Source organism: Burkholderia sp. M6-3 (genome assembly GCF_050858985.1).
Lineage (GTDB): Bacteria > Pseudomonadota > Gammaproteobacteria > Burkholderiales > Burkholderiaceae > Paraburkholderia > Paraburkholderia caledonica.
Map to the genome: position 1 here is coordinate 1,549,904 of NZ_CP110091.1, position 57,671 is coordinate 1,607,574.

52 protein-coding genes and 1 riboswitch (2 of these 53 running past the window's edge) are annotated in these 57,671 nt (G+C 62.3%); of the genes, 26 read left to right on the forward strand and 26 right to left on the reverse strand.

Features of this window, described 5'->3' with window-relative positions:
* Positions 1-1,022 carry the 5' portion of an alpha-amylase family protein gene (locus OH764_RS24310; RefSeq protein WP_498851157.1) on the reverse strand. 643 nt of this gene lie to the left of the window's left edge, so 1,022 of the gene's 1,665 nt are visible here — the first part of the coding sequence; the start codon lies at positions 1,020-1,022; its stop codon lies beyond the left edge, outside the window.
* Between the two features lie 48 nt (positions 1,023-1,070).
* Between OH764_RS24310 and OH764_RS24315 the strand changes: the two genes are divergently transcribed.
* Positions 1,071-2,669, forward strand: a complete 1,599-nt coding sequence (locus OH764_RS24315) for an alpha-amylase family protein (RefSeq protein ID WP_498851158.1) — start codon at positions 1,071-1,073, stop codon at positions 2,667-2,669.
* 228 nt (positions 2,670-2,897) lie between these two features.
* On the opposite strand, the gene OH764_RS24320 is transcribed toward OH764_RS24315, so the two are convergent.
* A complete protein-coding gene (locus tag OH764_RS24320) occupies positions 2,898-3,920 on the reverse strand; it encodes an IS110 family RNA-guided transposase (protein WP_498847421.1) in 1,023 nt (340 codons plus the stop codon).
* A 113-nt stretch (positions 3,921-4,033) separates the two neighbouring features.
* Here OH764_RS24320 and OH764_RS24325 point away from each other — a divergent pair, with 113 nt between their 5' ends.
* The 5 genes from OH764_RS24325 (at position 4,034) to nosR (ending at position 9,537) form a co-directional block, all read left to right on the forward strand.
* Positions 4,034-5,059, forward strand: a complete 1,026-nt coding sequence (locus OH764_RS24325; RefSeq protein WP_498847422.1) for an IS110 family RNA-guided transposase — start codon at positions 4,034-4,036, stop codon at positions 5,057-5,059.
* Between the two features lie 638 nt (positions 5,060-5,697).
* Entirely contained in the window at positions 5,698-7,116 is a 1,419-nt protein-coding gene (locus OH764_RS24330) for an ATP-binding protein (RefSeq protein WP_498851159.1), read from the forward strand.
* Between the two features lie 9 nt (positions 7,117-7,125).
* Positions 7,126-7,494 (forward strand): response regulator, encoded by a 369-nt coding sequence (locus OH764_RS24335; protein WP_020067811.1) that lies wholly within the window; start codon positions 7,126-7,128, stop codon positions 7,492-7,494.
* A complete protein-coding gene (locus OH764_RS24340; protein WP_498851160.1) occupies positions 7,487-8,089 on the forward strand; it encodes a chemotaxis protein CheC in 603 nt (200 codons plus the stop codon). Before OH764_RS24335 ends, OH764_RS24340 begins: the two co-directional genes overlap by 8 nt.
* 86 nt (positions 8,090-8,175) lie before the next feature.
* The gene (nosR, locus tag OH764_RS24345; protein ID WP_498851275.1) at positions 8,176-9,537 is read left to right on the forward strand and encodes a response regulator c-di-GMP phosphodiesterase, NosR family; all 1,362 of its coding nucleotides are present in this window, start codon (positions 8,176-8,178) and stop codon (positions 9,535-9,537) included.
* A 42-nt stretch (positions 9,538-9,579) separates the two neighbouring features.
* Here the strand turns inward: nosR and OH764_RS24350 are convergent, their stop codons facing one another.
* On the reverse strand, positions 9,580-10,065 hold the full coding sequence (locus OH764_RS24350) for a hypothetical protein (RefSeq protein ID WP_498851161.1): 486 nt from the start codon (positions 10,063-10,065) through the stop codon (positions 9,580-9,582).
* On the reverse strand, positions 10,065-10,373 hold the full coding sequence (locus OH764_RS24355) for a DUF6566 family protein (RefSeq protein ID WP_498851162.1): 309 nt from the start codon (positions 10,371-10,373) through the stop codon (positions 10,065-10,067). Before OH764_RS24355 ends, OH764_RS24350 begins: the two co-directional genes overlap by 1 nt.
* A gap of 190 nt (positions 10,374-10,563) precedes the next feature.
* On the opposite strand from OH764_RS24355, the gene OH764_RS24360 reads away from it, so the two are divergent.
* Positions 10,564-11,484, forward strand: coding sequence for a DUF72 domain-containing protein (locus tag OH764_RS24360; protein WP_498851163.1), 921 nt, complete (start codon positions 10,564-10,566; stop codon positions 11,482-11,484).
* Positions 11,485-11,534: 50 nt separating this feature from the next.
* Here the strand turns inward: OH764_RS24360 and OH764_RS24365 are convergent, their stop codons facing one another.
* A complete protein-coding gene (locus OH764_RS24365) occupies positions 11,535-12,197 on the reverse strand; it encodes a uracil-DNA glycosylase family protein (RefSeq protein WP_498851164.1) in 663 nt (220 codons plus the stop codon).
* A 250-nt stretch (positions 12,198-12,447) separates the two neighbouring features.
* Here OH764_RS24365 and OH764_RS24370 point away from each other — a divergent pair, with 250 nt between their 5' ends.
* The gene (locus OH764_RS24370; protein WP_498851165.1) at positions 12,448-12,618 is read left to right on the forward strand and encodes a hypothetical protein; all 171 of its coding nucleotides are present in this window, start codon (positions 12,448-12,450) and stop codon (positions 12,616-12,618) included.
* On the opposite strand, the gene OH764_RS24375 is transcribed toward OH764_RS24370, so the two are convergent.
* On the reverse strand, positions 12,578-13,732 hold the full coding sequence (locus OH764_RS24375; protein WP_498851166.1) for a GNAT family N-acetyltransferase: 1,155 nt from the start codon (positions 13,730-13,732) through the stop codon (positions 12,578-12,580). The genes OH764_RS24370 and OH764_RS24375 overlap by 41 nt on opposite strands.
* Before the next feature lie 407 nt (positions 13,733-14,139).
* Here OH764_RS24375 and OH764_RS24380 point away from each other — a divergent pair, with 407 nt between their 5' ends.
* Both OH764_RS24380 and OH764_RS24385 read left to right on the forward strand, forming a co-directional pair.
* A complete protein-coding gene (locus OH764_RS24380) occupies positions 14,140-15,405 on the forward strand; it encodes an acyl-CoA dehydrogenase family protein (protein WP_498851167.1) in 1,266 nt (421 codons plus the stop codon).
* A gap of 90 nt (positions 15,406-15,495) precedes the next feature.
* A complete protein-coding gene (locus OH764_RS24385; RefSeq protein WP_498851168.1) occupies positions 15,496-16,014 on the forward strand; it encodes an SLATT domain-containing protein in 519 nt (172 codons plus the stop codon).
* Between the two features lie 10 nt (positions 16,015-16,024).
* Here OH764_RS24385 and OH764_RS24390 read toward each other — a convergent pair whose 3' ends face one another.
* The gene (locus OH764_RS24390) at positions 16,025-16,726 is read right to left on the reverse strand and encodes a YceH family protein (RefSeq protein ID WP_498851169.1); all 702 of its coding nucleotides are present in this window, start codon (positions 16,724-16,726) and stop codon (positions 16,025-16,027) included.
* A gap of 204 nt (positions 16,727-16,930) precedes the next feature.
* Here OH764_RS24390 and OH764_RS24395 point away from each other — a divergent pair, with 204 nt between their 5' ends.
* The 3 genes from OH764_RS24395 to OH764_RS24405 all read left to right on the forward strand — a co-directional run bounded on the left by OH764_RS24395 (position 16,931) and on the right by OH764_RS24405 (position 19,376).
* Complete coding sequence (locus tag OH764_RS24395) at positions 16,931-17,503, forward strand: lipocalin family protein (RefSeq protein WP_498851170.1); 573 nt, start codon at positions 16,931-16,933, stop codon at positions 17,501-17,503.
* Between the two features lie 56 nt (positions 17,504-17,559).
* Positions 17,560-17,652, forward strand: a riboswitch (glycine riboswitch).
* Positions 17,653-17,821: 169 nt separating this feature from the next.
* Complete coding sequence (locus OH764_RS24400; protein WP_498851171.1) at positions 17,822-19,033, forward strand: D-amino acid dehydrogenase; 1,212 nt, start codon at positions 17,822-17,824, stop codon at positions 19,031-19,033.
* Between the two features lie 64 nt (positions 19,034-19,097).
* Positions 19,098-19,376, forward strand: coding sequence for a BON domain-containing protein (locus OH764_RS24405; protein ID WP_498851172.1), 279 nt, complete (start codon positions 19,098-19,100; stop codon positions 19,374-19,376).
* 20 nt (positions 19,377-19,396) lie between these two features.
* On the opposite strand, the gene OH764_RS24410 is transcribed toward OH764_RS24405, so the two are convergent.
* Together OH764_RS24410 and OH764_RS24415 are read right to left on the reverse strand one after the other, a co-directional pair.
* Complete coding sequence (locus OH764_RS24410) at positions 19,397-20,554, reverse strand: acetate/propionate family kinase (RefSeq protein ID WP_498851173.1); 1,158 nt, start codon at positions 20,552-20,554, stop codon at positions 19,397-19,399.
* Between the two features lie 12 nt (positions 20,555-20,566).
* Complete coding sequence (locus tag OH764_RS24415; RefSeq protein WP_498851174.1) at positions 20,567-22,960, reverse strand: phosphoketolase family protein; 2,394 nt, start codon at positions 22,958-22,960, stop codon at positions 20,567-20,569.
* A 369-nt stretch (positions 22,961-23,329) separates the two neighbouring features.
* On the opposite strand from OH764_RS24415, the gene OH764_RS24420 reads away from it, so the two are divergent.
* Positions 23,330-23,455 carry a hypothetical protein gene (locus tag OH764_RS24420; protein ID WP_498851175.1) on the forward strand — a complete coding sequence of 42 codons (126 nt, stop codon included), beginning with the start codon at positions 23,330-23,332 and terminating at the stop codon, positions 23,453-23,455.
* Positions 23,456-23,546: 91 nt separating this feature from the next.
* Complete coding sequence (locus tag OH764_RS24425; protein ID WP_498851176.1) at positions 23,547-24,083, forward strand: ankyrin repeat domain-containing protein; 537 nt, start codon at positions 23,547-23,549, stop codon at positions 24,081-24,083.
* 92 nt (positions 24,084-24,175) lie between these two features.
* Here OH764_RS24425 and OH764_RS24430 read toward each other — a convergent pair whose 3' ends face one another.
* The 4 genes from OH764_RS24430 to OH764_RS24445 all read right to left on the reverse strand — a co-directional run bounded on the left by OH764_RS24430 (position 24,176) and on the right by OH764_RS24445 (position 28,225).
* Positions 24,176-24,877 (reverse strand): HAD family hydrolase, encoded by a 702-nt coding sequence (locus OH764_RS24430; RefSeq protein WP_498851177.1) that lies wholly within the window; start codon positions 24,875-24,877, stop codon positions 24,176-24,178.
* 49 nt (positions 24,878-24,926) lie between these two features.
* Entirely contained in the window at positions 24,927-25,964 is a 1,038-nt protein-coding gene (gnd, locus tag OH764_RS24435) for an NADP(+)-dependent, decarboxylating phosphogluconate dehydrogenase (RefSeq protein WP_498851178.1), read from the reverse strand.
* 233 nt (positions 25,965-26,197) lie between these two features.
* Positions 26,198-27,541, reverse strand: coding sequence for a sugar efflux transporter (locus tag OH764_RS24440; protein ID WP_498851179.1), 1,344 nt, complete (start codon positions 27,539-27,541; stop codon positions 26,198-26,200).
* A 183-nt stretch (positions 27,542-27,724) separates the two neighbouring features.
* A complete protein-coding gene (locus OH764_RS24445) occupies positions 27,725-28,225 on the reverse strand; it encodes a hypothetical protein (RefSeq protein WP_498851180.1) in 501 nt (166 codons plus the stop codon).
* Between the two features lie 308 nt (positions 28,226-28,533).
* Here OH764_RS24445 and OH764_RS24450 point away from each other — a divergent pair, with 308 nt between their 5' ends.
* From OH764_RS24450 to OH764_RS24460, 3 genes are all read left to right on the forward strand, one after another.
* Complete coding sequence (locus tag OH764_RS24450) at positions 28,534-28,854, forward strand: thioredoxin family protein (RefSeq protein ID WP_020067835.1); 321 nt, start codon at positions 28,534-28,536, stop codon at positions 28,852-28,854.
* 22 nt (positions 28,855-28,876) lie between these two features.
* Positions 28,877-29,296, forward strand: coding sequence for a YjbQ family protein (locus tag OH764_RS24455; protein ID WP_498851181.1), 420 nt, complete (start codon positions 28,877-28,879; stop codon positions 29,294-29,296).
* Positions 29,297-29,373: 77 nt separating this feature from the next.
* Positions 29,374-30,393, forward strand: coding sequence for a fructose-bisphosphate aldolase (locus OH764_RS24460; RefSeq protein ID WP_498851182.1), 1,020 nt, complete (start codon positions 29,374-29,376; stop codon positions 30,391-30,393).
* A gap of 86 nt (positions 30,394-30,479) precedes the next feature.
* Here the strand turns inward: OH764_RS24460 and OH764_RS24465 are convergent, their stop codons facing one another.
* Both OH764_RS24465 and OH764_RS24470 read right to left on the reverse strand, forming a co-directional pair.
* The gene (locus tag OH764_RS24465) at positions 30,480-30,773 is read right to left on the reverse strand and encodes a hypothetical protein (protein ID WP_498851183.1); all 294 of its coding nucleotides are present in this window, start codon (positions 30,771-30,773) and stop codon (positions 30,480-30,482) included.
* 116 nt (positions 30,774-30,889) lie between these two features.
* Positions 30,890-33,043, reverse strand: coding sequence for a hybrid sensor histidine kinase/response regulator family protein (locus tag OH764_RS24470; RefSeq protein WP_498851276.1), 2,154 nt, complete (start codon positions 33,041-33,043; stop codon positions 30,890-30,892).
* 280 nt (positions 33,044-33,323) lie between these two features.
* Here OH764_RS24470 and OH764_RS24475 point away from each other — a divergent pair, with 280 nt between their 5' ends.
* Positions 33,324-34,934, forward strand: a complete 1,611-nt coding sequence (locus OH764_RS24475; RefSeq protein WP_498851184.1) for an FAD-dependent oxidoreductase — start codon at positions 33,324-33,326, stop codon at positions 34,932-34,934.
* Between the two features lie 136 nt (positions 34,935-35,070).
* Positions 35,071-35,241: a hypothetical protein gene (locus OH764_RS24480; RefSeq protein WP_020067841.1), complete on the forward strand. Its 171-nt coding sequence runs from the start codon at positions 35,071-35,073 to the stop codon at positions 35,239-35,241.
* Between the two features lie 71 nt (positions 35,242-35,312).
* Here OH764_RS24480 and OH764_RS24485 read toward each other — a convergent pair whose 3' ends face one another.
* The 3 genes from OH764_RS24485 to glgX form a co-directional block, all read right to left on the reverse strand.
* Positions 35,313-37,361: an AI-2E family transporter gene (locus tag OH764_RS24485; protein WP_498851185.1), complete on the reverse strand. Its 2,049-nt coding sequence runs from the start codon at positions 37,359-37,361 to the stop codon at positions 35,313-35,315.
* Between the two features lie 51 nt (positions 37,362-37,412).
* On the reverse strand, positions 37,413-37,592 hold the full coding sequence (locus OH764_RS24490) for a DUF2934 domain-containing protein (RefSeq protein ID WP_020067843.1): 180 nt from the start codon (positions 37,590-37,592) through the stop codon (positions 37,413-37,415).
* 123 nt (positions 37,593-37,715) lie between these two features.
* Entirely contained in the window at positions 37,716-39,932 is a 2,217-nt protein-coding gene (gene glgX, locus OH764_RS24495; protein ID WP_498851186.1) for a glycogen debranching protein, read from the reverse strand.
* 195 nt (positions 39,933-40,127) lie between these two features.
* On the opposite strand from glgX, the gene OH764_RS24500 reads away from it, so the two are divergent.
* Positions 40,128-40,529, forward strand: coding sequence for a PRC-barrel domain-containing protein (locus OH764_RS24500; protein ID WP_498851187.1), 402 nt, complete (start codon positions 40,128-40,130; stop codon positions 40,527-40,529).
* Between the two features lie 192 nt (positions 40,530-40,721).
* On the opposite strand, the gene OH764_RS24505 is transcribed toward OH764_RS24500, so the two are convergent.
* From OH764_RS24505 to OH764_RS24535, 7 genes are all read right to left on the reverse strand, one after another.
* Positions 40,722-42,971 (reverse strand): xanthine dehydrogenase family protein molybdopterin-binding subunit, encoded by a 2,250-nt coding sequence (locus tag OH764_RS24505; RefSeq protein WP_498851188.1) that lies wholly within the window; start codon positions 42,969-42,971, stop codon positions 40,722-40,724.
* Positions 42,968-43,972 carry an FAD binding domain-containing protein gene (locus OH764_RS24510; RefSeq protein WP_498851189.1) on the reverse strand — a complete coding sequence of 335 codons (1,005 nt, stop codon included), beginning with the start codon at positions 43,970-43,972 and terminating at the stop codon, positions 42,968-42,970. The genes OH764_RS24505 and OH764_RS24510 overlap by 4 nt, the downstream gene beginning before the upstream one ends.
* Positions 43,969-44,511, reverse strand: a complete 543-nt coding sequence (locus tag OH764_RS24515; protein WP_498851190.1) for a (2Fe-2S)-binding protein — start codon at positions 44,509-44,511, stop codon at positions 43,969-43,971. Before OH764_RS24515 ends, OH764_RS24510 begins: the two co-directional genes overlap by 4 nt.
* A 208-nt stretch (positions 44,512-44,719) precedes the next feature.
* Positions 44,720-45,586, reverse strand: a complete 867-nt coding sequence (locus tag OH764_RS24520; protein ID WP_498851191.1) for an SDR family oxidoreductase — start codon at positions 45,584-45,586, stop codon at positions 44,720-44,722.
* Positions 45,587-45,869: 283 nt separating this feature from the next.
* A complete protein-coding gene (locus OH764_RS24525; protein ID WP_498851277.1) occupies positions 45,870-46,349 on the reverse strand; it encodes a response regulator in 480 nt (159 codons plus the stop codon).
* 295 nt (positions 46,350-46,644) lie between these two features.
* On the reverse strand, positions 46,645-48,330 hold the full coding sequence (locus OH764_RS24530) for an ATP-dependent DNA ligase (RefSeq protein WP_498851192.1): 1,686 nt from the start codon (positions 48,328-48,330) through the stop codon (positions 46,645-46,647).
* Positions 48,327-49,469 (reverse strand): ligase-associated DNA damage response exonuclease, encoded by a 1,143-nt coding sequence (locus OH764_RS24535; RefSeq protein WP_498851193.1) that lies wholly within the window; start codon positions 49,467-49,469, stop codon positions 48,327-48,329. Before OH764_RS24535 ends, OH764_RS24530 begins: the two co-directional genes overlap by 4 nt.
* 140 nt (positions 49,470-49,609) lie before the next feature.
* Here OH764_RS24535 and OH764_RS24540 point away from each other — a divergent pair, with 140 nt between their 5' ends.
* The 5 genes from OH764_RS24540 (at position 49,610) to OH764_RS24560 (ending at position 56,200) form a co-directional block, all read left to right on the forward strand.
* A complete protein-coding gene (locus OH764_RS24540) occupies positions 49,610-50,512 on the forward strand; it encodes a YihY/virulence factor BrkB family protein (RefSeq protein WP_498851194.1) in 903 nt (300 codons plus the stop codon).
* A 136-nt stretch (positions 50,513-50,648) separates the two neighbouring features.
* Positions 50,649-51,452 (forward strand): alpha/beta fold hydrolase, encoded by an 804-nt coding sequence (locus tag OH764_RS24545; protein ID WP_498851195.1) that lies wholly within the window; start codon positions 50,649-50,651, stop codon positions 51,450-51,452.
* A 4-nt stretch (positions 51,453-51,456) separates the two neighbouring features.
* Positions 51,457-53,790 carry a hybrid sensor histidine kinase/response regulator gene (locus tag OH764_RS24550; RefSeq protein WP_498851196.1) on the forward strand — a complete coding sequence of 778 codons (2,334 nt, stop codon included), beginning with the start codon at positions 51,457-51,459 and terminating at the stop codon, positions 53,788-53,790.
* Positions 53,791-53,798: 8 nt separating this feature from the next.
* Entirely contained in the window at positions 53,799-54,875 is a 1,077-nt protein-coding gene (gene zapE, locus OH764_RS24555; RefSeq protein ID WP_498851278.1) for a cell division protein ZapE family protein, read from the forward strand.
* Between the two features lie 239 nt (positions 54,876-55,114).
* Positions 55,115-56,200: a hypothetical protein gene (locus tag OH764_RS24560; RefSeq protein WP_498851197.1), complete on the forward strand. Its 1,086-nt coding sequence runs from the start codon at positions 55,115-55,117 to the stop codon at positions 56,198-56,200.
* A 138-nt stretch (positions 56,201-56,338) separates the two neighbouring features.
* Here OH764_RS24560 and tkt read toward each other — a convergent pair whose 3' ends face one another.
* Positions 56,339-57,671, reverse strand: partial view of a transketolase family protein gene (tkt, locus tag OH764_RS24565; RefSeq protein ID WP_498851198.1) — the 3' portion only. The gene runs 752 nt beyond the window's last position; only the last 1,333 of its 2,085 coding nucleotides appear in the window; its start codon lies off the right edge, out of view — the gene reads right to left on this strand; it ends in the stop codon at positions 56,339-56,341.

The window sequence follows — 57,671 nt, forward strand, 5'->3', positions numbered from 1 at the left end:
CCGCGCTCGTACAGTTGCATGTCGGGCTCGGGCGCGAACGCCGCAAACACGGCCTCGCGCTGTTCGGGCGTGAGGCGGCCGAGATCGAGTTCGTCGTGATTGCGCAGGAACACGCCCCACTGCGCGGTCGCCGGGCGCGGTCTGGTCGCCGTGAGCGCCTTTTTCAACGGTGCGGTGTCGCCAGTCGCGAGCGCATAGAACGTGTTCTGATTGAGCTGGAAATTGAACATCATCTGCAGGCGTTCGCCTTCGTCGCCAAAATACTCAAGATCGGTATCTGGCAGCACGTTGGCTTCCGCGAGAATGATCGCGTCGCCCTGACGCCATTGCAGGAACTCGCGAAACTCACGCAACATGTCGTATTGCTCGACGGGCTGGCGCACCTTCGGGCCTTTCGTGGCGATGACGAAGGGCACGGCGTCCATGCGGAATCCCGACACGCCGAGCTGAATCCAGAAGCCCATGATCTTCAGCAATTCGGCTCGCACGTACGGATTAGCGGTATTCAGGTCAGGCTGGAATTCGTAGAAGCGATGGAAATACCAGCGCTTCGCCTGCTTGTCGAAAGTCCACGTCGATTTCTGCACGCCGGGAAACACCACGCCGTCTTTCGCATTCGGCGGCTGCTTGTCGGACCAGACATACCAGTCGCGATACTGCGAATCGGGATCGCTCCGTGCTTCCCGGAACCAGGGGTGCTGATCGGACGTGTGATTGACCACGAGGTCGATCATCACGCGCAAGCCGCGCTCGCGGCACGCATGCGTGAACTCGGAAAAGTCGCCAAGCGTGCCGTATTTCGGATCGACGTTGTAATAGTCGGAGATGTCGTAGCCATTGTCGCGGCCCGGCGAAGGCTGGAAAGGCATCAGCCAGATCGTCGTGACACCGAGCCCTTGCAGGTAGTCGAGCCGGCGCAGAAGGCCCTTGAAGTCGCCGACGCCGTCGCCGTTCGCGTCCATGAACGTGCCCACCGAAAGGCAATAGACGATGGCGTTCTTGTACCAGAGATCGTTGAGCATGCGGTCTTTGCGTGGCACCAAAACAATCGATCGTTGAGGGGAATTGCAATGTCGGAACTGGCATGGTGGCAACGCGGGGTGATCTACCAGATCTATCCGCGCTCGTTTCAGGACAGCAACGGCGACGGCATCGGCGACCTCGCCGGCATCACTTCGCGTCTTCCGTATCTCGCCGGGCTGGGCGTCGACGCAGTCTGGCTTTCGCCGATCTACCCGTCGCCCATGGCCGACTTCGGTTACGACGTCGCCGACTACTGCGATATCGACCCGATGTTCGGCACCCTCGGCGACTTCAAGCAATTCGCGGACCGGGCTCACGAACTGGGCCTGAAGGTGCTGCTCGACTTCGTGCCGAACCATTCGTCGGACCGGCACCCATGGTTCGAGGAAAGCCGCTCGTCACGCGACAACCCTAAGCGCGACTGGTATTTGTGGCGCGACCCCGCGCCCGATGGCGGCCCGCCGAACAACTGGCTGAGCCGCATGGGCGGCTCCGCGTGGGAATGCGATGATCGCACCGGCCAGTACTACTACCACGCGTTTCTGCGCGAGCAGCCGGATCTGAACTGGCGCAACCCTCAGGTGCGCCGGGCAATGGACGACGTGTTGCGGTTCTGGCTCGATCGCGGCGTGGACGGTTTTCGCGTCGACGTGCTGTGGCTGCTGATCAAAGACGCGCAGTTTCGCGACAACCCGCCAAATCCCGCGTATGAGCCGGGCCAGCCGGAGCATCATCGGCAATTGCAGACCTACACCGAAGACCAGCCCGAAGTGCATCAGATCGTGCGTTCAATGCGCGCGACGCTCGACGAGTACGGGGAGCGCGTATTGATTGGCGAAATCTATCTGCCCGTTCCACAACTCGTCAGGTACTACGGCGCGAACGGCGATGGCGCGGACATGCCGTTCAACTTCCAGTTGCTGAATGCGGCGTGGAATGCGGGCGAAATCGCACGCATGATCCGCGATTACGACAGTGCGTTGCCCGAACATGCCTGGCCCAACTGGGTGCTGGGCAACCACGACAATCCGCGCGTGGCGTCGCGCGTGGGCGCGGCGCAGGCACGCGTGGCGGCTGTGCTGCTGCTGACACTGCGCGGCACGCCGACGCTTTACTACGGCGATGAAATCGGCATGGCAGACGGCGAGATTCCGCCCGATCAGGTGCAGGACCCGGCCGAGCTCCGGCAGCCCGGTATCGGCCAGGGACGCGATCCGGAGCGCACGCCGATGCAGTGGGATGCCGCGCTGCCGGGTGCCGGTTTTACAAACGGCAGGTCATGGTTACCAATCTCGACGGACACCAGCGTGCGCGCGCAGGACGGCGATCCATCGAGCATGCTGTCGCTCTATCGCCGGCTGCTCAGGTTGCGGCGCAGCAATGCGGCGCTCGTGCTGGGCGCGATTGAAAACGTCGCCGCCTCGGGCGATGTGCTCACTTATGAGCGGCATTATCGCGGGCAGCGGCTATTTATCGCGCTGAACATGGGTGCAGCGAATGCGGTGATGGAGCCGCGCTCCGGCATAGTGCTGTTATCCACGCTCGCGGGCCGCGAGGGGCAAGCACTTCCGGAAAGCGGTTATCGTCTGGCCGGCGCAGAAGCGATCATTGCCGCTTATATGAACGCCGCCCGGCTTGCAAGGTAATAACGCTGCGACGTTCGACAGGGATTTGGTTGCAGGCTTATATCCGGCATCTGCAGGCCGAGCCTGCGTGCCCTGATGGAATTCGCCAAGAACGACCTCTGCTATCTAGCGCGCTCGAAGCGCTCAGCGTCAATCAGGTTTGCGTTCTTGCGGACCAACCTGTCTCGCCATCACATCATTACCAACCTTCGCAACCTTTCTGCATGGCTCGCGCGATGCGGAAATTTTTCAGGCTGTCTTTTGTAGTGCGTAGTCTTTTTGATACGTGCGGTTGTTCGCCAGCAGCGACCACGCTGTCCGCGCCATCTTGCTTGCCAGTGCGACTGCAACCACGTTCGCAGGTCGACGTCGCGACAGTTGCTCGCACCAGGCCTCCTTGCTCCTGCTTTTGAAGAGGACCGCACGTGCACCGTGGATCAGCAGCATCCGAATATAGCTGTCGCCGCGCTTGCTTATGCCGCCCAATCGCACCTTTCCGCCGGTACCGCTTTGCCTGGGCACCAGGCCGAGGTATGCGGCAAGTTCTCGTCCCGATTTGAACGCGGCGGGATCGCCGATCGTCGCGACCAGGGCTGTCGCCGTCAATGGCCCAATACCCGGGATCGTCGAAAGCCGTCGACATGCTGCCTCTTGCCGCTGCCAGACAACGATCTGCCGCTCGAGCTTGCGGATCTCGGCTTCGATGCGTTCAATGAACTGAAGCTGGTCGCGCAGCGCACAGAACAATGTGCCCGGAACGATCTGCTCAATTTCACCCAGTCGCTCGCGGACCTCGGCCAAGCCCGCGAGACGTCCCGCTCTCAGCGTTACGCCAAATTCATACAGCAGGCCGCGCAACTGGTTGACCTGCATGGTACGTGACTTGACCAGCAGTGAACGGATGCGATGCAATCCGAGCATGGCCTGCTGATCTGCGGTCTTCGGTGCTACGGACCGCATGCCGGGTTGCTGCGCTGCCGTCCAGATTGCACGAGCATCTGTTGCGTCGGTCTTGTTATTCTGGACGAACGGGCGAATGAACCGTGCATGCAGCAATACGACTTGATGACCTAGCGCCGCAATCTTGCGCGCCCACCAGTGCGCACTCCCGCAGGCTTCCAAGGCCACCCGACTGGCCGCTCGCTGGCCAAGGAATTCTATAAGCTGTTGCTTCGTGAATCGCCGGTTCACAACCTCTCCGGTTTCCGCTTCGATCCAATACATCTGGAACGTGCGCTTTGCAATATCGAGCCCGAACGTCGTAGCATTCATGATGGTCCCTCCGTTCCCTCAAGTGGTCGCGACAACTTCCACTAATGGGATGGTCCACCCCACCTCGCTGGACAGGTTAGGCTGGCAGTGTTCATACCGAACTGGAGGCCACCATGGACGACGTTACGCTCGTTGGTATCGATCTTGGCAAACACAGCTTTCACCTGCATGGGCAAGATGCGAAAGGCAAGGCTTTGTTTCGTAAAAAGATGAGCCGCAAACAACTGATCGAATTCTTCGCGACTTTCCATGCCTGTACCGTCGTCATGGAGGCCTGCGCCGGTTCGCATCATATGGCGCGGAAGCTGGCCGAGTTCGGGCACACGGTGCGCCTGATCTCGCCGCAGTTCGTCAGGCCATTCGTCAAATCGAACAAGAATGATTTCGTCGATGCAGAGGCGATCTGCGAAGCTGCGTCGCGCCCGGCGATGAGATTCGTAATTCCGAAGACTGAGTCGCAACAGACGCTTTCGGTGCTGCACCGTGTACGTGAATCGATGGTGCGCGAGCGGACCAGAACCGTCAACCAGATGCATGGCTTTCTTCTCGAGTTCGGCATCAGTCTGCCGGTAGGCAACACTGCCGTCACACGTCTGCCGTCTGTGCTCGCTATGCATGAACTGCCGCCAAGACTGGTTGCGATCCTCGAACGCCTCCATCAGCACTTCAAGTACCTTGAAGAACAGATCGGTGAGATTGACCAGGAGCTTGCACGTCAGCTCGCCGACGACGAGGTCGGACAGCGCCTGATGAGCATCCCGGGAGTCGGCCCGGTCACCGCAAGCGCGTTGGCCGCAAAGATGGGCGACGCAAGGCAGTACCGATGCAGTCGCGATTTTGCGGCATCGGTTGGGCTCGTGCCCCGGCAATTCAGTACGGGCGGCAAGACCAATCTTCTTGGGATCAGCCGGCGCGGCGACAAAAATGTCAGGCGTCTGCTCGTCCTGTGCGCCCGAGCCTACATGCGAGGGTTGGAGAAACGAACCGGTCGCCTGGCAGACTGGGTCCGCGCAATGCTCGCTCAACGACATTCAAACGTGGTGGCGTGTGCGCTCGCCAACAAGCTGGCCCGAACGGCCTGGGCGATTGTTGCGCGCCGAACCACATTCGACGCCAGCTACGCAACTCACCCGATCTGAACGAACACAGCTTCATCTTTACTTAACACAATCACCCAACTGGTTTTGCGACGACTGAAAATTGATGACGTGAACGGCGCAGCGGCCTGCCGAAGAACCTGAGTGCCAAAGAGGCTTTTCGAAGCCGATCCACTGTTAAGGATCGTCAGGCGCGAATCTCATCGTGGCGCGGGGAGCGATCCCCACAATGACGCCGAATAGATTTAAGCAAGCCAACTCGCCATCGAAGATCATAGTTGCAAAAACGGGGTGGACCATAGATTTGGCACATTGATGCCGTTGCGTTCTGGAGGGACCCAGTACCTCCAAAGGCACTTCAGTGTTCAGAGCCGAAACGACCGCGACGGGAGGGTGGCGTTCATACCATCTATCTGAGCTTCACGTTGACTCCTTCACGTTGAATCGCCCGCGCGAGCCCTCTTTCGATGCAGGCCAAAGCATCGTTAAGCCTTCATCGATGCCCGCGCTGCTGCCCCGCACCGCCCGCCATGCGCTTTGACTCAGGGTAAATACCGCTTAGTCCCGGCGCCGTACGCTCCGTTAATTCACTCATGGCAGCGACGCCGGTCTTCAGAGCATGAGCGCTTGACGGGCCCGCGATCACACGTTGCCGGCGTTGTCATTCACGGGCCTTCTCGGTGAAAACGAATCTGTCGGAAGCCATTGTCGAGCGGATCAATAGCGGTGTTTTCTCGGTCGACCGCGAGTTACGCATCCTCACATGGAATCGCTTCATGCAATCGCACAGCGGACGTTCAGCGCAGTCCGTGGTCGGCGAAAATTTGCTCGACACTTTCCCGGAATTGCCGCAGCAGTGGCTTCAAAGAAAGATCGAGGGCGTGTTCGTATTAGGCACGCCCGCTTACTCGTCGTGGGAGCATCGGCCGTATCTGTTCCGTTTCGAGCACTCGCGCCCGATCACCGGAACGATCGACGCAATGCGCCAGAACTGCAGCTTCATTCCAATCGAGGATGAGCACGGCGAAGTGGTCGCGGTCGGCATCGCGATAGTCGATACGACTGATGTCTGCATCGCGTACGGCGAGCTTAAGGATCGCGAGAAAGCGGTCACCAGCGCACTCGCCGAATTGACCGAGCGCAACGAACAGCTCACCTCGCTCAACGAGGAACTGGAGCACGCGCACCAGCAATTGCTCCAATCGGAAAAACTCGCCGCGATTGGTCAACTCGCGGCGGGCGTCGCGCATGAGATCAACAATCCGGTCGGCTTCGTACTGTCCAATCTGAACACGCTCGACGGTTACGTGAAGACGCTGATCCGCTATGCAGCGGATATCGAGCGCATGGTAAGCGAGTCCGCGCCCGCATTGAAGAACGACATGTGCGCGCTCGCGGAACAGGCGGACCTCGAATATTTGCTCGGCGATGCGCCGACGCTCGTACAGGAGTCGAGAGAAGGACTCGCACGCGTGCGCACGATAGTGGTCGATCTGCGCGACTTCTCGCGCATCGACAGCACGCACGTGTGGGAACGCGCCGACATTCACCGCTGCATCGAGTCGACACTGAACATCGTCCATAACGAAGTGAAGTACCGCGCGAATCTCGTCCGCGACTATGCGCAGATTCCGCTCGTGCACTGTATCCCCTCGCAGATCAGCCAGGTGGTGCTCAATCTCGTGGTGAACGCCGCGCAGGCCTACGGCGGCAATCACGAGCAGCACGGCGCGCCGCTCGGCACGATCACGGTACGCACCGGCGTCGATCCAGCCGATGCGTCACGCGTGTGGTTCGAAGTCGCCGATGCGGGATGCGGGATTCCGCCCAAGCACCTGAAACGCATCTTCGACCCGTTCTTCACGACGAAGCCCGTTGGTCAGGGGACCGGCCTCGGTTTGTCAGTGACCTACGGAATCGTCAACGCGCATCGCGGCACGATTTCCGTGGCCAGCGCCGTCGGCCAGGGCACGACGTTTCGCGTCACGTTGCCGGTCGATGGCGCCTTGCGCGAAGAAGCCGCCAATCCCGATGCGCTTGCTCAAACCGATGCGGTAGATCAAATCGCGCTGACAGCGCAGTTACCGGCAGCCACGTGAGGTGATTCCATGCCATTGCCCGTCCTCGTTGTCGACGATTCGACGCTCGCCCGCAAGCTATTGATCCGCTCGCTGCCCGAGGGCTGGGACATCGAAATTACCCAGGCATCCGATGGAGCGGCCGCACTCGACCTTTATCGAGCGGGCAAGGCCGCGGTGATGTTCCTCGATCTGACCATGCCGGTAATGAACGGCTTCCAGGTGCTCGAAGCGATCCAGCACGAAGGACTCGACACATTCGTGATCGTGGTGTCGGCGGACGTGCAGTCCGGCGCTGTCGAGCGCGCAAAGGCGCTCGGCGCGATCGGCTTTGTTGCCAAGCCGGTATCGCCCGAGGCGATCCGGCCGATTCTCGCGGAGTACGGTCTCCATGAATGAACAGACTCTGAACGAAGACCAGCGCGACGCGTTGCAGGAAATCTGCAACGTCGGCATGGGCAAGGCTGCCGCGGCGCTGGCAAAACTGCTCGGCGCGTTCGTCACGCTTGCCGTGCCTGATATCCGGCTCGTCGGCGTCGACCAGTTGCGCGTCCTGTTGAGCCCGCAGGGCGACGGCGAATTGCCGCCCGTGCGCCAGGCGTTCCAGTCCGATATATCCGGCGAAGCGATCGTGCTCGTCGGCAAAGACGGTCAGCGCGAACTGCAGCAACTGATGGGACATGACGCCGGCGATCCCGACACCCAGATCGAAGTGCTGTGCGACATCACCAACCTGCTGGTCGGCGCATGTGTACGAAGCGTTTTCGAGCAGTTGGGGTGGCATATCTGCTTCTCGCAACCCACGTTGTTGCCACCTTCCGGGAACAAGCAGGGCGGACTGGTGCCTTGCGGCCGGTGGCAGATGGCGCTGTTGCTGGAGATTCACTTCACGATGGAGGAAGGCGGCTTCGCCGCGCGCATGGTGCTGCTGCTACCGGATGCGGCCATTCGCGGAATGACGCAAGCGCTCGACCACTTTCTCGAAGCCCTGTAGTTCGGGCTAATGATGCAACGCGCGCTGCGACGCGAAAATAATCGATGAGGATGACCATGTCTGACCTACAGGCAACCGGCAATTCGATGAACCCCGTCGACCCGGGCATTCAAGCTCTCAATGCCGGCACCTCGCCCGTCCCCTCGTTGCTACTGGTGGACGACGAGCCCGGCGTGATTTCGTCACTCAAACGCTTGCTGCGGCCGCTCAAATACGAGGTGCTCAGCGCCAACAGCGGCGCGGAAGCGCTTACCCTGCTCGAAGCCGCACATGTCGACGTGATCATCTCCGACATGCGCATGCCGAACATGGACGGCGCCGAATTCCTGTCGCGCTCACGAGCCGTTGCGCCAGATACGATCCGCATCCTGCTTACCGGCTATTCAGAAGTCGAGGCGGTCGTGCGCGCTGTCAACGAGGGTCATGTCTATCACTATCTGCACAAGCCTTGGGACGACCAGGACCTGCTGCTCACGGTTCAGCGCGCGCTGGAACAACTCGCGTTGCAACGCAAGGCCGAGCGGCTAACGGCGCTGTTGCAGGAGCAGAATGAAAAGCTGTCGTCGTTCAACATGGAACTCGAACGCGAGGTCCACGCGCGCACTGAAGAGATCCGCCAGACCGTGATGTTTCTCGAAGGTGCCGAGCACGATCTGAAAAGCAACTTCCTGACGATGGTGAAGGTCTGCGCGAACATGGTGGAAATGCGCTGCGGCCTGCCCGGTCATTCGGCACGGATCGGAGAGACAGCGAGGCAGATCGGCACCGCACTCGGCCTGAGCGACTATGCGTGCAACGAACTGCTGATGGCGGGGTTGCTGCACGGCATCGGCAAGCTTTTTCTGCCCGACGCTTTGCTTAAAACGCCGATCGCGAAGCTGCAACCGCAGGAAGCGAAGCTCTACCAGCTTCATCCGCTGCATGGCCAGATGGCGCTCACGCCCGTTTCGCAACTGAGCGCGGTGCAAAGCATGATCCGCCACCAATACGAGCGTTATGATGGACGCGGTACGCCCGATGGCCTCGTCGGCGGATTGATCCCGTTGGGCGCGCGCGTGCTTGCTTTGGCGCGCGACGCCGAAGACTTGCGTATCGGCGTCATTGCGCCGCAAAAGATGAGCGACGCGCAGATCATTTCTACAGTGCGCGCGCAGACAGGTATTCGCTACGACCCCGCGATTGCGGAGAAATACATCGAGTTGCTGACACAGCATGCCGAATTGAGGCCCGAAGGCGTGCCCGACCGCGTGGATGCCTCGAATCTGAAAGAAGGGATGAAACTAGCCGACGATCTGCGCACGTCGCGCGGCACGCTGCTAATGACGAAGGGCAAAGTACTTTCCGCCGAACAGGTCGCGCAAATCCGGCGCTTTGAAATACACGAGGGCGAGCCTTTCGTGATTCTCGTCGAACGCGCGACGGATGCCCGCAAGGCGCAGGCCGCGTGACCGTGAGCGTGTGCCCCGTCGTGCGGTGGAGCGATTGTCAACTCATTCGTCGCGCGTGCCGCGGCACAGCGCGGCGGCGGCAAAGCCCGCAGCGAGCGCGGCGTACACGTAAAACATCGAGCGTTTTGACAGATGCGCTTCGAATCCGGGCGTGAGCCGGCTCGGCACCGCGTGGTAGTCGACCGCATAGGCAACGGCCGCCGTGGTTGCCGCGGCAGCGGCGACTTCCGCGATGCGGGGTCTGCGATTGACGTGGCATTGCCAGCGGTCGAGCAGTCCTTCGAACAACACGCCCCAGAAGATGGCCGACGCCTGATGAATCGTCAGACCCGTAAGCGTGAAGCGCGCACTCAAGCCGGTTTCAGTGAACGCGCGGCGCGGCCACAAGCAGTGAGTGACCGCGTTCAGCGGCGCGTACGGCGTGCTGCCGTCGCTGGTGGCCCGTGCGGCTGCCGTGACGGCGGCGGCGCTGCCCGCCGCGGTGCCGGACACCGTCGCGCGGCATACGAGATTGGCAAGGCGGTTCATCAGCTTTCTCCCGTTCCGTGCGCGGAGTCTTCAAGGCCGCGACCGGCGCTGCTTCGCTCGACGAGGTAGCAGCCGCGCTCGACCCCGTCGCGCAGTGCCTCGGCTTGTGTCGTCCATTCTGGTGTGACCGGTTCGACATCAGGTAATGCAAACGGCTTTCCGTCGACGGACGCGCCGATTTGCGCGACCCATGCGCCGCGATCGTTCTGCTTCGCACTGACAACGATCTGCACGCCGCGATGCGTCACGCGCAGGGTGCCGTCGGTTTGCGTCTCGATATCCGTGCTGCGGGAACCGGTGCCTTCCATGCGTGCCTCCGAGTGTTTGCCAGACTTGTTCGTGCGATGCAGTGTCGGCGGATTCGCTACCGGATATGTCCACCCCGACTTCTACACAGAAGTCTACGCAGCAACGCATGTGCCGCGTGATGGCACAGCCATTGCTCGCGCGTGTTGTCATCAGATTCAAGTCCACACCCAAAACCATTCGAGCATTAACGTGAAAAGCACCACAGGCGAGGTTCTCATAGGCATTTCCGGATGGCGCTATAAAGGATGGCGCGGCACTTTCTATCCTGAGGGACTTAAACAGGCCACCGAATTGCGGTACGCGTCGGGACTGATGCAGACAATCGAAATCAATGGCACGCACTACAGCCTGCAATCGCTCGACAGTTGGCAGCACTGGTACGACGAAACCCCGCCGGGTTTTATTTTCAGCGTGAAAGGCGCGCGTTATCTGACTCATCTTTTGCGGTTTCGCGACGAAACGGCAACCGTCGCGTGCGCAAATTTCTTCGCCCAGGGGCTGCTCGCGCTGAAAGACAAACTCGGGCCGTTACTGTGGCAATTTCCGCCCTCGTTGCGTTTCGACCCGCAGCATATGGAGCGTTTCCTGACGCTGCTGCCTCGCGACACGGAGGCGGCGCTGTCGCTCGCGCAGCAGCACGATCAGCGAGTCAAGACACCGTATCTGGAAATCGACCGCAAGCGCAAACTGCGTCATGCGGTGGAAGTGCGTCATGAGAGCTTCGTCGACCCTGCGTTCATCAAGCTGCTTCGCCGTCATAAGGTCGCGCTCGTCGTGTCGGATTCGACCGAAGCATGGCCGCAGTTCGAAGACCTGAGCGCGGGTTTCGTCTATATCCGCCTGCATGGCACCGAAACCAAGTATTCCGGTGAATACTCGGATGCATCGCTTGAACGGTGGGCGCGGAGAATTGAGTCGTGGGGCCGCGGCACTCAGCCCGCCGATGCCCGCCTCGCCGCGCCGGACCTGCAGCCGCCACGCGCGGCAACGCGCGACGTGTACTGCTACTTCGACAACGACGCAAAGACGAATGCGCCCTTCGACGCGCAACGGTTGATGGAGCGCCTGGGCCTGCACGCGCACCAGGGCGACGGAATGAAGGCCGCGTGACGGGCGGCGTCAGGACGACACGATGCGGACAGAGAAGGCGCGGCGCGCGTCTACTTGTGCCGCTGCGAGAGTTTCCTCGCGTCCTGTAGCGCGGACACAATCGCCGCATAGGCGCGATGTCGCGTCTCGGGATCGGGCGCACGCAGTGCAAACGACGGGTGATACGTTGCGATCACCAAACGCCCGTCATGCTCGATCACTTTGCCGATCGCATCCTGCAAGCGCGTTTTGGGATCTTCGAGCACGGCTCTCAATGCGGTCGCACCCAACGCGACAATCACATGAGCGCCCACGCTCTCCAGTTCCCGATCAAGCCAGTAATGGCACGCATCCACTTCGCGTTGCCCCGGCGTTTTGTGCATGCGGCGCTTGCCGCGAGGCGTCCACTTGAAATGCTTGACCGCATTGGTGACATAGACTTCCTTCCTGCCGACGCCGGCCTCAACGAGCGCGTCGTCGAGTAATGCTCCGGCCGGTCCGACAAAGGGCAAGCCTTGCAGATCTTCCTTATCGCCGGGCTGTTCGCCGACCATCATGATCGGCGCGCGGCGCGGGCCGGCGCCGGGCACGCCTTGCGTGGCGTTGGCCCAAAGCGGACAGCGGCGGCAGTCGTCGAGCGTCGCCGGCTGCTGATCGGGGTCGACTTCGGGCTGCGCCGATGTTTCGTCGTCCGCTGCCGGCGTACGTCGGGTTGTTCGCTTGGTTGTCACCATGGTTCAATGCATCGCGCTTTTGTGCTGCAGACACCGTGGCTAAGCAAATCGCATTCCGGTCACAGCCGCATAATGGGCCAGGTCAGGCGCGCAATGTGCTTGGAGTTAGTCCCGCTGATCGTCTGGCGGCGGTGGCGTTTCTGCACGCCCGCCCGCCGTCTCGGGGCGATGCCAGCGGCTCATCGGCGCGCACGGTAAATTCTGCAAGGCGGACGACCGTCGCCATCGGCCGAAACCACAAGGAGAAACGATGACTCTGCTTATCTACCTCGTCGGATGGATCATTTTCATTGGCGGCGTCGCGTGGGGATTAACGGCGCTACATGTCGCGCAGCACGTTGTCGCGATCGTGGCCGTGATTCTCTTCGGTATCGCCGTGATTACTGGCGCGACGCGAGCGCGGAATCGGGACCGGTCGTAGCGGTTCGAGCCGACCCGCTCACGCGGGCCGCGAGTGCGCGGGCGAACCGGCGCGCTCGAATCGCCAGCCATCCCCAGTGCGAGTTGACGATCTGCGTGGTCCATGCCGTCGACGCTTCGCCGCGCGCCCAATAGGCCTTGAAGCGCTCCGCGCCGACGCCAAAGTCCAGATCGAAGCCGTTGTTGAACGCCCACTTCACGCATTCTTCGACCGCGATCAGACCGGGACAGCATTTGCCGTAGTACGGATCGTAGCCGGCGAAAATCGCGCTTGCCCACGGATTGCCGAGACTCACGATAATGCCCGCTACCGGTGCCTCGTTCAGCGTGACGACGATCAGGCGCGCCATCGAAGGCACGTCGGGCGAATAAATCAGCTTGACTAGAAAGCGCTCGAACTCCGGCGAGTCGAGCCACACACTGCGTTTGCCGACGCGATCGCTCCAGCTGCGCTTGCAGTTGAACATCCATTCGATGATCGACGCGGTCTCGCCCTCGTCGGCCGGATCGACGACGCGCACGGCCACGGTGCCTTCTTTCGACAAACGCTTGACGAAGCCGCCGGGCCGTTTGCCGAATAGCGTGCCAAGCGACCGGCAATACTCGTCCCACGTGCCCTGCCCGTGCAAACGCGCAGCCGACGCCTGGTGAGGCTCGCAGAACAGCACCCGGCGTTCGCGCGACACGAGCTTGTGAAGATCGAGCGTCTCGCGAACATACGGCATGTGAATGAAGTCCGCTCCGCAGCGGCGGCGCGCCATGTTCCATGCGCCTTCGATCAACGCCGGGGCCGATGCGTCATCCGTAACCAGCACGCTCGTGTAGTCGCCGCCTTCGGGTCCGAGCGGCACGAGGTACGTCCATAACGCACGCTTGACTGTTTCGAGCGGCCAGATCATGACGAGCTGCCCGTCTTCGCGGCAGACGATGCATTTGAGCATGCGTCCGTGCGGCTTCGAGACATGCTGCCATGCGAGCCAGCAGTAACTGAACGATTGATAGTAGTAGCCTTGCGCACGCGTCCACAGCGCGTCCCATTCTGGCTGTAGCGCGTGGAATTGCGCTTCGTCGGTGATGATGTCGTAGCGCCGCGTACGATGCGTTGTCTCGTTCATGCGGTCTCACAGAATGCCGGACACGGTTGGCGCTTTTGCACCCCGTGTTGCCGAGCGCTCGACGGAGCAGGCGCAAGCGGCCGCCCGGGTTCAAGCGGGTGTGGCGGTTATGGCGGTTATGGCGGGTATCGCTGGTATTGCGAGCATGCACCGCATGCCTCGCAGCGTGTGTGCGGGGCCGCACGCTGCGCGGGTCGTGAGTCCGTCGCGAGCATGGGGACGATGGGACTATGCGGCCCATAAGGACCATAAGGACCAAAACGCACCATACGGGCCATGCAGCAAGGATGCGCGCGAGCCATTTCTTTCCCGCTGCTAAGAATCGGCCAAATGCTTCGTTGCCCGCAGCGCATGTCATGCCGTACCGTTGACGGATTGCGCATTGCGCGCCTCACTACGGAGAATCCATGTCCGCGCCCACATCGCATGCCGACCCGGCCTCTGCGGCCGGCATTGCCGACGCCGCCCAGCTTTTCGACGACAATGCGCTTACCCGCCGTTTCGCGCCAGTCTTCGCACGCATCGCGCAAGGCGCGGTGCATCGCGAACGCCATCGCGAGCTGGCCTACGAACCCGTGGAGTGGCTACGCGAAGCCGGCTATACGAAGCTGCGCGTGCCGAAACAATATGGCGGCGAAGGCGTGTCGCTGAGCGAATTCCTCGTGCTCGTCACACGCCTTGGCGAAGCCGACTCGAACCTGCCGCAAATTTTGCGCGTGCACGGCGGTTTCATCGAATCGCTGCTGGAATATGGCGACGACGCGTTACGCGACCGCTGGCTCACCCGCGTCGCGCAAGGGCAGATAATCGGCGGCGCAGTGGCCGAGCGCACGGCTGGCACGAACAACAGCGTGCGTCTCACGCCATCCGCCGGCGCGTGGCATCTCGACGGAGAGAAGTACTACACCACGGGCACGCTGTACGCGGACTGGGTCGACGTAACCGCGCACGACGGACAAAGCGACGTGCGCGTGCTGGTCGCCGCCGACACGCCGGGCCTCGAGCGTATCGACGACTGGGACGGCTTTGGCCAGCGTCTGACGGGCAGCGGCACCGCGCGCTTCAATCATGTACCTGTCACGCGAGAGAACGTGTATCGGCGCTACGACGCGTCGGCGCCGCGCCGCAACAGTGTGCTCACCTCGTACTACCAGGCCCTGCACGTCGCGAATCTGGCTGGCATCAGCCGTGCCGCGCTGCGCGACGCAGTGGCCTTTACGCAGGGCAAGACGAGAACCTTCGGTATCCCAGGTGAATCGAGTCCACGCGACAATCCGCTCGTGCATCGCGTGGTCGGCCGACTTGCCAGTCTCGCCTATTCGACCCAAAGCGTTAGCGCGTCGCTCGCGCGCGCCATCGACGAAGTATTGGTCGCGCGACAGGAAGGACGCACCACCGAAGACACCTACATTCGCCTCGACATTCAGACCTTTCAGGCGCAGCAGATCGCGATCGAGCAGACCTTGCAGGCCGCCACGCTGCTATTCGAAGTGGGCGGCGCATCCGCGACCAGTGAAACGCGGCGCTTCGACCGCTACTGGCGCAATGCGCGAGTGCTCGCGTCGCACAACCCGGCGATCATTCGCGAGGCCGCCATCGGCGACTTCTACCTGAATGGCAACGCGCACAACGAACGCTTCGCCGTTGCCCGGCCGACAGCCGTGGCCGCATGAGCGGCAGCGCGCCGGGCCGCGCTTTCATGTGGCACAGTAGCGTCAGTGCATGCGCGCGTCGCGCGGCACGCAACTGCCCTGACGAGCCCCATGAAGAACCTGCCAGCCTATGAGCCGCCAGTCGATGAACAGCAACTGTTGCTGAAATGGATCCGGCGAGCGCGCGAATCGCAAATGAGCCACTACGACATGGCCGATCTGTTGTCCGCACGCGACCGTCGGGTCGGCTGGCTCGTTACCGTATTGGCAGCGTTCGTGGGCACGGCGGTGTTTGCATCGCTGAACACGGCCGCAGTTTCGCTGGAGATCAGGATTCTGGTCGGCCTCGTGAGCGTGATCGCCGCGCTGTCGTCGGCGTTGCAAACGTATATGCGTTATGCGGAGCGCGCAGAAAAACATCGCGCCGCCGGCGCGCGGTATGGCGCGGTGCGGCGGCGGCTCGAATCGGTTTTTGCGGGCGACGCCGACGCGCGCGACGGCCACTATCTGACCGCGATTCGCGACGAACTCGACCGGCTTGCACAAGACTCGCCCAATGTGCCGCCGCGCAACTTTTACCGTACTCAGCGAGCGTTATCCGCAGATCCGCGGCGCGGCACCGAAACCTGAGCGGCCGGCGTCAGGCATCGAGATCGTTCGCGTCGATGCCCAGTTCGGCTGCCATGCGTCGTACCACTCCCTGAAGACGGTTGACCTGATCGGCAAGCCGTTTCTGCTCGGCCTTCACCGCTTCGAACGTGGACAGCGGCACGGTTTCGTCCTCGCTGCCGCCCGACTGCGCGAACTCGCTCAGGTTCACTTCGCCGCATAGCAGATGCATCCATCTATTTTCGCGCTCGCCCGGCGTGCGAGGCAGTTTGACGACGCGCGGCGGATCGTTCGCGGCGAGCTCGTCGAGAAACGCCTCGACCGACGAGATATCGGCGAAGCCATGCAAGCGCGCGCTGTTCAGACGCAACTCCGCCGCCGTCTGCGGGCCGCGAAGCAACAATGTGGTCAGCAACGCCGCCGACTGGCTCGGCAGACCGAGCACGCGATTCATGTTGTGCTCGAAGCGCGGCACACGGCTGCTACTGCCTTCCATCACGAGGCTTAGCCGTTTCAGACCGTCGAGTGCCGTTAGTACTTCGGCCTCAGTCGCGTTCATGACAGGCGAGCGGCCGGTCTTCTGATTGCAGCCCAACGTCAGCGCATTGAGCGAGAGCGGATAACTGTCGGGCACCGTGTGCTGTTTTTCGACGAGCACGCCAAGCACGCGACCCTCGAGCAAGGTTAATGCGCGGATGGCAGGACGGGACGGAGCGTCGGGAGTCGAATTCATTTGATGTAGCGGCATGTGCCGATGTGGTCGTGGATAACACGCCTTACCATCGCTCTGCGAGGTGGCACTTTTCTCTTGGTGGGCACTATGATAAACGGCCCGAGCCCTGACAGCGCATGAATCGCCGCGACGGACCGCGGCGCGTGAGCCGGCGCTGGGCACGAGGTCTGCTTTCTCATCGTCTTTCTCGACACGGAGTGTTTAATGCCAATGCGTTCACAGTCGGTCCTGCGCGTGAGCGCCATCTCCCTCGCGGTGGGTGCCGTGTGCCTGCTCGGCGCCTGTGCGCTAAGTCCAGGCGGCAAGAGCGGCAACGCGCGCGTGCCCGAGCCCGCCAAGCCGGTCGACCTCGGGCGCTATCTGGGCCGCTGGTACGAACTGGCGCGCTATGAAAACCGCTTCGAAAAAGGCTGCGAGGCGGTGACCGCCGACTACGGCGCGCGTGAAGACGGCCTGATCGACGTGACCAACAGTTGCCACAAGGGTGGAGTTGAAGGCCCGCTGGACGCCTCGAAGGGACGAGCGAAGGTGGTAGCCGGATCGAACAACGCGAAGCTGAAGGTGTCGTTCTTCGGCCCGTTCTTCGTCGGCAATTACTGGGTGCTGGATCACGCCGACGACTACAGCTGGTCGATCGTCGGCGAACCGAGCGGGCGCTATCTGTGGATTCTGACGCGTGAAGCGAAACCGGCCGCAAGCGTGAAAGACGGGTTGATCGATCGAGTGCGTGCGCTTGGCTACGACACGTCGATGTTGCGCATCACGCAGCTCGGCTAGCGCGCCAGAAAACACTTGCCGGGAAAAATTTTGCCCGGTATCGTCGTGGCGTTCTGCAAAGCAGCGCGGGAGAGATCGTCTGAAACCAGGGCGACGCCGACGGAGCAACCGCCCCGGAAACTCTCAGGCAAAAGGACCGCGCAGCAGGAACATCTGGAGAGCGGCGCCGCGCGCGCCCACCGAAGGGGATTCCCGCGCACATACAGCGTTTTCGCGCAGCGCCGGGAAGAAACTCTCAGGTACATGGACAGATGGGGCATCGGCACCGGTTTCGCACGAAATCGAACCCGGTGGTGCTCAACTACTCTGGACCATGTCATGTCACGAATCGCCATTATCGGCGCCGGCATTACCGGCGTTACGACCGCGCACGCCCTCGCCCAATGCGGCCACCACGTCACCGTGTTCGAACGTCATCGCTATGCGGCGATGGAAACCTCGTTCGCCAACGGAGGCCAACTGTCGGCCAGCAATGCAGAAGTATGGAACAGCATGGCCACTGTTCTGAAAGGCCTGCGCTGGATGTTCACGCGCGACGCCCCGCTGCTGCTCAATCCTGTGCCCACGTGGCACAAGTATTCGTGGATGGGCGAATTCCTGCGGCAAATTCCCCACTACCGGGCCAACACCGTCGAAACAGTGCGGCTAGCCATCGCCGCGCGCGAGCATCTGTTTTCGATTGCCGAGCAGGAAGGCATCGACTTCGATCTCGAACAGCGCGGCATTCTGCACGTCTACAAGACGCGCAAGGAGTTTGACGCGGCGTCCAAGGTGAATGACCTGCTGCGCGAAGGCGGACTCGAGCGCAGCGCGGTGACGGCGAGCGAAGTGCAGCGCATCGAGCCCGCGCTGCGCGGCGATTTTTACGGCGGCTTTTTCACGCCGTCCGATTCGACAGGCGACATCCACAAGTTCACGCGCGGTCTCGCCGATGCATGCGTGCGCCACGGCGTGCAGTTCCATTACGATGCGGAAATCATGTCGATCGAGCAACCCGCCGAAGGTCGCTTCTCGCTCACTGCCCACCTCGAAGGCGAGACGCAGCGCTTTGGCTTCGAGCGGATCGTCGTGTGCGCGGGCGTGAAAAGCCGCGATTTTGCGGCGATGCTCGGCGACCACGTGAACGTGTATCCGGTCAAAGGCTATTCGATCACCGTTTGTCTCGACGATGCAACGAGCAGGCAGCGTGCACCGTGGGTCAGCCTGCTCGACGACAGCGCGAAGATCGTGACGAGCCGGCTCGGCGCCGACCGCTTTCGCGTCGCGGGCACGGCGGAGATCAACGGCTTCAATCGCGATATCCGCTCCGCCCGGATTGCTCCGCTAGTAGACTGGACGCGGCGGCATTTCCCCGAGGTATCGACCGCGCGTGTCATCCCGTGGGCTGGCTTGCGGCCGATGCTGCCGAGCATGCTGCCCAAGGTCGGACGCGGAAAACGGCGAGGCGTGTTCTATAACACCGGGCACGGCCACCTCGGCTGGACGCTGTCGGCCGCAACGGCGCAGGCGGTGGCGCGCGCGATTGAGTAGCCCGCCGCCACGAAGACGCCGCATCTGCTAGTGTTGTGCTATCCGCGTCTTGACCTTGAAAACCATGGCTCATTCGGGCTTTCGCAATCCGGACAGCGCCGCCCCCGACGGCGCGGACGGCGCGCGTCTGAGCGACGAGCAGATTAGCGAAGAGGCGACGCGGCGGCTCGCATGGGACGCCGCGGTTCCTGAACACACGATCACCGTGGAAGTCAGCAACGGGCGCATCGTGCTCAACGGCCAACTCGAACACGACGCCCAGCGAATCGCGGCGCTCGAAGACGTGACGCGCCTGTTCGGCGTCGCGGCTGTATGCGATCGGCTAGTCGTTAAGCACCCTTGAGCAGAGCCGATTCAACCCGCTCAACCTCGATCGGCACGCAGCAACGCGCGGCAATGCCTCGCGATCTGCTTCTCTTCTTCGGTATGAAGCACCCTCACCTTGCCCGAGGCGTCGCCTTCATCAAGGCCGAGAAACGACAGCCCCTCGCAGATCCGTTTGCGCATCTGCACGCTGTGCTCGCCGATGCCGCCGGTGAACACCAGCAGATCGATGCCGCCCAGCAAAGCCGCATATCCGCCAATGGTTTTGCGCACCGCGGTCGCAAACGCGTCGAGCGCCAGCGACGCATGCGGGTCGCCCGCCGCCGCGCGTTGCTCGAGCGCCTGCATGTCGCTCTCGCCATCGGCGTAACCGGCCAGGCCGCTGTGCCGGTTCAGCAGCGTTTCCAGCCCGTTTGCGTCTAGTTTCTCCACTCGCATCAGATATAACAGCACGCCCGGGTCGAGGTCGCCGCAACGCGTGCCCATTGGCACGCCGCCGGTCGGCGTCATGCCCATCGATGTATCGACCGAGCGGCCGTCGCGCAATGCGCACACGCTCGAACCGTTCCCGAGATGCGCGCACACCACCCGCGCCGGCAACGTAGCGCCAAGCTGGGCGATGAGCGATTCATACGACAGCCCGTGAAATCCGTAGCGAATCACACCGGCCTGCGCATAGCGCCGCGGTAACGCGAGTTGCGCGGCGCGCGGAGGCAGCGTCGCATGAAAGGCGGTGTCGAAGCAGGCGAAGTGCTGCGCGCCGCCGAAAATCTTCTGCGCTTCGTCGATCAGATCGAGCGCGGGCGGAATATGCAGCGGCGCGAAATGCACTGCATCCTGCAAGCGGCGGCGGACCTCGGGCGTCAGCCGCTGATGCGAGCGTAAGTGCGGGCCGCCGTGCACCACACGGTGGCCGACCGCCGTGGGCTGCTCATGACGTTGCTGGGCGAGCACGGTGGAAAGCTTCTGCAATGCGTCGGTTTGCGACTCCAGCACATGCTCCTCCTGGACGAGCACGCGCCCGTCGGGAGCCGCGATCCGCAAGCGGCCGTCGCGGCGGCCGATGCCTTGCGCGCTGCCTTCGAGCAGCAGCGATTCGTCGTCGCCAGAATGCTCGAACAGCCCGAACTTCAGCGACGACGATCCGCTGTTCAGCACGAGAATGGTATGCGGCGAAGCGCCGTCCTGAGTGGTCATAACGGGCCTCGCTCAGCTTTTCCACGTCCAGTTGCGGATTTCTTCCTTGTCGATGCCCTCGGCATGCGCGTAATTCAGATGCTCGATAATCTGGCCGCGCAGCCATTCCTTCGCATGGTCGCCGACACCGCGCAGCTTCGGCACGCGGTCGATCACGTCGATAGCCAGCGAGAAACGGTCCACCTGATTGATGATCGCGAGTTCGAGCGGCGTGTTGATGTTGCCCTTCTCGTGATAACCGTGCACATGCAGGTTCTCGTGATTCGTCCGGTTGTAGGTCAGCTTGTGAACCAGCGACGCATACGAATGGAAATTGAAGATCACCGGCTTGCTCGTCGTGAACAGCGAATCGAAGTCACGGTTCGTCAGACCATGCGGATGCGCATGCTCGGGCATCAGCCGGAACAGATCGACCACGTTGACGAAACGGATTTTCAGATCGGGGAAGCGCTCCTTGAGGATCTCGACGGCGGCGAGCGCTTCCATCGTCGCGATGTCGCCCGCGCAGCCGATCACCACATCCGGCTCGGCACCCTGATCGGTCGACGCCCAGTCCCAGATGCCGATGCCCTTCGTGCAATGCGTAACGGCTGCGTCCATGTCGAGATACTGCAGGTGCGGCTGCTTGTCGGCGACGATCACGTTCACGTAGTCGCGCGAACGCAGGCAGTGATCGGCCACACTGAGCAGGCAGTTCGCGTCGGGCGGCATGTAGATTCGCACCACATCAGGGCTCTTGTTCGTCACCACGTCGAGAAAGCCGGGGTCCTGATGCGTGAAACCGTTGTGATCCTGTCGCCATACGAGCGACGTGATCAGCAGGTTGATCGACGGCACCGGCTGACGCCAGCCCAGCTCGCGCTTCGCTTTTTCCAGCCACTTCGCGTGCTGGTTGAACATCGAATCGATCACGTGCACGAAGGCTTCATAAGTGGCGAAGAGTCCATGCCGCCCTGTTAGCACGTAACCTTCGAACCAGCCTTCCAGCGTGTGTTCGCTGAGCATTTCCATCACGCGGCCGTCGGCCGACAGCGCGCCGCCGTCCGCATCGCCGGCGTCGCCCGCCGCGAGCCACGTCTTGCTCGATGCTTCATAGATGGCAGTCAGCTTGTTGCTTGCGGTTTCGTCCGGCCCGAACACGCGGAAGTTGGTCATGTTGTTGCGCATGACATCGCGCAAAAACTCGCCAAGCACCTGAGTCGGCGACGTGTATGCGGACGCGGGCTTTTTCACGTCGACCGCATAGTCGCGAAACGCGGGCATATCGAGCGTCTTGCATAGCGCGCCGCCGTTCGCATGCGGATTGGCGCTGATGCGGCGCGCGCCCTTCGGCGCGAGTTCGCGCAACTCTTCAACGAGGCGGCCGGAAGCGTCGAACAGCGCTTCAGGCTGATAACTGCGCAGCCAGGCTTCTACCAGTTTGAGGCTCTTACTGTTCGTCACGGGATCGGCAATCGGCACCTGATGCGCGCGCCATGAGCCTTCCACCTTGTGGCCGTCGACTTCCTTGGGACCGGTCCAGCCTTTCGGCGAGCGCAGCACGATCATCGGCCAGCGCGGCCGCGTCGGGTCGTTGTTATCGCGTGCATGCTGCTGGATCGCGCGGATTTCGCCGACGCACTGTTCGAGCGTGGCCGCCATCTGCTGATGCATGACCTCGGGATCGTCCCCTTCGACGAAATACGGCTTGTGTCCGTATCCGGTAAGCAGCGCTTCGAGTTCTTCGCGTGGAATCCGCGCGAGCACGGTCGGGTTCGCAATCTTGTAGCCATTCAGATGCAGAACCGGCAGCACCGCGCCGTCGCGGATCGGATTGAGGAACTTGTTCGAATGCCATGACGTGGCGAGCGGACCGGTTTCGGCCTCGCCGTCGCCGACCATTACCGCGACGATCAGGTCCGGGTTGTCGAATGCGGCACCGTAGCCGTGCGACAGGCTGTAGCCCAGTTCGCCGCCTTCATGGATAGACCCGGGCGTTTCGGGCGTGCAATGCGAGCCGATGCCGCCCGGAAACGAAAACTGACGAAAAAAGCGCCGCATACCGGCTTCATCTTCACTGCGGTCCGGATAGATTTCCGAATAGTGTCCTTCCAGATAACAATTGGCGAGCGTGGCAGGCGCGCCATGGCCTGGGCCCGAAATGAAGATCACATTCAGGTCGAGCTTCTTGATCACCCTGTTCAGATGGACGAGCAGAAAGCTCTGTCCAGGGTCCGAGCCCCAGTGTCCGAGCAAACGATTCTTGATGTGTTCGGGCTTCAGCGGCTCGCGCAGCAACGGGTTATCGCGCAAATAGATCATGCCGGCGGACAGATAGTTGCACGCGCGCCAGTAGCGATCCATGTTGCGCAGCGTATCGGGGTCTAGCGTTTGCGGCGGGGTGGCTCGGGAGGTTGTCTCAGCCATGGCGTCACTCCTCGTAAGGACTGTCAGGCAGGTTGACGGAGGTTGCGAAGCTTCGCGGATGAACGTCATGCGTTTGTCATGACAGCCGCGTGGTGCGTAGAGCGCTAATGGAGGATAGTGTGCCGTTGCGCGCCGGTCGCCAGCGGTGTGACCGGATGCACGCATCATCGTTCGGGACGCTGTGCGAAAAGCTTGATGCTGCTCAAGACTCGCCGTCGTCGCGCATCGCGCTGCAAGTCTTACGCCAGCCTTGCTGCGGGTATTGCGCGAAACGCTTAAGCTGTGGATCGCGACGACGAGATCTCGTTGTTCCCGTCACGCTGCAGTGTCGTCTGTTCGCCGATTCGTCCTTAACCATACACATTGATCATGCCGACACCCAACCGTTTTAAAGCGCCGCTGGTTCTTCTTGTCGCGCTTATGCTGCTGTGCGCGGGCGTGGCCGTTCTGGTTGGCGTGTTCGGCTTGCTGGTAAAACTCGTCGGCGCCGTTTAGCAACGCGCGGTGCGCGCGGTGCCTGCACAATCTGTGTATGCTGCCGATGTTCATGCGCCGAAGCGCGCAGCTTTATTGCAAGGAGGTTTCATTGACTAACCCAGCCGACCCGTCCCCTCCTTCCCCGCAAGCCATTGACCCGCAGTTGCTCGAAGTCGCGCAGCAGGTGTTCGATCTCGCGCGTGCCGGCGACGCCGCCATGCTCGCAGCGGTGATCGAAAAAGGCGTGCCGCCGAATTTACGCAATGACAAGGGCGACAGTCTGTTGATGCTCGCAAGCTATCACGGACATGTCGATGCCGTGCGCACGCTGCTCGAACGCGGCGCAGATCCGGACCTGCGCAACAATAACGGGCAGACTCCACTTGCGGGCGCGGCCTTCAAGGGCTTCGACGCTGTGGTCGAAACCTTGCTCTCGCACGGGGCCGATGTCGAAGGCGCGTCGCCCGACGGACGCACTGCACTGATGGTGGCCGCGATGTTCAACCGCACAGCGATCATGGACATGCTGATCGCGCACGGAGCAAACCGCAATGCACGCGATGCCAGCGGAACGAGCGCGCTCGATGCGGCCGGCAGAATGGGCGCTGCGGATGCACAAGCCAGGCTGAAAGCGCAGGACTCGTGACGCACGTGATGCTCGACGGGCGGCGCTTCGCGGCACGCGCGGTGCGCCGCCCGCGATCACTGTCCTGATAACGGGCAGCGCATTCCCAACGCTCAGGTCTTCCCGGCGAGCAGCGTTCCCATATCTAGTTGCGCGAGATCGCCAATCCGCTCGATAGTCACATCCGCGGGCGGGTTGCTCGATATCTCCTTGGGGTCAAAAGCGTAATGCCCTTGGCGCGGGAACACCGTGGTCAACCTGCTGCCCCAGACTTTCTTCATTGCCGTGAGAATACGCAACTTGTCGTCGACCATTACGTAGTGGCGCGCCGGGTAGCATTCCATCACCTGGTCGAGCATGAGCTCTTTGTGGATGTAGATCAGCACGCGGCCCTGCACCTCTTCCCACAAGCCGGAACGCGCGACCTTACGCGGCTGGAACACAACGTCCCCATCAGACAGAATCACCGTGGGCCCGCGTTTCGCGACGTGCCGTAATGCATCCAGCGCGCCTGGATAGAGCCGGTTGGCAAACGGATAGTCGATCAGGAATGACGACATCAGCAAGAGGCGTGTGTCCCTTGGATGCTCGGTACGGTAACGCTGCAATGCGCCAAGATAGTCCGCATAGCCGAGCTCGCCGCGCAATTGCTCGAAAATCTCCCAATAGCGGCTGCTGTTCTCAGTGCCGAACTCGCGCATCATGTGGGCGCGCAAATCCGATAGCACGTGGTCGTTGTCGAGCAACGTGTTGTCGCAGTCGAACAGGAAAACCACGTCCTGCGGCGCGCTTTCAGTGGGTTGTGTGGCTTGCATGTGCGGCTCCATGAGATCGGCTGTGCTGTGAGCCGGAGGGTCGGGACAATCAGCCCTGCTGGCTGCCCGACGGCGCAGGCGGTTTTTCAGCGTGACCGCCGAAGTCGTGGCGCATTGCCGACAACACGCGGTTTGCAAAGTCCGCTTCGCCGCGCGAATTGAAACGCCCGAAGAGCGCCGCGCTCAACACCGGCGCAGGCACGCCCTCGTCGACGGCCGCCGCCATCGTCCAGCGTCCTTCGCCCGAATCGGATACGCGTCCTGCGTAGTTCTTGAGATCGGCGTCGCCGACCAGCGAACCGGCGATCAAGTCGAGCAGCCAAGAGCCGATCACACTGCCGCGCCGCCACACTTCGGCAATATCCGCCAGGTTCAGATCGTACTGATAAAGCTCCGGACGGCGCAGCGGCGAAGTCTCGGCATCTGCGTCGCGAGCGTGCTTACCGGCGTCGGCGTGACGCAGAATATTGAGGCCTTCGGCATAGGCGGCCATCAAGCCGTATTCAATGCCGTTGTGAACCATCTTGACGAAGTGCCCCGCGCCTATCGGGCCGCAATGCAGAAACCCCTGCTCGGCCGTGCTGCTGCCCTCGGTGCGTCCCGGTGTGGCAGGCGCGGCCCCTGCGCCTGGCGCAAGCGTCGAGAAAATCGGCTCCAGCCGTTGAACGACCTCCGCTTCGCCGCCGATCATCAGGCAGTAGCCGCGCTCGCGTCCGGCGACGCCGCCACTGGTGCCGACGTCCACATAGTGCAGCTTGCGCTCGGCCAACTGGGCGCCCCGGCGGATGTCGTCGTGGTAATAGGAATTGCCGCCGTCGATCACGATATCACCCGGTTCCAGCAACGGCACGAGTTTGTCGAGCGTGCCGTCGACCACGGCGGCGGGCACCATCAGCCAGACCGCACGCGGCTTCGCGAGCTTCGCCACGAGATCTTCTAGCGACGATGCGCCCATCACGCCTTCCTGCCCGAGCCGCTCGACGGCAGCGGGCTGTACGTCGTAGGCGATGCATTGTTGACCGCCCTTTGTCAGCCGCCGCACCATGTCGGCGCCCATACGTCCCAATCCAATCATGCCTAGCTGCATTTCACCGCTCCCGAAAGTGCTTCGTGACGCTGCCTGGTTCAGTTAGATGATCATGATGCGATTGCTGCAAGTTCCGGCGATGCCTCATTGACTGATTCGGTTGCGTTGACGACAGCAACCGCGTCCATCGGAAGAACGATACGCCTCATAGCAGAGGTTTTGTGCGGAGTAAAGTTCCTCGCGGTCAGCTCGATGCAAGCTTCGGCTGCGCGTGCGATGCATGGCACCGCAGATCAACGCTCACGGCCGCCTCGCAGCGAGCGCCCCGATTGAAGCTTGCCGTATTGCGTGCGAGCGAAACGTCGCACCGCTCGCCACATGAGCGGATAGCGGTAACCGGGCACGGCAAACAGCACGAGCGCGCACAGCGCCAGCAACCCGCAGAACAGGAAGGTTCCTCGATAGCTGAAAGCCTGCACCAGCAAACCGGACAAAACGCCCGACAGAATCGAGCCTACCCGCGCCGCGTTGAAGAAAAGCGCCGTGGCGCGCCCCGGCGAATGCGGCATCAGATCCTGCACGTAGGTCATGCCGAGACACGAAGTCACGGCTACCACGAACGCGTTGAGAATCTGCATCGGTATCAGTACATGCACGTTTCCAGCGAGCGACATGGCGACGAAATACAGCGCGTGAACCGCCGCGCACGCAGCTAGCCAGTTCGGCTTGTGCAAGCGCGAAGACTTCGCGCCGAGCGCGAGCATCATCGGAATTTCGGTCAATGCGCCGAGGCCGAGCATGACCGACACGTCCAGATGCGTGCCGCTCAGGCCATGCACGATGTAAAGCGGCAGCACGATCATCGTGGCGTTCGCGGCCAGCCCCAGCAACGTCAGCGCCGCGACCGCGCGGCCAATATCGTTCGCCGACGCTACGCCGGGCAAGTCCTCGTGCGCGTCTTCGCCCGGCTCGGTCAGCGGCGGTACCGTGATTGACGACGACGGCTCGGAGGCCGTGTCCTGCACCGTGTGATCGCCGAGATGGCCTTGCGGCTCGCGCATGCGCCAGACAATGGCGGCGCACGTGGCGAAGCTGGCCGCGGCGAACAGGAAGAGCCCGTAGAAACTCGTTGCCGCCAGCACCAGCGCGCCCACCGACGGCCCGAACACCCACGCCGCCGAGAGAATCGTGCGTAGCGTCGCACTTGCAAACACGCGCTCGGCCGCGTCGGGCACAGGCAGCGCTGCGCGGCTGAACGAGAACACCATTGAAATGGCCGAACCGCCGGCGCCTATGAAGACAATGCCGACGACGAGCAACAGCCGGTAGTCGCGCACCACGCATAAACACAGGTAACCGAGGGCGGCGAGCACCAATGCCGCCAGCAGCAAAGGCCGATGCCGACCGCTCGCGTCGCTCCAGCGGCCGGCGAAGGTACTCGCCAGCACGCCGCTTGCCGCGATTAGCGTCATGAACACGCCAAGGCGGAAAGGCGTCATACCGGCGCGCTCGACACCGAATAGCGACAGATACGGAGCGGTGAACGACATGGCGACGCCCAGCATCAGCGTGGCGGCGGCGAGCGGCTTGAAGCCGGGAATGTGCAGCAGACCAAAAAAACGTGAGGTTTTCAACACGGGCGGCTGTGGGCTCAGAGCAAGCAAGCCTGCAAGGCGCGGCGCGCGCGACAGGCTTCGTGGCGGGAATGACGGGGCATTATCGGCCGCGCGTGAGGGCGCGTAAAGGCGCGGGGATGTATCCCAAATTTGTGGCGGCGACCCGTATGCCGGATAGCGAGCTGACAGGGCCGGCCGCGCACGCTACTTGCCGTCGTTCGCCCGCATCTGCTGCGCGAGCGCCTTGTAGTCGTAGGTCGGATAGAACTCGGTGCGGTAGCCGCCCCACGCGGTCGTCTCAATCGCGCGATTGACCTCGCGCAAGCGGCTCGCGGGCACACGCAGGGTGACCACCTGACCGATGCCCATCATCACGTACCACGACACCACTTCTATGCCGGGCGGCGGGAAAGTCTTGAAGAAACCCTGTGCGCGCAATTGCTCGTTGATCTTCGGCAGCGGTCGGGATTCGTCGTGGCGCAAAAAGATCGTGAGCAGAAAAGTGTCGTCGGGTGCGTTGGCGGCGCGCGCAGCGGAGGCCGCGGCCGGTGTCTCCTGCGACGCGCCCGAAGTCGCAGACGTCACATCCGCGCCGTAACCTGGCAGCGCGGCCCCGAGCGAGCACGCGAGCATCGCGCACTTCACGCCGCGGCGTAGCTTTGCAGGAAGTCCGACGGACCGCTTGATGACCAATGCTGATGGCATGACATGCCTCCATGAGGGTTGAACCTGCGCGTCCACGCGTTGGCGCCCTCTCACCGGCCCCATCCGTGGTAGTCGAGGCCAGACGCTAGCAATATTTACTCCCGCGGGCGCCCTCAACCGGTTCGGTGCATGACATAGCCCGCTTTTCGAGGGCGCACCCAACTCGTATGGTTGTGCCAATGGCCGCCCCGCCGACTCTCGAACCAATAGCTGGTACTCTTATCAAACCAGAGTGCGGCGCGTGTCCGCGGCAGCGGACGCGCCTTTCCAACCCCAGAGCGCATATTTGAACCCGCAGCGGAGCATGCATGGCAATCCGGACGCCTTATTCCACCAAAGCCCCTTCAAGAGCCGAAATCGACGCGCTGCCAGGCGCCACCGTCATCGAGTTCGGCACGGACTGGTGTGGCTACTGCCAGGGTGCGCAGCCGTCCATTGCAAAGGCTTTCGAAGCGCATGCCGGCGTCAGGCACCTGAAGATCGAAGACGGTCCCGGCCGCCCGTTAGGCCGCTCGTTCAAGGTCAAGCTATGGCCCACGCTGATTTTCATGCGCGACGGCACGGAAGTGGCGCGCGTCGTTCGCCCAGGGAGCGTGGAACAGATCGCCGACGCGTTCGCGTCGCTCTGAACCGGAGTCGAGCGCTTCCATCATGCGACAGGCCATCCACCATCTGAGCGTCAAGGCGCCCACTCGCGGACTCGTCGAATTCACCGATGAAGCCCGCCGCTTCGTCGCGGCGCAGGACATCGGCACCGGACTGCTGACGCTGTTTTGCCGTCATACGTCGGCTTCATTGCTGATTCAGGAGAATGCCGACCCGTCGGTGCAGCGAGATCTCGAGCGGTACTTCGCGAACCTCGCGCCCGAAGACAAGCAACGCTATGAGCACGACGCCGAGGGCCCCGACGACATGCCTGCGCATTTGCGCACCGCATTGACGCAAGTTCAATTGAGCATACCGGTCGAGCATCGGCAGATGGTGCTCGGCACATGGCAAGGGCTGTATCTGTTCGAGCATCGGCGTCACACGCAGCATCGCGACATCGTGCTGCATCTGATAGGCGAATAACGCAGGTCATGCAGCGGCCGCCAATGCGCCGCGGCCGCAGTTTTCCTTCCGCAACCGGAACAAAGGGAGCACATCTCATGGACACCCGTAGCGAACTGCAAGCCACCGTCGACGCAATGGTTCAGCCCGGCAAGGGCCTGCTCGCCGCCGACGAAAGCGGCCCCACCATCGCCAAACGCTTCAAGACGATCGGACTCGACTCCACCGAGGAAAACCGCCGTGCGTATCGCAATCTGCTGCTCACCACGCCGGGCCTCGGCGAATTTGTGAGCGGCGTGATTCTCTACGAAGAAACGCTCGGCCAGAAAGCGGACAACGGCACGCCGTTCCCCGAAGTCGCTGCGAAGAACGGGATCGTGCCGGGAATCAAAGTGGACCTCGGCAAGGTTGCGCTAGCCCATGCTCCAGGCGATGAAATCACCGAAGGCCTCGACGGCCTCGCGCGGCGCTTCGTCGATTACAAAAAGCAAGGGGCGCGTTTTGCAAAGTGGCGCGCGGTCTACAACATTGCCGCAAATCTGCCGAGCCGTCTCGCAATAGAAGCGAATGCCGACTCGCTCGCGCGTTACGCCGCGATCGCCCAGGAAGCGGGCATCGTGCCGATCGTCGAACCGGAAGTGTTGATGGACGGCGACCACACGATCGAGCGTAGCGCCGAAGTGACCGAGGCGGTTTTACACGAGGTGTTCGTCGCGCTGCAACGGCATCGCGTCGTGCTCGAACATATGCTGCTGAAGCCGAGCATGGTGATCGCCGGTTCCGAGAGCGCGCGGCAATCGTCCACTGCGGATATCGCTGCTTACACGGTGCGGATTCTGAAACGCACTGTGCCCGCGGCCGTGCCGGGCATCGTATTTCTCTCTGGTGGACAGTCGCCCGAAGAAGCGACCGCGAACCTCGACGCAATGAATCGCCTCGGGCCGCTGCCGTGGAATCTGAGCTTCTCGTACGGACGTGCGTTGCAGGAGCCGCCGTTACAAGCCTGGAAAGGCGCGGCGAGCAAGGTCCAGGAAGCGCAGCAGGCGTTACTGAAGCGCGCGCGTCTGAACAGCGCGGCGGCGCTCGGCAAGTACGACGCGGCGCAAGAAAAAAGTTAGTCAGTCAGGCCCGCCGGTACAGCATTCGACTCGTGAGGCGCCCGTAGCGCATTTGCGCCACAGGCCCTCACTCGGAACGCGACGGGTTATTGCCCTTTCGTGTCACTGCTTGCGTTCGCGCCCGGCATGTTGGTGGTGTCGGTCGCGGGCTTCATGGCCTTCGACTTCGACGAGTGCTTCTTCGGCTTCGAATGCGACATTGCGCCCGATGACGTAGCGTCACCGCCTTCGCGCGTGGAAGTATTCGCGCCACCGGTCGTGCTCGGATCGTTGCCGGCCGGGCCGCCGCCACCCCCGCCGGAGCCGCCCGCACCTTGTGCCATGGCAAGCGAGGAAGCCGTGAGCAATGTGGAAATAAGCAGTGCCTTCTTGATCTTCATGACTGTTCTCCTGTCGGAATGGAAGCGAAATAGAAGCGGATTGCGCGCGTAGGCGAGCCAGGCGCGCATGCCTCGTCAGGAGTTCAGCAAGGGGTGTGCCTCAAGATTGCAATGCATTACGGTTCGCAAGCCACCAGCGCGTGCAGTTCCTCGATGTTGAATGGCTTCGCCAGTATGGCCACCCCCAGGCGCCGTGCGCGTTCGAGTTCGTCCGCGTAGCCCGTCATCAAGGCGATTTTCTGCGTGGGCCATGCACTGCGCACTTTTTCTGCAAGGTCGATGCCGTTCAGCTTGCCAGGCATCTGGATGTCCGACAGCACGAGTTCAAAGCGCTCGCCACCGGTCAGTACGTCGAACGCCTGATCGGCGGTGGGCTCGTGGCGCACTGCGCAGCCGAACGTTTCCAGCACGGCCGCGACGCCCGCGGCGACGTCTTCGTTGTCTTCTACGAGGAGCACCATGCCCGCGTGCTGCAGCGCTGCCTGCTCCACCACTTCTTCTTTCACGGCGCGAGCCTGGCGGCGTTCGCGATAGCGCGGCAGATACATCCGCACCGTCGTGCCGCTGCCGGGCACGCTGTCGATCTTCGCGGTGCCGCCCGCCTGTTCGCACATAGACAGCACCTGCGCCAAGCCGAGGCCCGCGCCCGAGCCGCTGAGTTTGGTCGTGAACAGCGCCTCGAACGCGCGCCGCGCGACTGATTCAGGCATGCCTTCGCCGTCGTCGGAACACGCGATCAGCACGTACTCGCCATCGGGTAGCAAGGTATCGCTGCCGACCAGCCGGTTGTTCTGGCAACGAATCACGAAGCGTCCGCCGCGCGGCATTGCGTCGCGTGCATTCACCGCCAGGTTCATGATCGCGAGTTCGAGGTCGGTCGGATCCGCAAGCACGTCCCATACGTCGTCGACAATGCTAAGAGCCAGTTCGATCTGATCGCCGAGCGCCGCCTCGATGAGCGGCGCCGCGCCCGGAATCCACTTTTTCAGGTGGATCGGCTCCTGCTTCAGCGGCTGCTTCTTTGCGACGCTCAAAAGGCGCCGCGTGAGCGATTCCGCGGTCGCGGTGGCGCGCTGTACTGCCGTCATTTCCTTTTCGAGGTTGTTGAACCGCTTGAGACGGGCAAGCTCGATATTCGCGGAGACGACCATTAGCAGATTGTTGAAATCGTGCGCGACGTTCGCGACCAGATTGCCTAGCGCGCCCATGCGCTGCAATTGCCGGCTCGAAGCTTCCGCCGAAAGCCGCATCGCAACCTCGCCCTGCCAGCGCTCCCATGCGACGCGCTCGCCGTCGAGTTGACGCAGCGAGTAAAGCACGAGGATCCAGATCGCGATACACGGCACCGCAGTCAACGCGGCGATCACCATGAAGTGCTGGCGCCACGCGTCGACGATCGCGCCTGTTGCATAGGCGCTAGACACGTACAACGGATAGTCGCCGACCCGGCGAAACGCGACGAGCCGCTCACCGCCGTCTTCCGCCGATTTGACGCGTACGTGGCCGGACAACTGTTTGTCGCGCAACGCGGACGCGAACGCGTCGGACGCACTATCCGCCACGCCTGCCGGCAACGGCGGATAGCGCACGAGCAGATTGCCGTCCTGACGATAAAGCGCCAACGCGAGCGATGAATCACCGTTAGTGAGCTCGCGATAAAAGCGCGAAAAGTACTCGTTGCGCAATGCGACCGACACAACGCCGAGGAAGTTGCCGTCGGTATCCGTGCGGGCGATGGTGGTGTTGAACACGTCCGTTTGCGATAACGGGCCGAACATCGGCAACGAAAAGTACGGATGCGGGCGCATCGCTCGCGCGGAGATGAAGTCTTCGCGATGGCCGATGGAGATGCCGGTTGCCGGATACGCGCGGCTCGACACGAGCAGATCGCCGTTTACACCGATCAGGTTGATGGACGCCACTTGCGGAAAGTCCCCGCCGATTTCGCGCAGGGCTTTATGCAATTGCGCGTCATGGGCGCGAAGCTGCTTATCGTCTTCGTCGCCGATCAGCTCGACGATGCGCGAAGCCATCTGCTGATTCAGGTCGAGCACCTTGACCGCCTGTTCCTCGGTCACACGCACTAGCCGGTCGATCATGTCGTTCGAATCGGCGATGCGCCGCTGGTAATCGAAATAACCGTAGCCGGCGAGGCATGCAAGCGGGAAGAGAATCGAAACAGCAAGCACAACAAGTAACACACGCCGCGTCGCCGCAAAATTGCGCGACGGCATTGGGACATCAACTGCAACTCGCTCCGCACGCTGCACGGCCAACATCTCCACAAAAGTCATGAGAAGTCATCTGATTCGTCGCACGTATCGTGCCTTGTGATCGTGCGCTATTTCCTTAAAAGGAATCTAGCGTACTTTTCGGCCGTTCACATAGCGAGATGCGAAGAAACGAGAAATGTTTTTGCATGGCGTGAATATGGCCGTCGTCGGGCATGGCAATTGCTCAACTAGTAGCACTGGTCTCACTCTGGTCCTGCGGCCCGGCGCGCGATCCTACCGCTGCGAGCCGCATCTGACAACGCCTCAAGGAACCCGCATGCCTACGACCGCACTACACGTCGCCCAGCTTTCGCAGCTACGCGAAGACCGGGCACAACGCGTCGTAGTGGGTGACGAAAAAATCCTGCTGGTCCGCGACGGCGACACCGTGCGCGCCTTTTCCGCCGACTGTCCGCACGCAGGCGGGCCGCTCGAGAAAGGCGCGTTGTGCCGCGGCCGGATTATTTGTCCGTGGCATAAGGGCATGTTCGACGCATCCACCGGCCAGGTGCTGGAACCGCCGCCGCTCGTGCCGCTCGACCGCTATGCGGTGATCGTCGACGGCGATAACGTGATGGTGACACCGGCCAAGCTGCCGAACGAAACAGACCTTGCCCGCACACAGGAGCCGCATTTCGCGGTAATCGGCGCGGGCGCGGCCGGCGCCGCAGCTTGTGCGGCGCTGCGCGAGCACGGCTTTAGCGGGCGCATTACGCTGATCGGCGACGAACCTCACGCGCCGTACGACCGCACGTCGCTCAGCAAGTTTGTCCCTTCCGCGGAGATGTCCCCCGCCGATGTGCCGCCGCTTCTCGCTCACGAGTGGTACGAGCAGCACGGCGTGGAACGGATCGTCGCAAAGGTAGTGCGCCTCGATGTTCCCAAACGCACCGTTTATCTGGAACCCGGTGGCGCATTGACCTACGACACCGCGTTGCTCGCGACCGGCGGTGTGCCGAAAGTCCCTTCCATTCCTGGCTGCGAGCTAGGCGGCGTGTATGTGCTGCGCAATCTCGCCGACGCCGCGGCGATCGTCGACGCGCTTGGCGACGGGCCGACCGACGAACTCGCGATTGACGCCCCGTCGACTGCCGCGACCACGTCCACGCGGGTAGCGATTATCGGCAGCGGTTTCATCGGACTCGAAACCGCTGCCTCGCTGCGCAAACGCGGCGTTGAAGTCGCCATTATTTCGCCGGATAAGGTGCCCTTTGCAAAGCAGTTCGGTGAACGCATGGGCGCAATGTTCCGCGCGCTGCACGAAAGCCATGGCGTGAGGTTTTATCCGGAAGCGAAGGTCGCCTCGATCGAAGGGGAAGAAGGCAACGTGCATGAAGTGATGCTGGAAAGCGGCGAGCATATCGCCGCCGACGTCGTGCTGTTAGGCACAAGCGTGACCCCGGCCACCGGCTTTATCGAAGGATTACCGCTGCAAAAGGATGGCGGCGTGATCGTGAATGCAGGTATGCAGGCCGCGCCCGGTCTTTACGCCGCCGGCGACATTGCGATGTTCCCGCTGCGCGAGAACGAGGAGCCGGTGCGAATCGAACATTGGCGAGTAGCGCAACAGCACGCGCGCATCGCTGCGCAAAACATGTGCGGCGCACGCAACCGTTATGAGGACGTGCCGTTTTTCTGGACGTATCACTTCGGCAAGACGTTTGAATATCTCGGCCATGCAAGCGAATGGGACGAGCTGGTGATAGACGGCGACCTGGATAGTCACCAGTTTGCAGCGCTTTACGTGAAGGACGACAAGGTCCTCGCCGTGCTCGCGTGTGAACGCGACGCGCAGACCGCGCACCTGATCGACGCCATGCGCCGAGGTCCGCTCACGCGCGCCGACGCATTGCGGATTGTCGGGCGCGAGTCGTGCGGGACAGTCTGACGCAAGCCGATGTTTAGTTCATGGAACGCTCACCTTTCATTCAACTCTACATGCCGATGTAAAAAGCACCCCAAGTAGGCCGCGCGAGCAGCATGGCCGTCCGCCCATCATCTATATCAGCTCAAGGAGAAGCGTCATGGCAGAACCCAAGGAACAGCACCCGAACGCCGACAAGACCGAGAAGCAGATCGACAAGGAAGTCGAGGACACGTTTCCGGCGAGCGACCCGCCCTCTACCGGCGGCACGACGAAAATCGTGACTGACGACGAAGGCAAGACCTCAGAAGGCGGGGCCACCGGCAAATAAGCACTGCTGCAACGACAAGCGCCCGACGCGCAAGCGCCGGGCGTTTTTTTGCCTGCTGTTCCAGTGCTTTTCTAGACGTTGGCCACTGCGAGCGGTTCGCCGCTTGTCGTACTCGTGCACATGCGGCACGCCGCCAGCATCTCCTGCAATGAAGTGACATAGCATTCGGCGCCCATCGCGTTTTGCAGATCGACGCTCCACTTCTCGAGATCCTCGCGCGCCCACAGTCCTACGATAATCGACGCGTTCGGCAAGCGTGCGCGAATGCGCCGCACCATGTAGCGCAAATGCGAGGGAACGCCGTCGATCCGCAAATAGACGATGCAGACAATGCCCACGTCGTCGGCATCCATCTGCTCGATCGAGGCGCGTGACGCGGCCTCGTGCGGCAGCGCCCGCGCCGTGAAACCATGCTTGCCGAGCAGTTGCAACAGAATGGTCGCCGCCAGAGGATCGAGCGGGCCCCGCCCCGGAATGCACAAGACACGCTGATTCGCGGCGCGCGGCGGATCTTGCGCTTCCTCCAGCGCATCTTCAGCGGCTTGTTGAGCGCTATCGTCGCGCGGCCCTTGCGCGGCAACACGCGACATATGGTTCGCAAACAACGCATGCATGCCCGGCGATGGAGCCGGCGCGATGTGGGACGGCGCCACCGGACCGATATCGGCGCCAGCGTCCTCCGCCGTGAGCCACAGCGGCTGCTCGTCCGGATAACCGTCGAGTCCATCAATCAGATCGTTCGTCGTGGACTCGATGCGCGCGAGTTGCACCGAGGTCACGCTGCCGCGCACGACGTCGTTGGCGGCGAGTTGCAGTCCCGGGATCGTCACCTCGTCGTAGTACGCCGACAGTGAACGCTCGCGCAGCAGCAGCTCCGCTTGCGCGAGCGCTTCGTCGGGATCGCCCGCGAGCACACGTTGATAAAAATTTTCGACGGGCGTGAGCGCCGGCTGGTCACCCAGCATCACGTCGAGAAATTCCAGACGCCTGATATGCCGGCCGAGCACGAGCAGGCAGAGCGTCAAAGGCGTCGACAAAATGAGCCCGATTGGCCCCCAGATCCAGCTCCAGAAGATCGCCGCCACGACGACCGAAAACGGCGATAGTCCGGTGCTGCGTCCATACAGAAGCGGCTCCACGACCTGGCCCACCAGCAGCTCGACCGTCACGAAAAGCGCTATGGACCAGATCGCCATGTCCCACCCGGGACTCACCGCGGCGGCCAGCGCGGTAGCAAGCCCGCCCGCGATCCAGATGCCGACATACGGCACGAGCCGAAGCAACGCCGCAAGGATGCCCCACAAAATCGGACTCGGCACGCCGATAAAGAAAAGCCCCGCGCCGATCACGACACCGAGCCCAGCATTCAATCCTAGCTGCGAAACGAAGTAGCGGCTCAGGCGCCGCGCTGCTTCGTCCATCACAGTCGTGGTGCGATGCAGATCGCGCGAGCCGAACAGCCTGATCGCGCGATCGCGAAGATCGTCGCGTTGCAAGAGGATCACAACCATGACGACGAAGACGATGAACGCCGTCTCCAGCGGACTGATTGCCGGCGACAATACGCGGCGCGCAAGTTCCAGCGGTGTCGGTACCGGCTCGCGCACTTCGACGGGAACGGCGGCGGGCGCGCGGCCATCGGGAGAAGACGCATCGCGCCGCGGCGCGGGCTGCGTCGGTTCAACGGTGGCGCGTTGCAGCGCCTGACCCGCGGCTTTGGCGAAGCGATCGAGCTTGCCTATGGTCAGCGTATGCGCGGCTTCCATCTTATGCTCGATGGTTGCCTGATAGCGAGGCATGCCGGCTGCCAGGTCCGTCAGTTGCATGGCGATCACCGAGCCGAGCACGCCGATCACCGACACCGAGATCACCACAGCGGCGAACACCGACGCGACATGGCCGAGCTTCAAACGGCCCAGCGACTTCACAAGCGGCGCAACGAGAAAGCTCAACAGAATTGCGAGCGTCATAGGAATCAGAACCGCTCGCGCGAAGTACAGGCACGCTACGAGACCTGCGCCGACAGCCAACGCGATCAGCGCATCCAGACCGAACGCGGCAGGCGGCGCGTCGATGCGCGTGGGATGCCTGCCGCGTGACGGTTCAGGAAAGTCCTTCATGGCGATGCGTGCCGCTTGTCGTTATCTGTTGTAGTGCTCCCTTGCATGTGCTTATTTCTTCGGCTCTTCCGCAATCGGTCCGCTTTCCACTGGCGGCGCTTCCTTCTCGATCTCGCTGCGGGCCTGTTCCCAGTATTCGTCGGGTGTGCCCTTCGGCTCAGATGCCTGCTCCCACAGGTAATAAGCACGCATGCGAATCTGTTCCTCCTGAGAGGTCTGCTCCTGTTCCATTTGGTCACCTACAGTAAAGGTCAAGCGGATGCCGGCATGGCGAAAGGCCGCGCGCAATCACTGAGTGAGTACGCGCGGCCTTGAAGCAAACAGCAAGTGCTATTCCCGAAGTGCTACTCCCGATCAGGGCGCAGGCGGGACTTCGCCTTCATCGGAAGTGAGCTGTTCTTCGAGCCGGTCGAACACGCGTTGCGTCGCGCGACTCGGTGCCTCGAGCGCGAACAGCAGAAGTGAGCGCGCCGTCACCTGATAGTCGTCGCCCGCGCTGAACTGGGGCAGTTCCGCGCGCACCGGCATGTTCGTGTCGAGCAGGCAAGTCCAGCGTTCGCCTTCGGGCACCTCAGGCAACGTGAAGTTGACGACGTCGTGATGCGCGTTCAGCACCAGCAACAACGTGGCGTCCGACGCGGGACGGCGAATGCCGCTCGCCTGGGCGCGGCCATCGATCACGAGACCGAAGCAGCGCATCAGCGGATCGGCCCATTGTTCAGGCGTGAGATCGGTGCCGTCGGGCGAGAGCCAGCGCGCGTCGGTCACGTCGAGCGCCTCGTTGTACTCGCCAGTGAGAAAGCGGCTACGACGCAGCACCGGCAACCGGTGACGCAACGTCGTGAGGTTTCTCACGAACTCGGTCAGCGCGCGGCCGTCTTCGTCGATACCTTCCCAGTCCACCCAGCTAATCTCGTTGTCCTGGCAATAAGCGTTGTTGTTGCCCTTCTGCGTGCGACCGAACTCGTCGCCGGCGAGAATCATCGGCGTGCCCTGTGAAAGCAGCAATGTGGACAGCAGATTGCGCTTTTGACGCTCACGCTGCTGACGAATATCGATGTCGTCGGTCGGACCTTCCACGCCCATGTTCCACGACTTGTTGTCCGAGTGCCCGTCCTTGTTGTCTTCGCCGTTCGCCTCGTTGTGCTTGTCGTTGTACGAGACCAGGTCGTTCAGCGTGAAGCCGTCGTGAGCGGCAATGAAATTCACGCTGGCCCACGGGCGCCGGCCGCGATGGTTGAACTTGTCCCCTGAGCCGGTCAGCCGCGCAGCGAGATCGGCAACCATGCCCTCGTCTCCCTTCCAGTAGGCGCGTACGGTATCGCGAAAGCGGTCGTTCCATTCGGCCCAGCCGGGCGGAAAGCCACCCACCTGGTAGCCGCCGGGACCGCAATCCCACGGTTCCGCGACCAGTCGCACGCTGGAGAGAACCGGGTCTTGCCGGCAACTGTCGAGAAACCCGCCGCCCTCGTCGAAGCCGTGCGGCTCGCGGCCGAGAATCGTCGCGAGGTCGAAGCGGAAACCGTCGACCTTCATTTCCGTCACCCAGTAACGCAGGCTGTCGGTCACCATTTGCAATACGCGAGGATGCGACAGATTCAGCGTGTTGCCGGTGCCCGTATCGTTGATGTAATAACGCGGCTCGTCCGGCATCAGACGGTAGTACGACGCGTTGTCGATGCCCTTGAACGAGAGCGTCGGCCCGCGTTCGTTGCCTTCGGCGGTGTGGTTGTACACCACGTCGAGAATAACTTCGAGGTTCGCGTTGTGGAAGCTGTCCACCATTCCCTTGAACTCGCTGACGGAATCCGTCGACGAAGCGAAGAAACGCGGGTCGGCCGCAAAAAAGCCGATGGTGTTGTAGCCCCAGTAGTTGGTGAGACCCTTCTCCAGCAGATAGCTGTCGTTCACGAATGTCTGGACCGGCATCAGTTCCACCGACGTCACGCCGAGGCTTTTGATGTAGTCGATCACCGGCTTCTGTCCGAGCCCTGCGAAGGTGCCGCGCAATTCTTCGGGCACTTCCGGATGACGCTTCGTGAAGCCGCGAACATGCGTTTCGTAGAAGATCACGCGGTCCCAGGGCAGCGGATTGCGCTCCGGGTGCGACCACGAAAAGGTTGCGTCCACCACCTTGCACTTCGGCACGAAGGGCGCGCTGTCGCGCTCGTCGAACGACAGGTCGCCCTCTTCCGAACCAAGCGTATAGCCGAAAATTTCAGGCGCCCATTTCAGCTCACCGATGTGCGCCTTCGCATAAGGGTCGAGCAGCAGCTTGTTCGGATTGAAACGATGGCCCTTCTCGGGCTCATACGGACCATGCACGCGATAACCGTACACGGCGCCGGGTTTCAGGTTCGGCACGAAGACGTGCCAGACCTCGTCGGTATATTCGGGCAGTTCAATGCGTTCGATTTCATGCTGACCGGTTTCATCGAACAGACACAGTTCGACCTTGGTCGCGTGCGCTGAGAACAGCGCGAAGTTCACACCGTTTCCATTCCATGTCGCGCCGAGCGGAAAAGGGGTGCCCTCCGCGATGCGCGTGGAGTAATTGGCCGGGGATGACATAGGGATTCCTGTGAGAAGCAAAGCGCTTGCGCGCGGTTCCTGTGTAGGCAATATGAATAGCAGGCTCGCTCCTGTAGCAATCCTCGGGCCCGAGACTGCGCGCACCGCCAGGGGCGGCACGCAATTTGCGGTAACGGGTTTGAAAGCTACTGGACGCGCCGCGAACGGCGCCATACATAACAAGGAGAAACGATCATGAGAAGCACGCAAGCCAGACCGCTGCTTGCAGCAGTATTGCTGCTCGGCACACTCGCGTCGCAAGGCAACGCTTATGCGCAGGGCGCTCCGCAATCCATTACCGAAAGGCGCACCGACGTGGTTCAGCTTGCGAGCGGCTATCGCGCGTCGAAGCTCGCCGGGGCCGACGTCTTCAACAAGAACAAGGACACCATTGGAACTGTCGACGATCTGATCGTTTCGCCAGGCGGCGACCGCCGCACCTACGCCATTCTGTCGGTGGGCGGTTTTCTCGGCTTGGGCAAGCATCTCGTGGCGGTTCCATTCAACGATCTGCAGATCAACAATCGTCGCGTGGTACTGCCAGAGGCGACCAAAAAGTCGCTAGAAGCGCTGCCGGAATTCAAATACGCCGACTAACGCTGTGTCTCGATGTTTGGGCACTGTCGGCGTGTTTCGCGCTGCGCGAATACGCACAGCGCGAATACAAGCCGCAGCGCAATGGACAATGCAGAGCGCGGCTAACGAGCCCGCTCTGCATTTCCCGACGTGTTCCGCTTCTTGCCGCGTTGATCCGCATTGAGCCGCTGCAATCCGCGCGACAACCGGCATTCACGCGAACAGCTTGTCCAACGTGATCGGCAATTCCCGCACGCGTTTGCCGGTTGCATGCCAGATCGCGTTGCACACCGCAGCCGCCACACCCACCACGCCGATTTCACCTACGCCCTTCACGCCAAGCGGATTGACGATATCGTCGCGCTCCTCGACAAACAGCACGTCGATGTCATGAATGTCCGCGTTGACCGGCATGTGGTATTCGGAAAGATTGTGGTTCATCTGCCGGCCGATGTCGTGATCGAACTGTCCTTCCTCGTGCAGCGCCATGCTGATGCCCCACACCACGCCGCCCGCCACCTGGTTCGCCGCAGTCTTCGGATTGACGATGTGACCCGCGGCCACGGCACTCACCACGCGGGTCACACGCACGGTGCCCAGCGCCTCGTCCACGCGCGCTTCGACAAACACCGCCGAGTGTGTGCCCATCGAATACGCCTGCTGCTTTTCGTGCGGCTTCACGCTGGCTTGCTCTTCCAGCGATTCGAGGCCGGCGCGCTCCAGCAGCGTGTCGATTGCGATTGCGTCTTCGGTGCCTGATCCGCACACCATCTGTTTGCCCGCACGCCTGATGTCCTCGCGCGCGACGCTCGCGAAACGCGCGCCGCCATGTTGCCGCGCGAGTTCGACGAGACGGTTGTGAAGCCGCTTGCACGCGACATCGACCGCGCTTCCCACCGACGACACCGTCCACGACCCGCCTTCGAGCGGCGCTTTCGGCAAGCGCGTATCGCCGAGCTCGAACACTACGTCGTGAAGCGGCACACCGAGCGCGTCCGCCGCGATTTGCGTCATTGCGGTGTAGGTGCCCGTGCCGATATCCGCAGTCGAACTCGAAACAGTCACCTGGCCGTCGCGCGTGAGCACTGCGCGCGCGGACGCTTCGTTTTGCATCGCGTCCCATGCGCCCGTCGCCATGCCCCAGCCAATCAGCTCAGTGCCCTCGCGCCGCGCGCGCGGCGCTAGCGGCCGCTTGTCCCAGCCGAAGCGGGCGGCGCCTTCGCGATAGCATTCGCGCAGCGCCTTGCTGGAGAACGGCAGATTCTTGTTCGCATCGCGTTCGGCGTAGTTGACGAGGCGCAGTTCGAGGGGGTCCATCTGCAACGACTCGGCCAGTTCGTCCATTGCCACTTCGAGCGGGAAAAGGCCCTGCGCGGCCCCCGGCGCGCGCATGTCGGCTGGCGTCGGCACGTCGAGCCGCACGACCTTGTAGCCGAGCGTTACGTTCTCGCATCGATATAGCTGGCCGGCCCAGTTCACCACCACGTCGCAGTAGTCCTCGTATTGGGACGTCTCGGAGACGGCTTCGTGTATCACCGCCTGCAGCCTGCCGTCCGCGGCCGCGCCCAAGGCGACGCGCTGAATCGACTGCGGCCGGTGCGCGAACGTGAACATTTGCTGGCGCGTCAGCGTCACTCGCACGGGGCGCTTCAATTCGAGCGCCGCCATGACCGCAAGAGCGAGGTGATATTGCGGCCGCAAGCCCGAGCCGAATGCGCCACCGACAAAAGGCGACACCACCTGCACCTGATCGTCGCTCAAGCCGAACACGGCCGTCAGATACGACTTCGTGTTGACGACGCCCTGCGTCTTTTCGTACACGGTCAAGTGGCCGTGCTCGTCGGGCATGACTGTGCAGCCATGCATTTCCATCGGGTTGTGATATTCCGCCGGCGTGCTGTAGAACGAATCGACACGCGCCACGGCGCTGGCCAGCGCAGCGTCGGCGTCGCCGCGCGGCGGGGGCGGCGGGTCGAAGCCGCCCTTCTCCGTCGAAGGCGGCTCGGCATCCATGAGCACCTCGCCCATATCCGTTCGATGCGGCGCCGACTCATAACGCACATCGACGAGCGACGCCGCATGACGCGCGAGTTCGAGCGACTCCGCAAGCACGAGGGCAACGGGCTGGCCGCTGTACCACACGCGGTCGTCCCACAGCGGTCTGAGCGGGCTGCCGCCGGGCGCAACCATGTCTTTGTAGGGTTTATCCTCGCGAGGCAACTCAGGGCGATTCTGATACGTCAGCACGTGCAGCACGCCAGGCAACGCAAGCGCGGCCGACGAATCGATCGACACGATGCGCCCCGCCGCGATCGTGCTCGACACCACGAAGCCATACGTGAGTCCATTCGCGGTGAAGTCGGCCGCGTACTGCACGGCGCCGGTCACCTTCAGTCTGCCGTCGACGCGCTTGTGCGGCACGCCGCTCGCGCGCAGAGCAGGCAAAGATTCAACACGGTTCATAGCCTGGACTCCTCGAACGAACGTTGACTCGCGCCCAGAAATGCGCGCTCAATCGCACGCGCCGTCAATTCGACCTTGAACGCATTGCCGCGGCGGCCCTGCGCGTCACGCAGCAGGTCGGTGGCGAAGTTGCGTACCGTCTCCGCGCTCAACGTCTTGCCCTGCAGCGACGCTTCAGCGTCCGTATTGCGCCACGGCTTGTGCGCCACGCCGCCGAGCGCGCAACGCGCGTTCACGATCACGTCGCCGTCCAGTTCAAGTCCCAGTGCCACGGAGACAAGCGCAAACGCATAGGAGGCGCGGTCACGCACCTTGATGTACGCGTGATGCTGCGCGAAGCCCTGCTTCGGCAACTCGACCGCAGTGATCAGTTCGTCGTCGCGCATATTGGTGTCGATGTGCGGCGTGTCGCCCGGCAAGCGGTGAAAGTCGGCGAACGGCAACACGCGCTCCCCGTCGGGCCCGGACAGATGCACCGTTGCATCGAGCGCGGCCAATGCCACGCACATATCGGACGGGTGCACGGCAATGCAGTGTTCGCTTGCGCCGAGAATCGCATGCATCCGGTTCACGCCTTCCAATGCTGGGCAACCCGTGCCGGGTTCGCGCTTGTTGCAGCGCGTGCCCGCATCGTAGAAATAGACACAACGCGTGCGTTGCAGCAGGTTGCCGCCCACGCTCGCCACGTTGCGAATCTGCGGCGAAGCGCCCGCGAGAATCGCCTTGGAGAGCAACGGATAGCGCGCGGCAATCTGCGGGTCGTAAGCGGCCGCGCTGTTGGTCACAAGAGCGCCGATTTTCAGTCCGCCTGCCGCAGTCGGCTCGATCTGCTTAAGCGGCAAGCGGTTGATGTCGATCACGACCTGAGGATGTGCGACGTTCTCGCGCCACAGATCGACCAGGTTAGTACCGCCCGCGATAAACGCTGCGGCTGCTTTTGCACGATGCTGTTCGATCGCTTGCGACACTTCATTCGCGCGCGTATACGAGAAGCGGTTCATGGCCTCACTCCGTGGTGGTCCTTATCCGCAAGCTCCGCTGCGTCGAGAATCGCGGCGACGATATTGGTGTAGGCGCCGCAGCGGCACAGGTTTCCGCTCATCAGTTCGCGCACGTCGTCCGCGGTTTTTGCATGGCCTTCCTGCAGCATCGCCACTGCCGAGCAGATCTGTCCTGGCGTGCAGTAGCCGCACTGAAATGCATCGTGGTCGATGAACGCCTGTTGAACCGGATGCAGCGTTTCACCGTTCGCGAGTCCTTCGATTGTCGTAATCGACGCGCCGTCGTGAACTACCGCGAGCGCAAGACATGTGTTGATACGCTGACCATTCACAATGGCGGTGCACGCGCCGCATTGCCCATGGTCGCAGCCCTTCTTCGTACCGCTCAAATGGCAGTGCTCGCGCAGCAAGTCGAGCAGCGAGGTCCAGGCTTCCACTTCGAACTCATGCTTTTTTCCATTGATGTCGAAGCTCACCGGCACGCGCTGGACGTCGCTCGGTACAAGGTCCAGCAGCGTTTCCGCACTGGGTGAATTCATGGGGGTTTCTCCTGACGATGAGTACGTACGGCGAGCGCAAGACGAACCCACGACGCGCGCAAGCGGCGTGCCCGGCAGCACAGCGTTGCAATGCTGCGCGCCGCTCATGCAGCGTTGCGTCAATTAAGGATTTGAGGAGCGACTTCGAGAACCGCTGCTCGCGCTTCGTCGCACAAGCAGCGGCTAGTTCGGCGCCCGTACAACAGACCTAGATAATCGGCGAACCGCCCGTAACGGCGATTGTTGCGCCAGAGATGTAACTCGCTTCGTCGGACGCCAGCATCACGTAGGCCGGCGCGACTTCGGCCGGTTGACCCGGTCGCTTCATCGGTACGTGCTCTCCGAATTTTTCGACTTTTTCCGGCGGCATGGTCGACGGAATCAGCGGCGTCCAGATTGGTCCCGGCGCGACGCAATTCGCGCGAATGCCCTTCTCAGCCAGCAGTTGCGCAAGGCCGCCCGTGAAGTTCTGGATCGCGCCCTTGGTCGTCGCGTAGGCGATCAGCCCCGGATTCGGATGGTCCGCATTAATCGACGTGGTGTTGATTATCGCGCCGCCCGGTTTCATGTGCCTGACTGCAGCGCGTGTGATCCGGAACATCGCGCCGATGTTGGTATCGAACGTCTTGTCCCATTCCTCGTCGGTGATTTCGTCCAGCGACGGATAGGTCATCTGGTAGGCCGCGTTGTTCACGAGCACGTCGAGCCGGCCGAACGCCTCAATCGCCTTGTCGACAATCGCGTTGCAGTGCGCCGGATTCGTGATGTCGCCTGGCACCAGTACCGCCTTGCGGCCCGCCTCTTCGACCCAGCGTGCGGTCTCGCGTGCGTCGTCGTCTTCGTTCAGATAGGAGATCAAAACGTCCGCGCCTTCACGCGCGAATGCGATGGCGACTGCGCGGCCAATGCCACTGTCGCCGCCAGTGATGATGGCCGCCTTGCCAGCGAGGCGTCCCGAGCCCTTATACGATTTCTCACCGTGATCGGGTTGCGGGTTCATCTCCGCGGTGCGGCCCGGCGTCTGATCCTGCTGCTGTCCTTTGAACGGCGGCGTGGGACGTTCTGTGTCGCTCATATAAAACCTCCAGAAAGCTGTTTAACCTGCGCGGCGTGCAAAAAGCACGGCGGTGCGACAGATTCAGCAACCCTCGGGCCCGCGCAAGACGCGGTTTTCTGGTGCATTGTCGCTACACAATGGGACATCAGCGGGCATCGACGAAGAAAACGCGCAAGGAAATGCGATGCGCCGGACGGCAATTCGAGCGAACGGAAGGGAGTCGGCAACACGTAGAATACGGCGGGACGCATGTCGGAACTGCGTCTTGCACACCGCAGTTTTTTCAAACGGCGCGCACGCTTTACGGCGCCCCCACCGCGTGCAGCGCCGCAGCCGACTCCAACACGCGCAGCAGACGCTCCGGCGTCAACGGCTTCGCGCAGTGCGCGTCGAAGCCCACGGCGCGCGCGCGAGCGCGGTCGTCGCGTGATGCAAACGCCGTACAGGCGATCAGCAGCATATGCGCGGTGGACGGATGCGCGCGCAGGCGCCGCGCCAGTTCCAGGCCGTCGAGGCCGGGCATCTTGATGTCGAGCACCACGGCGAACGGTTGCCATTGCGACGCCATTTCGCAGACCGCGTGCGGATCTTCGAGCGCACGGCATTCGAACCCGTCCGCGTTCAACAACATTTGCAGCGCGTCCGCCGCCTCTCGATAGTCGTCCACGACGAGTACGCGCCTGTGCGACGCCATTGCATACTGGATTGGCCGCCATACGACCACGTCTTCGCTGTCGTCGAACTGGTTGTCGAGCTGATTGTCGAACTGGTTGTCGAGCATCACTACGTTCTCCCTGGTGCATGCGCGCGCCGCATCACGGCACCCGCCGCCCGGTTGCAAGATTCGCTCCCGCGCTGCACTGCATCACTGGTGACATGCTTTCTGAATGAGCTGCGATCTCGCAGCGGCGGTGTTTTCGTCGGTGTGTCGTGAATACATCGTTGCCGATGCGTCTTACGGATTCGTTGCGTGTTGCTGCGCGTTTGTTACGTGCTTGTTGCCTGTTTGTTACGTGCTTGCTGCGTGTTTGTTGCTGATTCGTTGCGGAGTCGTTGCTTATGCGCTATCGCGGCGATCAGGCCGCGCGATCGTCGATGAAACCCTTGAGCATCGCGAGCGTATCCGCGTCGTCAATATGCTTGTCGGTACGCCAGCGCAGCATGCGCGGAAATCGCACGGCCACGCCGGACTTGTGACGCGTGCTCGCCTGAATGCCCTCGAAACCGATTTCGAATACGAGCGTGGGCGTCACGCTGCGCACCGGTCCGAACTTCTCGATCGTAGTCTTGCGTACGATTGCGTCAACCTGGCGCATCTCCTCATCGGTAAGACCCGAATACGCCTTTGCAAACGGCACGAGCGTGCGCACGCCGTTGGCTTCGTCCCAGACCGCGAACGTGAAATCAGTGTATAGGCTCGCGCGTCTGCCGTGTCCGCGCTGCGCGTAAACCAGTACAGCGTCGATCGCGTACGGATCGATCTTCCATTTCCACCATGTGCCCGATGCTTTCGTGCGTCCAACACCGTACATCGACTCGCGCTCTTTCACCATGAAGCCCTCGACCCCCCGCGCGCGGCTCTCTTCGCGTAGCGCTGCCAACGCGCGCCAGTCATCTCCGGACACCTGCGGCGACACTCGCAGCAAGTCGCCTGACAGCGTGCCGTCGAGCGATGCAGCCAACGCATCCAGGCGTGCGCGCCGTTCGGCGAGCGGCGTCATTCGCAAATCTTCGCCGTGCGCTTCCAGCAGATCGTAAGCAAGCAGCGCGGCGGGTGAATCGGCGAGGATTTTTTTCGTCAGGGTCTTTCGTGCGATGCGCGGTTGAAGGCGCGCGAACGGCAATGGCGCAGCGGCGCCCGGCTCCCAGGCGAGGATTTCGCCGTCGACCACGAAACCGTCAGGCAACGCCTCGCCCAACGCGGCCACTTCCGGAAACCGGTCGGTGATCAGATCCTCGCCGCGCGACCACAACCACACGCGGCCGCCGCGTTTGACGAGTTGCGCGCGTATGCCGTCCCACTTCCATTCGATCAGCCAACGCGCCGGATCGCCAAGCGTCTCGGGATCGGTCTGCAACGGATGCGCGAGAAAGAACGGATACGGCAGGCCCAGATCGCTGTCGTGCCGATCCGCCGATTGCTGCTCGCCCGCATTGCCGGCGTCGGGCGCGTCCGGTGCGACGAGACGCAGATAACGCGTGGCGTCCGGCTTCTGCCGCGAATCCGTCCATCCGACCATGCGCTGCGCAATCCGCTTATGATCGACTCCGGCGACCTGCGCGAGCGCACGCACCACCAACTGCCGCGCGACACCGACGCGAAAGCCTCCACCAATCAGCTTCGTGAGAAGAAAGCGCTCGCCCCAGTCCAGTTCATCCCAATAGCTGAACAAACGCGTGCGCAATTCCTCGGGTGCAAGACCGCGCAATGTCAGCACACGCTGCTCGATCCATTGGGTCAGACCCAGTTCAGAGCTGCGCTGCGCGGGCGGCAGAATATGCGCGATGGTCTCCGCAAGGTCGCCAACTGCGTGATACGACTCCTCGAACAGCCACGCGGGCAATCCCGCGCGTTCGCGGGCGAATTCGGTCAGCAGACGCGTGGGCACCGATTGCCGCGGCTTGCCGCCGGCCAGGAAGTACGACGCCCACGCGGCGTCTTCAGGTTCCGCTACGGCGAAGTAGCTCGTCAGCGCTTCGAGCTTGTCGTGCGTGGAGGTTGTCGCGTCGAGCGCGGTATAAAGAGCAGCGAAGCGCTTCATGAACGGCTCGCGGCATCGTCGAACTCATGCACGGGTGCGGCGTTGTCAGGCACCGCTTCGTCGCCGCCCAATGCATCTGCTTCGACCGTATCGTCGCCGTATTGGGTCACGAAGGCGCCTGCATCCAGTCCTTGCTCGCGCAGCCAGCGCACCATCGGCTCGACCGAACCATGCGTGACGATCACACGGCCCGCGCCGGTCGCGCCAATCGCCGTTTGCAGCGCCGGCCAATCCGCATGATCCGACAGCACGAACCCGCGATCGACGCCGCGCCTGCGGCGCGCGCCGCGCAAGCGCATCCATCCCGACGCGAACGCGTCGCTGTAGTCGCCGAAACGCTTGAGCCACGCGCTGCCTTGCGCCGACGGCGGCGCAACGATCAATGCCTGGCTGAACGCCGCCTTGTCCTTGGGCGCGATTTCACTTACGAGACGTACCGGCGGCAACCGCACGCCTGCCTCGCGATAAGCACGATTGAGCGGTTCCACCGCGCCATGACAGAAGATCGGGCCGATGCCCGCGTCGACGCTTGCCAGCACGCGTTGCGCCTTGCCGAACGAATAACAGAACAGCACGGACGCGCGCCCTTGTGCCGCGTTATGACGCCACCATGAATCGACGCCGTCGAATATGGTTTGCGGTGCGTCCCAGCGATAGATCGGCAGACCGAAAGTCGACTCGGTGATGAATGTATCGCAGCGCACGGGCTCGAATGCATCGCAGGTCGGATCGGGGTCGAGTTTGTAATCGCCGGATGCGACCCACACGCGCCCGCGGTGCTCGATGCGCAATTGCGCGGACCCAAGCACGTGACCGGCGGGATGCAGGGACACGGTTACTCCGTTGATATCGAGCCGTTCGCCGTACGCGAGTGTTTGCAGCGAAATGTCAGGGAGGCGTGAAAGCAGGACGTTCGCGCCCGCACGCGACGCAAGATAACGCCGGTGCCCGAAGCGGGCATGGTCGGAGTGCGCATGCGTGATCACCGCGCGCTCCACGGGCCGCCAGGGATCGATATGGAAGTCGCCGGGCGGACAATACAGACCCTCGGGCCGCGCGATGACGAGGTCCCCGGAGTCCGCATTTTCCGCTGCGATGTTCGATGAATTAGATGTGTCTGATAGTGATTCGGATGCCATGTCGCACCTCGAAAGCAAGGCGTATTCCTGCACACTTCGTGCGGTCGCGATGCGCGTGGCGGCTTTCTTGCTTAACCTACGCAGAAGCGCACCGGTACGCGCCGTCTGTCGGCGGCCCGCCGCGCGCATGGCGAGGCCCCATGCACTCCATCATCGATCAACGCACACTCAATGTCGCGAAGCATCCGGGCAGATTCATCCTTGAAACGATGAAGGCGTTCCGGGCCAACCAGGGTTTGCTGCTCGCCGGCGCGGTCGCGTACTACGCGTTGCTTTCCATCGTGCCGCTGATGATCCTCATTGTGATCGCGCTTTCCCGCATCGTGCCGCAACACATTCTGCTTCCGGCGCTGGGCCACTTGCTGCAATGGCTCGTGCCGGGCCAGTCCGCAGCACTCGTGCGTGAACTTGCCAATTTTCTCGCTCACCGCGCGGTGATCGGCTGGGTGCTGTTCGTGACGATGCTGTTCTTCAGTTCGCTCGCATTCACGGTACTCGAAAATGCGATGTCGCTGATCTTCGTCCACCGCGTGGTCATACGGCGGCGGCATTTTCTACTCTCGGCGCTGCTGCCCTACTGTTACATCCTGTTCCTCGGCGTCGGCGCGTTGATCGTCACGCTCGTGTCGAGCGGACTGGAAGCCGTGGGCGCCGAAGGGATCGACCTGTTCGGACTGCATGTGTCGCTGCAGGGCGCTTCGCGCGTTCTGCTGTATCTGCTGGGTCTGGCCGGCGAAGTCTTTCTGCTGACGTCGATCTATATGGTCATGCCGGTCGGACGGCCATCGCTCAAGCATGCGCTGTTCGGCGGCATCGTCGCTGCGCTGTTGTGGGAGATCACGCGACATGTGCTGGTCTGGTACTTCGCGACGCTTTCACAGGTTAGCGTGGTGTATGGTTCGCTCACCATGGCGATCGTCATTCTCTTCAGTCTGGAATGGCTCGCCACGTTGCTGCTTTTCGGCGCACAGGTGATTGCACAGTACGAGCGCTTCGGCATCGAGCCGCAGAACGCGCCAAAGCAGCCGATAAAGACGGGATGAAACCTGCAAGCCGCAGCGCGGCGAATCGGCGCGGACGTGCAGTGGCGGCGGCGCCGCGAGACTGCGGTAACATTCTGTCGGAGGCCGGACCGAGCGCATCCGCCGCTTTCATCCCGGCACGCTCCAGGACTCGACAATGAGCATCATCCAGCGCAACAACGTGAATATTTCCGGGCGCGGCGCGAGCACCATGGTGTTCGCGCACGGCTTCGGCTGCGACCAGAGCATGTGGCACCGCCTCGCACCGTCATTCCATGACGACTACCGCATCGTGCTGTTCGATCACGTGGGTAGCGGCTCGTCGGACCTCGCCGCATACGACGTCGACAAATACGATTCGCTGCACGGGTATGCGCGCGACCTGATCGAGCTCGTCCGCGAAGTGGCCGACGAGCCCGTCGTATTCGTCGGCCATTCGGTGGGTTGCATGATCGGGCTGCTCGCCGCGCTCGAAGCACCGCAGCTTTTTTCCGCTCAGGCGATGGTGGCGCCCTCGCCGTGCTATGTGAACGACGGCGATTACATCGGCGGCTTCACGCACGAGGATATCGACGACCTGCTGCTCACGCTCGAGCACAACTACCTCGGCTGGTCCAGCGCAATGGCACCCGCTATCATGGGCGTGCCGGATCAGCCTGAACTCGGCGATGAATTAATTAACAGCTTTTGCCGGACCGATCCGCGGATCGCCGCCCAGTTTGCACGTGTCACGTTTCTCTCCGATCATCGCAGTGTGCTGCCTTTGAACGTCACGCCCACGCTCATTCTGCAAGCAAGCGAAGACGTCGTCGCTCCGCGTCCGGTCGGCGAGTACATGCATCGCACGATGCGTAGCAGCACGCTTCGCGTCGTCGAGAATAACGGACACTGTCCGCACGTGAGCGCGCCTCGCGCGACTGCGGAGGCCATCAGCGCTTTCCTGCGGACGACGCCAATTTAACGCAATGCAAAGTACCGACCGCCATTTGCCGCTCGCCGATGCGTTGTTCGAGCACGCAGCCTGCGGCCTTATCGTGACCGATACCGACGGGCGCATCGTGCGCGCCAACGCAACGTTTTGCGAATGGATCGGCTATGACGCCGCAGAGCTGACGAGCGGCATCAGCCTTCAGGACCTGCTGACAACGGGCGGGAAGGTGTTTTATCAGACGCATTGGGCACCGCTGCTGGAAATACAGGGCTCTGTCGCCGAGGTCAAGCTGAGTATGCTGCATCGCGACGGCCACACGGTGCCGACATTGCTCAATGCAGTGCGCCGCGTGCACGGCGAGCAGAGCTACATCGAAGTCGCGGTGCTCATCGTCGCCGATCGTCATAAGTACGAACAGGAACTCGTGCTCGCGCGGCGTAATGCGGAGGCTTCGGTGGCTGCTCATCAGCGGGCGCAACGGGAATTGCAGGAAAGCCGCGACGTATTGAGTCTGGCCATGCGCGGCGCGCGCATGGGCGCGTGGTCGCACGAACCGAAGACCGGCAAGTTCTGGTGGAGTCGCGAACTGGAAGCGCTCGCGGGTTACGCCGAAGGACGCCTCGCCATTACAACGCGCGGTTTTTTTGAACTGATTCATCCGGGCGATCTGCTTGCGCTCAACGAAGCCGTCGATCATGCGGTGCGAACCCGCGACGACTACGTCGCCGAATTCCGCTTCCTGCATGCAAGCGGCGACTGGTGCTGGATGGAAGCCCGCGGCCGCGCCACTTACGACGAGCGTGGCGAGCCGCTGACGGTCTACGGGCTCGGCATCGACATCACCGAACGTAAGCAGGCGCAGACGGTGCTGCTGCGCCAGGCCGCGATCTTCGAGCACTTGAGCGATGCAATCGTGATCACCGATCTGCGCGGCAACATTACGGACTTCAATGTCGGCGGCGAACGCATGCTCGGTTATAGGCTGCGCGAAATTCTCGGCAAACACGTTTCGATCTTTCATCCGCCTGAAGATGCGCTGCGCATTCGTCGTGAAGTGTTCGCGAGTCTCGGCGCGTACGGCACGTGGCGCGGCGAGTTGCCATTCGTGCGGCGCGACGGTTCGCGCGGCGTTTGCGAAACCGTGGTCAAACCGCTCGCGAACGAGCGCGGCGACATCTATGGCGCGGTGAGCATCAATCGCGACATTACCGAGCGGCGGCATGCGGAGCAACAACTCACGCGGCTTAACGCGGAGCTCTCCAACGCGGATCGCCGCAAGGACGAATTCCTCGCGACGCTTGCGCATGAGCTACGCAATCCGCTTGCGCCGATGCGCAATGTCCTCGAAATTCTGCGCGCGAAAGAATTCAGCGATCCGCAACTGAACTGGTCGCGCGACGTGTTCTCCCGTCAATTGCAGCACATGACTCATCTTGTCGACGATCTGCTCGAGGTCTCACGTATTACCCAAGGCAAACTCGAACTGCGCAAGCAGCGGCTCGAACTCGCGCGAGCGATGCAATCCGCGGTGGAAGCCGCGCGTGCAATCGTGCAGGCGTCCGACCATCGTCTGAGCGTGACGCTATCTCCTGAGCCGCTTTTTCTCGATGCTGACCCTACCCGCCTTTCGCAGATGATCCTCAATCTGCTGAACAACGCAGCGAAATACACGCCGCGAGGCGGCAGCATTTCACTCACCGCACATCGCGATGGCAACCAGGCCGTGATTGCGGTACGCGATTCGGGCATCGGCATTCCTCGCGAACATCTGAACAGCGTCTTCGAAATGTTCTCGCAACTCGCACCCGCGCTCGATCGCTCCCAAGGCGGACTCGGCATTGGGCTCGCCCTCGTGCGAGGTCTTGCGGAATTGCACGGCGGCACGGTCGCGGCATTCAGCAACGGACCCGGCTCCGGAAGCGAATTCGTGATCCGGCTGCCGTTGTCCAGCTCCGCCGAGGCGCCCGGTGATAGCACGCAACCCGACAAGCCGCCGGCCGCCGGACTGCGGATTGTGATTGTCGACGACAATGCCGACGCCGCCGACAGCCTCGCAATGGTGCTCGAGCTGGAGGGCCACCAGGTGCGCACGGCGAGCGACGGAGTCGCGGGACTTGCTGTGATCGCCGAATTCGCCCCACAGGCGGTCATTCTCGACATCGGTCTGCCGCTCCTCAACGGCTACGAAGTCGCTCGACGGGTTCGCAAAGATTATCCGGACGCCGGCATCCGCCTGATTGCGGTAACGGGCTGGGGCCAGCAGCAGGACAAGCAGACCGCTGTGGAGGCCGGATTCGATCATCACTTCACGAAGCCCGTGGACCCGAGTGAACTGCTGCGCGTGCTCAGCGGACATCAGACCGAATGAGCGCGCGCATGTTCGAGGAAGCGGACGTTACCAGCAGTCTCGCCGAGCGTGGCATCGTGCCGGATGCGAGGCAGCGCGACGCAATCGCGGCGCTCTCTGTATTGGCTGGGTCCACAGCCAGCCGCGTCGAATCGCGATATCAAGGCGTGTATTGCCATGGACTGCCCGGACGCGGCAAAAGTCTCGTGGTCGATACCGCGTTCGAACTCGCGGATTGCCGCAAGCGGCGGCTGCATTTTCACGAGTTTCTCCGCAAGATGAACCAGGGCCTCGTGAACGAACCGCGTGGCGACGACAGGCTTGGCTCCGTGTCGATGCAATGGCTCGATGGCATAGAGTTGCTATGCTTCGACGAATTCCACGTGCACGATATCGCGGACGCGTTTCTGATGGGCCGCTTTCTCGACACGGCGATCAAGCTCGGCACGCGCATCATGCTGACGTCGAACTATGCGCCCGACGGCCTTTTGTCCGACCCCGAGTTTCACGAGCGTTTCCTGCCCACCATCGAGCAGATCAGGCGGCATTTCCGCGTGATCCATTTCGACGGCGCGCGTGACTATCGCTTCGGCGGTGAACAGCATGACACGCCGCACTTCTTCGCTCCGCTCGATCCAGCCACTCACAACGCGCTGCGTAAAATCTTCCTGCGCTACGAAAGCAGCGGCGCATTCGAATCGACGAAGATCAGTGCCGCGGGACGTCCGCTCGCGGCGCACGCGGTGGGCGCGGCGCTACTGTGGGCCGACTTCGAAACACTGTGCGTGGCCAGCCGTTCGCATCTCGACTATCTGGACCTGGCCGAGCGATGGCATGGACTCATAGTCGATAACCTGCATACTGAATGGCTCACGAAAGCGCACACGTTGCAGCGGCTCGTGTGGCTGGTCGACATTCTTTACGACCGCAAGCGCGCGCTTTTCATCGCATCGGACGAACCGATTCATGAGGCGTTGCTGGGACTCGAAGGCGCGCATGATCTATCGAGAACGCTGAGCCGGCTCGCGGAGATGCAATCGCGCGCTTATCGCAGCACGCTCGAAGAAGCGACGGACGCGTCCGCCGCAAGTGCGCCCGAGCGCTAGCTCAGCAGGTGTGGCTATGTGCGAAGCGCGTCTGCAAATCTTGCAAAGACCGTGCTCGTTCGCGTCATTCGCCTAACCGGTTCGCGAAGCGTTCCTCACTGCGTAGTGCCGCAAATCGCGCCGTGTAGCCTCGATTACGCTCGTCTTCACGCACGGCGGCCACGCGTCCGGGAATGCGCCCTGCTACCGCCGTTGCGCACTCATTCTTCAGCGGATTTGCGTTCCGCCCTTTTGCCGACATGATCAGAACCGCTTCGGTCGCCGCCGCGCTTTGCGCGGCATGTCTTTCCTCCGCCTGCGTGCATATCGGACCCTCGCGCCTGAAAGCCGATCAGGTCGACTATGCGCGTGCACTCGGCGACGCGAAGAAACGCGAGATTCTTGCGGCCGTGGTCGGCCTTCGTTATGGCGACGCGCCTGCGTTTCTGACCGTCAGCAGCATCATTGCCGCCTACACGTTCGACGCCAGCGGCGGCGCGACCGCTAACGCGGGCTCCGGCAGCCAGCCGAACTACGCACTCGCCACCGGCAGCGTGTCGTATTCGAATCACCCTACCTTCACGTTCACGCCGACGACCGGCGAAGCATTCGCCTCCGCTTACATCCGGCCGCTCGCGCCTGCACTCGTGCTGCCGCTCGCCGAAGGCGGCATTCCTATCGACCTGCTGTTGCGCATCACCGCGCAATCGGTGGGAGGTTTGCAGAACGGCAATGCGCTTGGCGGAGAAAACAGCGCGGGCGCGCCCGGCTTTTTCGAGTTGCTGCGTTCGCTGCGCCGCCTGCAACTCGCAGGCGAGTTGAACGTCGAGTCGCGCAACGTGGGCGCGAAGAATGAGCCGATGAGCGTGTTTCTGGTGATGGGAGCAACTACGAGCGGCGAGTCGCCGCAAACGGCGGCCGATCTGGCCCGCGTGCGCAAGTTGCTGCACCTGTCGTCGAAAACGCGCAGCTATGAAATCGTCTACGGGCCTTCTTCCGCATGGCAGAAAGCAGACAAAATTCCGATGGTGACCCGCTCGGTGCTCGGCATCCTGACCGATCTCGGTGCGCAGGTACAGGTGCCAGTCGAGCGCATAACGGACGGGTCGACGAAGCCGACCGTAGGCCTGATCGGCGGAGAAACGAGACCGACGATCATCATTCACTCGGGCGAGAGCGCGCCTGACAATGCGTACGTGATGATTCCGTACGGGACGTCGTCATATTGGGTCGATCGCAACGACTTCGACTCGAAATACGCATTCACGGTCGTGCAAAACCTGATGGCGCTCGCCGAGGCAGATACGAGCAGCAAAGCGCCCGTTGTGACGATTCCGGCGAATTGAATTGAGCTGAAGCGGGTCGGACAGAACCGCTTGCGCCTTCTCACACTCTGCGCCGACGCTCGATAAAAAGCCGGCGGTTTTCATACCGCCGGCTTTTTCGCTGCTGCTCAGGTTACTGCTTACGTAATCGCTTACGCACTACTCCTGGCTGCGCTTTGCCTGCACCCGCGCGATCTGCTGCTTCGCCGCTTCATAAACACGCTCGGGCGTGAAGCCGAATTTCTTCTTCAGATCGGAAAGGGGCGCGGATGCGCCGAACGTGTGCATCACCACTTGCGCGCCGAGCCGGCCGACGTATCGGTCCCAGCCCAGCGAGGCAGCCTGCTCCACGGCCACGCGCGCGTCGATGTCGGGCGGCAGCACCGCGTCCTGATAGGCTTCGTCCTGGCGCTCGAACAAATCCCATGACGGCATCGACACCACGCGCGCGGCAATGCCCTCGCTCTTCAGTTTCTCGTACGCGTCGACGCAGATCGACAACTCGCTGCCCGTCGCGAGCAGAATGACTTGCGGCTTCTGTCCGTCGGGCGCGTCGGCTAGCACATAGGCGCCCTTCTTCACACCCTCGGCCGATGCATAACGGCTGCGGTCGAGAGTCGGCAGCGGCTGCCGCGACACGACGATGCACGAAGGACGCCGCTTTTGCGTAACTGCGACGCGCCACGCTTCGGCCACTTCGTTTGCATCGCCCGGACGCAGCACCGTTAAGCCGGGAACGCCGCGCAGCGACGCCAATTGCTCGATAGGCTGGTGCGTCGGGCCATCTTCGCCGACGCCGATCGAATCGTGTGTGAACACATAGATCGACTCGACTTCCATGATCGCCGACAGGCGGATCGGCGGCTTCATGTAGTCGCTGAAAATCAGGAATGTCGAACCGAACGGCCGCAAATTCGACAATGCGAGGCCGTTGACCACCGCGCCCATCCCATGCTCGCGAATGCCGAAATGCAGATTGCGGCCGCCGTAATTGTCGTGCTCGAAGCTGCCCGCGCCCTCGAATTTCAGATTCGTTTTCGTGGATGGCGCCAAGTCGGCCGCGCCGCCGAGCATCCACGGAACACGCGCGGCAATCGCGTTGAGCACCTTGCCCGACGACTCGCGTGACGCCATGCCTTTGGCGTCCGCGTCGAAGGTCGGAATGTCGCTGTCCCAGCCAACCGGCAATTCATGCGCCTCGATCAGCGCGAATTCGCGCGACAGCTCCGGATATTGCTTGCTATAGGCGTCGTACTTCGTCTGCCACTCGGTGCGCGCCGCCTTGCCGCGCGCACCGATGCCGGCGGCGAAACGTTCGTGCACGCCTTCGGGCACGTAGAAGAATTTGTCTTCCGGCCAGCCGTAAAACTTTTTAGTGAGCGCGACCTCCTCGACGCCGAGCGCCTCGCCGTGCGCCGCTGACGTGTCCTGCTTGTTGGGCGCACCCCAGCCGATGATGCTGTTCACCACGATCAGCGTCGGCCGGTCGGTA

Coding starts and splice junctions, on each gene's coding strand:
- OH764_RS24315 (WP_498851158.1), top strand. CDS start 1,071: ATGTCGGAACTGGCATGGTGGCAACGCGGGGTGATCTACCAGATCTAT.
- OH764_RS24320 (WP_498847421.1), bottom strand. CDS start 3,920: ATGAATGCTACGACGTTCGGGCTCGATATTGCAAAGCGCACGTTCCAG.
- OH764_RS24325 (WP_498847422.1), top strand. CDS start 4,034: ATGGACGACGTTACGCTCGTTGGTATCGATCTTGGCAAACACAGCTTT.
- OH764_RS24335 (WP_020067811.1), top strand. CDS start 7,126: ATGCCATTGCCCGTCCTCGTTGTCGACGATTCGACGCTCGCCCGCAAG.
- OH764_RS24340 (WP_498851160.1), top strand. CDS start 7,487: ATGAATGAACAGACTCTGAACGAAGACCAGCGCGACGCGTTGCAGGAA.
- nosR (WP_498851275.1), top strand. CDS start 8,176: ATGAACCCCGTCGACCCGGGCATTCAAGCTCTCAATGCCGGCACCTCG.
- OH764_RS24350 (WP_498851161.1), bottom strand. CDS start 10,065: ATGAACCGCCTTGCCAATCTCGTATGCCGCGCGACGGTGTCCGGCACC.
- OH764_RS24355 (WP_498851162.1), bottom strand. CDS start 10,373: ATGGAAGGCACCGGTTCCCGCAGCACGGATATCGAGACGCAAACCGAC.
- OH764_RS24365 (WP_498851164.1), bottom strand. CDS start 12,197: ATGGTGACAACCAAGCGAACAACCCGACGTACGCCGGCAGCGGACGAC.
- OH764_RS24370 (WP_498851165.1), top strand. CDS start 12,448: ATGACTCTGCTTATCTACCTCGTCGGATGGATCATTTTCATTGGCGGC.
- OH764_RS24375 (WP_498851166.1), bottom strand. CDS start 13,732: ATGAACGAGACAACGCATCGTACGCGGCGCTACGACATCATCACCGAC.
- OH764_RS24380 (WP_498851167.1), top strand. CDS start 14,140: ATGTCCGCGCCCACATCGCATGCCGACCCGGCCTCTGCGGCCGGCATT.
- OH764_RS24385 (WP_498851168.1), top strand. CDS start 15,496: ATGAAGAACCTGCCAGCCTATGAGCCGCCAGTCGATGAACAGCAACTG.
- OH764_RS24390 (WP_498851169.1), bottom strand. CDS start 16,726: ATGAATTCGACTCCCGACGCTCCGTCCCGTCCTGCCATCCGCGCATTA.
- OH764_RS24395 (WP_498851170.1), top strand. CDS start 16,931: ATGCCAATGCGTTCACAGTCGGTCCTGCGCGTGAGCGCCATCTCCCTC.
- OH764_RS24400 (WP_498851171.1), top strand. CDS start 17,822: ATGTCACGAATCGCCATTATCGGCGCCGGCATTACCGGCGTTACGACC.
- OH764_RS24405 (WP_498851172.1), top strand. CDS start 19,098: ATGGCTCATTCGGGCTTTCGCAATCCGGACAGCGCCGCCCCCGACGGC.
- OH764_RS24410 (WP_498851173.1), bottom strand. CDS start 20,554: ATGACCACTCAGGACGGCGCTTCGCCGCATACCATTCTCGTGCTGAAC.
- OH764_RS24415 (WP_498851174.1), bottom strand. CDS start 22,960: ATGGCTGAGACAACCTCCCGAGCCACCCCGCCGCAAACGCTAGACCCC.
- OH764_RS24420 (WP_498851175.1), top strand. CDS start 23,330: ATGCCGACACCCAACCGTTTTAAAGCGCCGCTGGTTCTTCTTGTCGCG.
- OH764_RS24430 (WP_498851177.1), bottom strand. CDS start 24,877: ATGCAAGCCACACAACCCACTGAAAGCGCGCCGCAGGACGTGGTTTTC.
- gnd (WP_498851178.1), bottom strand. CDS start 25,964: ATGCAGCTAGGCATGATTGGATTGGGACGTATGGGCGCCGACATGGTG.
- OH764_RS24445 (WP_498851180.1), bottom strand. CDS start 28,225: ATGCCATCAGCATTGGTCATCAAGCGGTCCGTCGGACTTCCTGCAAAG.
- OH764_RS24450 (WP_020067835.1), top strand. CDS start 28,534: ATGGCAATCCGGACGCCTTATTCCACCAAAGCCCCTTCAAGAGCCGAA.
- OH764_RS24455 (WP_498851181.1), top strand. CDS start 28,877: ATGCGACAGGCCATCCACCATCTGAGCGTCAAGGCGCCCACTCGCGGA.
- OH764_RS24460 (WP_498851182.1), top strand. CDS start 29,374: ATGGACACCCGTAGCGAACTGCAAGCCACCGTCGACGCAATGGTTCAG.
- OH764_RS24465 (WP_498851183.1), bottom strand. CDS start 30,773: ATGAAGATCAAGAAGGCACTGCTTATTTCCACATTGCTCACGGCTTCC.
- OH764_RS24475 (WP_498851184.1), top strand. CDS start 33,324: ATGCCTACGACCGCACTACACGTCGCCCAGCTTTCGCAGCTACGCGAA.
- OH764_RS24480 (WP_020067841.1), top strand. CDS start 35,071: ATGGCAGAACCCAAGGAACAGCACCCGAACGCCGACAAGACCGAGAAG.
- OH764_RS24485 (WP_498851185.1), bottom strand. CDS start 37,361: ATGAAGGACTTTCCTGAACCGTCACGCGGCAGGCATCCCACGCGCATC.
- OH764_RS24490 (WP_020067843.1), bottom strand. CDS start 37,592: ATGGAACAGGAGCAGACCTCTCAGGAGGAACAGATTCGCATGCGTGCT.
- glgX (WP_498851186.1), bottom strand. CDS start 39,932: ATGTCATCCCCGGCCAATTACTCCACGCGCATCGCGGAGGGCACCCCT.
- OH764_RS24500 (WP_498851187.1), top strand. CDS start 40,128: ATGAGAAGCACGCAAGCCAGACCGCTGCTTGCAGCAGTATTGCTGCTC.
- OH764_RS24505 (WP_498851188.1), bottom strand. CDS start 42,971: ATGAACCGTGTTGAATCTTTGCCTGCTCTGCGCGCGAGCGGCGTGCCG.
- OH764_RS24510 (WP_498851189.1), bottom strand. CDS start 43,972: ATGAACCGCTTCTCGTATACGCGCGCGAATGAAGTGTCGCAAGCGATC.
- OH764_RS24515 (WP_498851190.1), bottom strand. CDS start 44,511: ATGAATTCACCCAGTGCGGAAACGCTGCTGGACCTTGTACCGAGCGAC.
- OH764_RS24520 (WP_498851191.1), bottom strand. CDS start 45,586: ATGAGCGACACAGAACGTCCCACGCCGCCGTTCAAAGGACAGCAGCAG.
- OH764_RS24525 (WP_498851277.1), bottom strand. CDS start 46,349: ATGCTCGACAACCAGTTCGACAATCAGCTCGACAACCAGTTCGACGAC.
- OH764_RS24530 (WP_498851192.1), bottom strand. CDS start 48,330: ATGAAGCGCTTCGCTGCTCTTTATACCGCGCTCGACGCGACAACCTCC.
- OH764_RS24535 (WP_498851193.1), bottom strand. CDS start 49,469: ATGGCATCCGAATCACTATCAGACACATCTAATTCATCGAACATCGCA.
- OH764_RS24540 (WP_498851194.1), top strand. CDS start 49,610: ATGCACTCCATCATCGATCAACGCACACTCAATGTCGCGAAGCATCCG.
- OH764_RS24545 (WP_498851195.1), top strand. CDS start 50,649: ATGAGCATCATCCAGCGCAACAACGTGAATATTTCCGGGCGCGGCGCG.
- OH764_RS24550 (WP_498851196.1), top strand. CDS start 51,457: ATGCAAAGTACCGACCGCCATTTGCCGCTCGCCGATGCGTTGTTCGAG.
- zapE (WP_498851278.1), top strand. CDS start 53,799: ATGTTCGAGGAAGCGGACGTTACCAGCAGTCTCGCCGAGCGTGGCATC.
- OH764_RS24560 (WP_498851197.1), top strand. CDS start 55,115: ATGATCAGAACCGCTTCGGTCGCCGCCGCGCTTTGCGCGGCATGTCTT.